Source organism: Streptomyces sp. NPDC059832 (assembly GCF_042731715.1).
In the GTDB taxonomy this organism is placed as follows: Bacteria; Actinomycetota; Actinomycetes; order Streptomycetales; family Streptomycetaceae; genus Streptomyces.
The window spans coordinates 1-55,787 of record NZ_JBHWIY010000017.1 but is presented as its reverse complement, the minus strand read 5'-3'; the positions used below and the strand labels follow the sequence as shown (position 1 = coordinate 55,787).

The window sequence follows — 55,787 nt, the reverse complement described above, 5'->3', positions numbered from 1 at the left end:
CGAGTCCGCGAACTCCTGGATCCAGGCGGCATTCTCCGCGAGCCTGGCCTCGATCGTGTCGAACGTCTCCCGCCGCACCTTGACCGGCCCACGGCGCACTCCGCCGCGCCGAGGGTGGAGCACCCGCTTCCAGCTGGCGGGCAGGGTGAAGGTGTCCTCGTCGGGGAGAACGGGCGCGCCTTCGTCCGGAACCCCATCGGGGGCGGTCGCGGGCGCCGGGGCACCGGGAGCAGCGGGGGCCGAAGCCGACGCCCCGACCTCCCGGTACCCCTTCTTCTCCTTCTCCGCGACCGTTCTGACGACCTGTGCCGCCGCGGCCTCGGCCGACGCGTACTCCTTGGTCTGGGTACGTCCGTCGCTTCCGCACCGCCCGTAGCGCACCGTCACCACGGCGCCCTCGGCCTCGGTCTCCCAGAACTTCGACGCAGTGCCCTCGACATATTCCCAGCGGCGCACAGCTCCGCCCCTTCCCGCCCGCAGCCCGCTCCGCCGCGGGCTTTTCGATCAGTGGTGCCACAGTAGAACGGGCCACTGACAACGCAGCGTGACCGGGGTGTCCGGCGGGTGGAGCAGCAGGTCAGGGGGCGGATACGGCCCGCGCGCCGCCGGACGGCGCCCACGACGGCGTCACACCGGTGACCTGGCACACCATCAGGAAGAGCGGGATCGGCGGGGTGTACGGCGTGCGGTTGTCCGGCTGGTGGATCAGCCGGGGCCGGACCGCGGGGACGAACGCCCCCTTCGCGTACGCTGCCTGCGGGGGCCAGTCCAGATCGAGGTCGGAGCCCGAGGGCACGATCCACCACCAGCGGTCGGCGTCGGCGAAGACGCAGCCGGTGCGCGGCAGATGGGACATCAGCCGGAAGCCGTACCGGGCCGGTACCCCCACCGCGTCGCAGCCCAGGCTCGCCGACAGCGCGGGCGGCAGCGGCAACCGCACCGTGCCCGCCGTGCCGGCGGGCGGCCGGGGCTCACGGGTGCGTCGCGTGCCGAGCAGATGGGACATGGCGTTCTTCAGCATGGGTGCTCCGAGCCGTGCGGCAGTTCCGCCCAGACGATGCGCCCCGAGCCGTTGCCCGCGTCGCGGGAGCCCCAGGAACTGCACATCGCGTCGACGAGCAGCAGGCCGCGTCCGTGCTCGTCGTCGGTGGTCCGCCGCAGCTGCGGCCCGCCGGGCTGGTGTCCTTGGTCCTGCACGGCTATGCGCAGCCGTCTGTCGAGGCGGCGCAGCTCGCACACGACGCGAGAGCTCATGGTGTGCACCACCGCGTTGGTGACCAGTTCCGAAACGATCAGGAGCGCCGAGTCATGGGCGTCCCCGTCGAGCTGCCACTTGTCGAGCCGGGCCCGGGTCAGTCTCCGCGCACCGGCCACGGACTCGGGGTGCGCGGGCAGGGCGAAGCAGTACCGGAGCGCCTCCGTCCCGGGACTGAGATCCATGAGCCGGGGGATGAGCGCACTGCCAGGTGCCACAACCGATTCCTCACAGTGGGGGCTGCGTCACGCTCCGCATTCCCACGTGAATGAGGGCGGGCGAGACTTCGTGAACTGGTTCACTCACCAACTCTCCCCCTGTCGTGAACACTTGGCAAGGGGCACTCTGAAATTTTCAGAGTGGCTGTGTTCTGGTCGGCCCGCGCATGGCACACTGCTCGCAAACAGCGCATGGGGAGGTCTGAAGTGAGCGAACCGCGGTCCGCCCCGACCGTGGGCCAGGTCGTTCTCGGCAAGCGCCTGCAGGATCTGCGGGAGCGCGTCGGCCTGAGCCGTGACCAGGCTGCCAAGGTGCTGCGGGTCGCACCTGCGACGATACGCAGGATGGAGACCGCCGAGGTCGCTCTCAAGATCCCCTATGTACAGATGCTGCTGAAGGCGTACGGGGTCGCCGACGACGAGACCGAAGCCTTCGTGGAGCTCGCCGAGGAGGCCAATAAACCCGGCTGGTGGCAGCGGTTCCACGATGTACTGCCCGACTGGTTCAGCATGTACGTCAGCCTGGAGGGCGCCGCGAGCCTCCTGCGCATGTACGAGCCGCACTTCGTCCCCGGACTGCTGCAGACCGAGGACTACGCGCGCTCGGTGATGCGCACCGGAGCCGTCGGCCAGACCAGACCCGAGGACATCGAGCGCCATGTGGCGCTGCGGATGCAGCGCCAGTCCCTGCTCACCCGGCCGGACGCCCCGAAGCTGTGGGTGGTGATGGACGAGACGGTCCTGCGCCGCCCCGTCGGCAGCGTCGAAGCCATGCGGGAGCAGATCGACCAGCTGCTCGAAGCGACCGAGATGCCGCATGTGACGCTGCAGATCGCGGAATTCTCGACAGGACACCATCCGGGCACCTACGGCCCGTTCGTCCTCTTCCGTTTCGGTGTCCCCGAACTCCCCGACATGGTCTACAGCGAGTACCTGACCGGAGCCGTCTACTTCGACGCGCGCCCCGAGGTGGCCTCCTACCTCGAAGTCATGGACCGCATGGCGGCTCAGGCCGCAACTGCACAACGCACGAAGGAAATCCTCCGGGACTTCCGCAAGGAGCTGTGATGGATCCCATATACAACGGCATGCCGGCCGCCGAACTCGGCTCCGAGGGCTGGCACAAGCCGTGGAGCGGTGGGAACGGAGGCAATTGTGTCGAGGCGATGAAGCTGTCCGACGGCAGAATCGCCGTACGTCAGTCCGCCGATCCCGACGGCCCGGCCCTGATCTACACCCCCCGTGAGATCGCGGCATTCATCCAGGGGGCCAAGTCCGGTCAGGCGGACTTCCTGCTCACCTGATGTCGAGGCCCTCCCGCCGGGAGCGGCCTTCTTGCCCGAATCCGCAGCGCCGGAGCGGCCCCCGCCCCACACTCTTGTTGTTCGCCGACCTATGGACCCATGGAGCGCGCTATGACCGGGCACGAACCCCAAGGCATCGAGATCGACACCACCAAGCCCCATCCTGCCCGGATGTACGACTGGTTCCTCGGTGGCAAGGACAACTACCCGGTCGACGAAGAGATGGCCCGGCAGCTGCTCGCCCTCGACGCGCGGGGGCGGGACATGGCCCGGGTGAACCGTGCCTTCATGCACCGGGCCACCCGATGGCTGGCCGAGAACGGAGTCAGTCAGTTCCTCGACATCGGCACCGGCATACCGACCGAGCCGAATCTCCACCAGATCGCCCAGCGGACCGCCCCGGACGCCCGCATCGTCTACTGCGACAACGACCCCATCGTCCTCGCACACGCCGCGGCCCTGCTGCGCTCCACCCCGCAGGGCGCCACCGAGTACATCCAGGCCGACGCCCGCAAGCCGGAAGCCATCCTCGAAGCGGCCGGCGAGATTCTCGACTTCGGCAAGCCGATCGCCCTGTCGCTGCTCGCCCTGCTGCACTTCCTGGACGACGAGGACGGCGCGGCCGAACTCGTCGACCGGCTCGTCGAGCGGCTCCCGTCCGGCAGCTATCTGGTGCTCTCCCACACCACCGGGGACTTCGACCCCGAGGGCGCGGCGCAGGCCTCCGCCATGTACCGGGCCCGGGGGATGACGCTGCGCCTGCGCTCCCACGCCGAGGTCACCACGTTCTTCGACGGCCTCGAACTCGTCGAGCCCGGGGTCTCGCTCTCCGCGAACTGGCACCCGGAGCTCGGCGAGGTCATCGAGGTGCCCGGCGACGAGCCGATCCCGGGCTACGCGGGCGTGGCCCGCAAGGTCTGACCGCGCCCCGCCGTCACCGGCCGGCCGGGTGATCGGCAGCAGCACCCCGGCGCCCCGGTCCGGCCGCACCGCGGGTCACAATGGACGCATGTCACGACGCACCACACGACCGGGGCGGCCCGCCACCGCCGGAGCACGGACCCCCGCGGTCACCGCGGAATCGCCGTGCCCGTGCGGCCTGCCCGCCACCTACGCGCAGTGCTGCGGCCGCCTGCACGCCGGGACAGCCGCCGCGCCGACCTGCGAGTCGCTGATGCGCTCCCGGTACGCCGCCTTCGTCGTCCGGGACGAGGCGTACCTGCTGCGCAGCTGGCACCCCGACACCCGGCCGCCCGCCGTCGACTTCGACCCCGCGATGCGATGGCTGCGCCTGGAGGTGCTGGAGACGACGGACGGCAGCCCGTTCCACACCACGGGCACGGTCACCTTCCGTGCGCACTACACGGACAGCGGGCGGCCGGGTTCGCTCCACGAGAAGAGCCGCTTCGTCCGTCATGAGGGCGCCTGGGTGTACTCGGCCGCGGTCTTCGTCGACTGATGCGCGGGCGCGGCGGCCGGCCTTCTTCAGCCCGCCGCGCCCACCAGGGCCTTGTCCGGCGCCAGCTCCTGCGCCAGGTCCTCCGCCAGCAGCCGTTTGGCGATCACGTCCACCGCCGCCCGCAGCTGCCGGTCGTCCGGTCGTGCTCCGTGCTCGTCCAAGCGCTCGTTGAGCCATCGCGCCCAGGCCTCGGTGATCGCCGCGGCCTCCCGGCTCCCGGCGGCGGTGTGTGTGAACAGATGACCGTCGCCGGTGAGATAGCCCTCCTCGACCATCCGGTCGAAGACCGGCACCAGCACCTCGTGCGGCAGCCGGTGCCGGGTCGCGATCAGCCGCAGACCCGCATGGCCCACCATGCGGGTGAACAGCTCGACCTGCATCACCGCCCAGGCGCCCGCCATGTCCAGCCGGGTGTCCGAGCCCGCGATGATCCGCCGGGCCGTGTCCGGACCGACTCCGTGCAGGATCTTGGCCACCGCGAATTCGAGGAGCTTGGCCGAGTCGCCGGTGCCGGGCTGCGCGAAGCCCTCGCCCATGTCCGTGGAACCGACCCGAGCCGTGTCCCGCAGCTTCACCTGTTTCAGGAAGAGCGCCACGAAGAACCCCAGGACCGCGACCGGCACCGTCCACAGGAACACGGTGTGCAGCGTGTCCGCGTACGCCTGGGCCAAGGGCGCCGACTGCGCGGGAGGAAGACCGTGCAGCCCCGCCGGGCTCTGCGCCGCCTTCGCCAGCGTCGCGGGGTCGCCGCCGGCCCGCGCCGCCGCGGCGACGCCGTCGGTCAGATTGGGCTTCAGGGCGTTGGCGTAGATCGTGCCGAAGACCGCCGTACCGAAGGAGCTGCCGAGCGTACGGAAGAACGTCACACCCGACGTCGCCGTACCCAGGTCCGCGTAGTCGACCGTGTTCTGCACGGCGATCGTCAGCACCTGCATGGCCAGCCCGATGCCGACCCCGAGCACCAGCATGTACAGCGACTCCAGCCACACCCCGGTGCCGGGACCCATCCGGGAGAGCAGATACAGCCCCACCGCCATGATCAGTGAGCCCACGATGGGGAACACCCGGTACCGGCCCGTCCTGGACACCACATTGCCGCTGAAGATCGAGGCGACGAGCAGCCCGAGGACCATCGGCAGCGTCCGTACGCCCGACAGGGTCGCCGAGTCCCCGTCCACGTACTGCAGATACGTCGGCAGGAAGATCATCGCGCCGAGCATCGCGAAGCCCACGATGAAGCTCAGGATCGAGCAGACGGTGAACACCGGGTTCCGGAAGAGCCGCATGGGCAGCATCGGCTCCGCCGCGCGGAACTCCACCAGGCAGAAGAGCGCCAGTGCGACGAGGCCGCCCGCGAAGAGACCGAGGATGACGGGTGAGCCCCACGCGTACTCGTTGCCGCCCCAGCTCGTCGCCAGGATCAGCGCGCTCGCGCCGATCGTGACCATCGCGATGCCCAGATAGTCGATGACGGGCCGGCCGGCGGCCCTGACGGACGGGATCGTCCGGGCCGCGGCGATGACCACCACGATGGCGATCGGCACATTGACGTAGAACGCCCAGCGCCAGCTCAGATGGTCGGTGAAGAGCCCGCCGAGCAGCGGCCCGATCACCGTCGACACCCCGAAGACCGCACCGATCGCGCCCTGGTACTTGCCGCGTTCGCGCAACGGGATCACATCGGCGATCAGCGCCATCGAGGTGACCATCAGCCCGCCGGCCCCGATGCCCTGCAACCCGCGCCAGACGATCAGCAGCGTCATGTTGGTCGCGAGACCGCAGAGGAACGAACCGGTGATGAAGATGATCGCGGACAGCTGGAAGATGATCTTCCGGCCGAACAGGTCGCCGAACTTGCCCACCAGGACCGTCGCCACCGTCTCCGCGAGCAGATACGCGGTGACCACCCAGGACATATGGGCGGCGCCGCCGAGATCCGAGACGATCGTCGGCAGCGCGGTGCCGACGATCGTCTGGTCCAGGGCGGCCAGCAGGATTCCCAGCACGATCGTCGCGAAGACGATGTTCCGGCGGCGCGGATCGAGTACGGGCGGCGCGGCGGCACTCTGCGCGGCGGGGGCGGTCTCGCTGGCAGTGGTCACGCTTGCACCATCACACCGGCCTGTGCCTCCCGCATGTGGGGGACGGCCGGACGTGTCGTCAGGCCAGCAGATCCCGCACGGAAGCCTTCATCCGGGTCACGAACGCCTCCCGTACGGGCTCCGCCACCCGGTCCAGCGAGAGGTACGGATTGAGGTCCTCCAACTCGACGAGAAGCAGCTCGCCCTGCGCGGTCCGGCAGGCGTCGACCCGCTGGATGCCGTGGTCGAGACTGTTCCACTCCACGAAGCCGCGGGCGAACGCCAGATCCACCGCGTCCGGCGCGTACGGCTCCAGCACCCACCGCCGCTCCGGGTCCGGCGCGTACAGCGCGTACTGGAAATCGTGGTCGACGAAGTAGAAGGACACCTCGTAGCGGAAGTCGATCCGGGGCTGGACGAGCATGGTGCCGTCCTCGCTCCCCGGCAGCTCGGCCTCCCGCACGAAGCGCAGCCCGGCCGAGTCCGCCCCCAGCTTCGGCTTGACCACGTACTCCGCCGCGTCCGGCAGCGATCCCAGATCGGCCGCCCGGTCCACCGTGGGGATCACCGGATGGCCGGCCCGGCTCAGATCGACCAGATACTGCTTGCCCGCCATGTCCCCGCGGCCGTGCAACGGGTTGTAGACCCGGGTGCCCAGCTTCCGCGCCCGTGCGCGGAACGCGTCGTACGCCTCCTGGTAATGCAGCACGGGACCGCTGTTGCGGATGACGACCGCGTCGAAGCCGTCCAGCAGCGCGGCGGCGTCCCGGGGGTGGCAGAGCGCGATGTCGAACTCCTCCCGCAGCCGCGAGGTCAGATGGATGTCCTCGTCGCAGTAGCGCCGTCCGCGCGCCTCGTAGGCGAGGTCGGTGACGAACAGGACGGACGGTCGCGGGCGGGCGGGCATGGCGTTCCTCCAAGGGGTGTGTCGGTGGACAACCGGTCAATAACCTTGACGGCGTTGCCCGTTCACGACCCTGGAGCGTCATGACACCTGCCCCGCACGAGCCGGTCGCATAGCAATCGCCGTCGCTGCCCGACATTCTCTCGCCCGCCTTCGCGGCCGATCCCTACGGGGCGTATCGGATCAGGCGCGAGAGCTCACCGCTGATCCGGCACGAGGCCACGAACAGTTACCTCATCTCCCGGTGCGAGGACGTGGAGCGGGTGTTCCTGGACCGGGCGGGGGAGTTCACCGGGTCGACCGGGGCGACGACCACATGGACCTTGCCCGATCCGGGCAGCCTCCTGGATGACGGGCCTCGGGGTCTCTTCCCGCGCGTCCCGCCCGGCCACCGCGGGGCGGACGACCTGGGCGGTGGGAGCAGGGCCGTCAGCTGTCCCGCCGCCTCCGGGCGGAACTGCTGCTGCCGTGCCGGCCCCTCGCAAGACGGGTGCGGTGCGCGAAAGTCACCAGGAGCCGCCGGGGCGCACCGCCAGCCTGGGGTGGTGGGCGGCGAGGATCTTGTTGGCGCGGGCCAGCTCGGAGAGCACCTGCTCGCGGTCGGCCCGGTCCTCGTCGCAGAGCCGCGGACCGCGGAAGCTGCGCACCTCGCGCGCGGCGCATTCGGCGTCGAATTCCGCCTGCAGGATGTGCGGCGGGATGCAGGACCCGATCAGCGCGGCGACCCGATCCGGGATCGGCACGGGGACGAGGAGGTGTGAGGCGGTCATGGGGGGCCCTCTCGGAATGGTTGGCCAGGAGGTGGTTCCGGGTGCGGCCGCCGGGTGCGGCGGCCGGCATCTCCATATGTACGGGACGCAGTTCCAGGTTTCTCGTTGAGAACGTCTCCGTGTGGCAACCGTTTGAGAGTGACCGTCTATTTCGCCTTACCCGTAAGTAAGTTGACTCGTGATGAGGACCGTGATCCGGCCGGAAGTGCTCAGAGCGGTGATTCCTCGCCGCGGGCCCGCAACTGGAGCGCCCGTAACACGGCCTCGGTGGAGAACCGGCTCTCGGGGTCGGTCAGTTGCTGGCCGAAGATGGACTCCAGATTGCGCATCCGGTAGCGAACCGTCTGCGGATGGACATCGAGCAACTCGCCCATGTGGGCCGCGGTGCCACGGGTGTCCAGCCAGATCCGCAGGGTCTCGACCAGCCGCTCCCGGCGGGTGGCGCTGATTCCCGAGATCGGCGCCAGTTCGCGCTGGGCGAGCTGGTCGACCAGCACCGGGTCGGAGAGCAGCCACAGGGTGATGAGGTGGTCCTCGCACAGGACGACGGGCGCGTCGTCGATGATGTTCGTGTCGACGAGTTCGAGCACGCGGCGGGCCCAGCGGATCGAGTCCGAGGCCAGGGCGGTGGGCACGGTCAGGCCGATCGCGGCGTGGGTGCCGAGGAGCGCCTCGTCCAGCATGTGTCTTCGGGCGTCGTCGAACGCTCCGGGGACCAGTAAGTGGGGTTGGGGGTCGCTGAGATCGGCCAGGACGTCGCGGTCCGCCACGGCCCGGTCCAGGGTGGCGGGGGAGCGGACGGCGACCAAGGTGACCTTCTCGGGGAGGGTCCATCCGGTCTGTTCGCAGAGCTCGGCGATGGCGGTACGGGGTGCGGGGCGCCCGGCGAGGATCAGGTGCAGCAGACGGCGGCGCATGGCCTCGGTCTGTTCGCCGGTCTGCGACTGCACCTCCAGGAAGCCTTCCCGGGACAGGGATTCGAGCTCGTCGATGTAGGTGAAGAGCGCGTCGGCGAAGCTGAGCATGAGGGTCGGTGAGAAGTTGTAGCTCCGGCCGACCTTCTTGGCCCGTCGCAGCGCGACCCGGGCCCCGAGCCGGTAGGCGCCCTGGAGCGTCTCCATGGTGCGCCCCTCGTACGCCTCGAAGCGCCCGAACCGACGGCACATGTCGTCGCGGAGCGAGGTCGAGGCGGACGGTTCGGCGACCAGGTCCACGAACGAGGAGAGGCTCTGCTCGACGCCGACGCGGATGGCCTGCCCGTTGGGGCCGCTGAGCAGCCGGGCGTACTCCGGATAGGCCCGGGTGACCTCGACGCCGATCTCCTTGATCAGGCTGGGCAGTTCGGGTCGCATGATGGCGGCGAATTCCTGGGGGAGCGGCCCCAGTGGATCCCCGGTGTCCGACGGCTGTATGAGTTCTGGCATGACTGTCCCCTTGCTCTCCGGCGCCCGGTGGGGGGTCAGGCGGTGGGGAAAGCGCTCCCACGAACCGACAGGTGCGTACCAAGTTCGCGATGAAGATAGACCAAGTCAGCGGTTGTGCCCACTACTTGGGCAAGATCGAAGTGCAAGGGGCACATATCTTGGCCCCGTTGTGGTGCTTCGGTGCAGGTGGGACGCCCGTGCTCACTTCAGGACAATGTTTTTCGGACATCTACTCTTCCGGCGACAAGAAAGTGACCGCGGGTAACTGATTTCCGTCCGGGTGATTGGTGGGGATACGTGCGGGTGGTGTGCGTCCTGCCGCAGCACTGCGGCCTCGATCGCGACGGTCTGCGGTCATCCGCTCCGCCTGCTGCGCGGTATTCGAAAGGGAGCGCATTCTTCGGAAAAGGTAAAACCCTCGGGATTCGCGGAACACAAGAACCGGGCGGCCGGAATGGGTAATTCTTCAACTGTTCCGGCGGGGGTGCGTTCCGTGGTCCGGGAGCGGGTTCCATGGTGTGTCGTGCGGCTCGGTGGTTCGATGGCCGCGGTGCGTCCGGGGCTCATTCGGCCGCGGGTCCGACGATCTTACCGACGGGTACGTGGCCGGTCGGCGGGTCGCCCCGTCGCCGGTGACTGCGCCCGGGATGAGTGTCCTGCGGGGTCCGGGGCGCATGGCGGGGCCGTAACTACTCACTTTCGTATAGAAAATCGCGGCGATCTGCTGAGTTATCGCTAAGGCGGAATACTTTTGCCGGGAGGGTCGGGGATTTTCTGCGCCGGGTATTGCCGCGTTGGGCTACTGGCTCGTAACGTTCGATCCGCACGGAGTTCGATCACGCAGTCGAGTCCATCGACTTCTGCGTTCCACGATGTGAGCCGCCCTCGTGCCGGGCCCATTCCCAGGGCGTGGCGCGGGGTAATCGGGTACGTCCAACTCCACTTCCCGGAGGTATGTTCCGTGAGAAACACCCTCAGACGAGCAATGTTCGCCACGACCGTCGCCGCAGCCGCGCTCGGCTTCGCCGCCACGTCGGCCTCGGCCACCGCCCTCGCGCAGTGGACCGTGACCAACCCCAACGCCAACGGGTCGTTCTCGGCTCACCTCAAGGCAGGCACGACGGCCGAGCTGCTCGACAACACCACGGGGCAGGGCGTGTCCTGCTCCACGGCGGCGGCGAGCGGCACGGCGACCACCGGCGTGTACCCGAACGGTAGCGGCCTGGCCAAAATCAGCTCGGCGACCTGGGGCACTGCCGCCTCTCCCTGCGCCGGCCCGCTCGGCTCGACGTTCACCGCTTCGCTCACCAGCGGAACGATCAAGCTCAACGGTGCCAGCTACGCGGGTGGAGTCACCTCGGGCAACCTGACGGACGTCAACGTGACGATCACCGGGGACACCCTGTTCGGTGTCTGCACCGCGACGATCACCGGTTCGGCCGCCAACGCGAAGTACACGAACTCCACCGGTGTGCTGAGCATCACGAACGGCACCGGACTCACCATCGCGACGGCGAACAACTGCTCGGGCCTGATGAACGCGGGTGACACCGCCCAGTTCTCGGCCACCTATGTGCTGGACAAGGCGATCACCGTCACCTCCCCGTGAGTCACTGACGGCACATGAGGTCCCCGCGCGCCGCCTCCTCGGCAGAGGCGGCGCGAGGGGACCCGGGTGCAGCCGACCCCACCTGCCATGAGGAGATCCGTGAGTGTCATCCAGCGTTCCTTGCTGACCGCCGGCGCGGTGGCAGTTGCCTTCGGCCTGTCGGTGACGTCGGCGTCAGGCACTTCGCAGGTCCAGTGGACCGTCAGCAATCCCCACGCCGACGGGTCGTTCTCGGGCTCGCTCAAGGCGGGAACTTACGCTGTGGTGCATGACGTCGGCACCGACCAGCAGCTGCAGTGCGGGGGGTCGGGCACCCGGGTGAAGGGTTCGGCGCCCAGTGGGGTGCACCCGGACGGTGCCGGGCTGGCCGACGTCACGACCTTCTCGTGGGGCAACCCCGTCGACGACCTGTGCTACGGCCCTCTCGGAACGACGTTCACCGCCGAACTGGTCTCCACCACCATGAGATTCGACGGTGAGAGCTACGCCGGCGGGATCGTCACGGGGAGACTGGCCGATGTGAATCTGGCGTTCAGCGCCGACACGTGGTTGGGGCACTGCACGATGACGATAGCCGGATCGTTGAGTCATGCAACGTACAGCAATTCCACCGGTGAGTTGACCGTCGCGAACGGCAAGGGACTCACGATGAGCAATGTCAGTGGCAACGGGGCCTGCATGGGACTGCTGAACAACGGTGACAGCGTCGAGTACTCGGCCACCTATGTGCTGGACGATCCCATCGCCGTGACCTCCCCGTGAGTCACTGACCGCGAGGGTCCGCGAGTGCTTCCGCAGACGAACAGTCAGCTCCGAGACGACGGCAGGTTGCCGAGATGAGAATGAAGTCGAGCCGCCCCCGGCGAGTGGTGCAGGCCGGTGCCGTCGGCGCGATGGCTCTGTTGGCCGGGCTCATGCCGGGTACCGGCGTCGCCGGCGGGACCCACGTGGCCGAGTCCCGGTTCGGGTACTCCTGCACATCGGCATCCGGCCGGCACGAGGCGGATGTGACCGTCTCCGTCGAACTGCCGCTGAGCTCTCCGGTCGGCGCCGCTGTCCAGCCGGAGCAGGTACGGCTCGGTCTGGCGCTGGCGCCGGAGCTGCTGGGCGAACTGCCGGAAGGCGCACAGCCCGAGCTGTCCGGGGTGGCTCGTCTGGAGACGGCGGTGACACAGAACGGTGTGTCGGCGGATGTGATGTGGGAAGGGCTCCAGATCCCCGAGTCCACGATCACCCCGGAGCAGGACGTGGCCGTCGAGGCGACCGGGGCCGTGCCCACCGTGACCCCCCGATCCAGTGGTGCCATGGTCTTCACGGCGGGCAAACTGCAACTGGACCTGGTGGTTCGGGCCGCGGACGCGGGGCCGGCCGATCCCGCCGTCATCTCCGTGTCCTGCACGGCCGATGCGGATCAGTCGGCGGAGCTGGGCACCGTCGAGGTACCCGCGTCGCCCGACGGTCCGGTGACCGGTACGCCGGACCCGGACTCGGGCGGGGGGGCGTCACCGAAGGTGGAAGCCCGGAGCACGGACACCGAGGAGCAGGCGAAGGCCACGGAGGTGGAGCCGCCGGAGCTGCCCGGCTGCAAGCTCTTCTACGGCCCGATCTCCGTGCCCGCCACCGGGGCGCACGGATACATGGCCGGCTACGCCAACGTGAACAAGCAGAAGGCCGCCATGGAGTTCAGGGACCCCGCTCATCTCCGGCTCCAGCTCCAGTCGATGTTCGCCGCCTACACCTGTCCCACCGGTGGGCTCACCTGGATCCACTCCGAAGGCACGATGGACTACAACGGCAAGCCCCAGATGCCGCCCGCCCGGTCGACGTTCCTGACGTTCGGCTTCATGCCGACGACCGCCACCGTGGAGATGTCGATCACCGACCCCATCAACATCGAGACGGTCTACCAGTCGGTGCAGGACCCGGTGACCAAGCGCAGAGCCGAAACCACGACATCGACGGCGCATGTGAGTGTGCGGCTGTACGACGTGAAGGTGAACGGCACGCCGCTCGATGTGGGTCCGAACTGCCGAACGGTGCGGCCGATGGAACTCGTACTCACGGGCAAGGGCTCCACCGGTCTGAACGTTCCGGACGAGGGGTACACCGTCAAGTCCGGCGGGCCGCTCACCGGGTACTCCGATGTGCCCCCGTTCAGTGGCTGCGGGGCGACGGAGGACCTGGACAACGTGTTCACCGCGTCGGTGTCCGGAACGGGGAACTACACCAAGATGATGCAGGGCCCACTCTGCGTGAACAACGTGCCTCTGCACTGTCCTGAGCCCCCGAAGCCCAAGCCCGAACGCTGAACTCACGCGCATCTTCGTACCACCTCCCTCAGAAAGGCTGGACGATCATGAGTGCTGCCCCGAAGCGAGTCAGACCTGCCCTTGTCGGCGCACTGGTGGCGGTCGCCGTCGGAATTCCCCTGAGCACCTCGCCGGCGAGCGCCGCCTCCGCCCAGGAGATGAACGGCAACTGGGCGCCCTTCACCCGGTGTCCGGTCGACGACCCGGCCATGCTGGTCGCGGACGGCCGGACAGACATCGCGATCTGCGTGGCCTCGCACTCCGTGAGCGGCTCCATCAAGCTCGGCAACACCCTGGCGACGACCGGTGCCAACGACCTCCAGTTCGGCGTCGTACGCAACACGGCGACGGGCGAGTCAAGGATCGTGCCGCCCGCGGGCGGGGCGATCGTCGGAGCCCCGACGGATATTCCCGGCGGTCTGCTCGGCCTCATGTGCCCGAGCGGGATTCCGGTGGTCTCGGGCATCTGCGAGCAGTTGACGAACAGCAGCCTCAACCGGGTCGTCGCCACCGTGCAGTCGGCGGGCACGCCCAGGAACTTCGACCTGGTCGCCGGGATGCAGAGCGGGAAGACGATCGTCGACATTCCGGTCCGGATCCATCTGGAGAACCCCTTCCTGGGGTCGAAGTGCTACATCGGCACCACCTCCGAACCGGTCCTGCTGCGTCCGCAGAATCTCACCCAGCCGGCCCTGGCCAGCCGCCGTTTCGACGCCAACGGCACGACGAACACCGGGGGCTCGCTGAACAGGGTCGAGCTGACCGGAAACGCCCAGGGCGACGCAGGCTTCGCCGTCCCCGGGGTGAGCGGCTGCGGACCCCTGACCCTCGGTGAGCTGAACTGGGCGGTCAACCTGAAGACGGCGCTCCCGTCGGCGGCCGGGAACAACAACCTGGTACTCAATGACAGCGCCACGTACACGGGGGGTCTGGCGTCCCCCGGCGCGGCGGCTCCCAACGCCGGCCGGCTGCTTTCGGAGAGCTGGCACGCAGGAGTGGCACGGTAGGTACTTCTCCGGTACCTCATCCCGCGGAGTACGGAAATCAGTGACGCCGCCCGCCCCGCCCGGCGCATTCTGCCGGGTGCGGCGGGCGTTTGCGCACCGGGGTGCCGGAGGACTCACTTACCGACAAGTGCAAGGTGTGCATTACTCACTCGCTCACAAAAACAAAAAAGGCCGTGAAGTGCCGTGCAAAAAGATGGCGAACCAGTATTGCAAAGCCAGGTTACCGGGCCGTAGCGTCCCGGTTGAGCAGCGGGAAAACCTATCCGTGGCTGCTCGTTCGGTACCTCTGGGGCCCTGGCGGATCCGGTCCGCCGGTCGCGGGGCGCCGGTCCGCACGCCGGAGACCTTGCGCAGATTCCGACAAAGCCGCCGCAGGGCTTTGTCACTCGGTGACAAGTGATCCTCACCGAGCACCAGATTCGTCGATTTCCGCTGTTCAACGGCTTGTCCTGGCGGTTTCGACGGACATAGCGTGCGCCTCCTGGTGCATGTGTGACGAGCCGCCATTGGATTTCTCAGAGCCGGAGCGCTGACAGATGACTTCGTTCACCACAACTTCGAAGGAGGGCCGATGGGAATCGAAGTAGTCGTCGAAGGCCTCACGAAGTCCTTCGGCAAGCAGAACATCTGGCAGGACGTCACTCTCACACTGCCCGCCGGTGAAGTGAGCGTCATGCTCGGACCTTCCGGCACCGGAAAGACCGTCTTCCTGAAATCCATCATCGGTCTGCTGAAGCCCGAGCACGGACGCGTCCTCATCAACGGCGTCGACATGGTGAACAGCCCGGAACGCGAGATCATGGAGACCCGCAAGCTCTTCGGGCTCATGTTCCAGGACGGCGCCCTCTTCGGGTCGATGTCGCTCTTCGACAACATCGCCTTCCCTCTGCGTGAACACACCCGCAAGAAGGAATCGGAAATCCGCCGCATTGTCATGGAACGGATCGACATCGTCGGTCTCCTCGGGGCCGAGGACAAACTGCCGGGCGAGATCTCCGGCGGGATGCGCAAGCGGGCCGGGCTGGCCCGCGCCCTCGTCCTGGACCCGCAGATCATCCTCTGCGACGAACCGGACTCCGGACTCGACCCGGTCCGCACCGCCTACATCTCCCAGCTGCTCATCGATCTCAACGCGCAGATCGACGCGACGATGCTCATCGTCACCCACAACCTCGACATCGCGGCCACCGTCCCGGACAACATGGGGATGCTCTTCTGCCGCAACCTCGTCACCTTCGGACCGCGCGAGGTGCTGCTCACCAGCGACATGCCGGTCGTCTCCCAGTTCCTCGCGGGGCGCCGCGAGGGGCCCATCGGGATGGCCGAGGAGAAGGACGCCGCCACCCTCGCCGCCGAGGAGATGAACGGCTACGGAGTCGGCATCAGCTCCGCCAACGGGCCGCGCACCGTCGTACCGCAGCTGGAGCCCTCGCCCGGCATGCCCGTACGGCAGGCCGCGCTGCGCCGCCGGGAACGGGTCCTGTCGATGATGGGCCAGCTGCCCGAGGCCGCCCGCACGGCCATCATGAAGAGCTACACCCCGGCCGCGGGCGGTGAACGCCCGTGACGGCCCCCATGCCGGTGCTGCCCCCCGAGCCGCCCCCGCCCGGTGTGGCCGACGCGACGCCGCCGGGGACGCCGGAGCACAAGCCGCCGAGCCGGCTGCTCGCCCCGCTGCGCGAGACCGGGAAGCTGTTCTCCCTCGCCGCGACCGTGAGCCGGGAGGTGTTCCGACGTCCCTTCCAGGTACGGGAGTTCATCGAGCAGTTCTGGTTCGTCGCCAGCGTCACCATCCTGCCCGCCGCACTCGTCTCGATCCCGTTCGGCGCCGTCATCGCCCTCCAGGTCGGCTCGCTGACCCAGCAGCTCGGCGCCCAGTCGTTCACCGGCGGAGCCAGCGTCCTCGCCGTCATCCAGCAGGCCAGCCCGATCATCGTGGCCCTGCTGATCTCCGGCGCCGCCGGCTCGGCCATCTGCGCCGACCTCGGCTCGCGGAAGATCCGCGAGGAACTCGACGCGATGGAGGTGATGGGCGTCTCGCCCGTCCAGCGCCTCGTAGTCCCCCGCGTCCTGGCCACCATGCTGGTCGCCGTACTGCTGAACGGCCTGGTCTCCGTCGTCGGCACGCTGGGCGGCTACTTCTTCAACGTGATCCTCCAGCACGGCACCCCCGGTGCCTACCTGGCCAGCTTCTCCGCCCTCGCCCAGCTCCCCGACCTGTACATCAGCGAGGTCAAGGCGCTGATCTTCGGCTTCATCGCGGGCATCGTCGCCGCCTACCGCGGACTCAACCCGCGCGGCGGCCCCAAGGGTGTCGGCGACGCGGTGAACCAGTCCGTCGTCATCACCTTCATGCTGCTGTTCTTCGTGAACACGGTCCTCACGGCGATCTACCTCCAGATCGTCCCCGCGAAGGGGAGCTGACCGATGTCGATGCTCAGCTGGCTCGACCGATCCGGTGAACAACTCACCTTCTACGTACGCGCGTTGATCTGGGTGCCCCGGACCCTGCGCCGCTACCTGCGCGAGGTCCAGCGGCTGCTGGCCGAAGTGGCCTTCGGCAGCGGCGGTCTCGGCGTCATCGGTGGCACCATCGGCGTGATGGTCGCGATGACCCTCTTCACCGGCACCGTCGTCGGCCTCCAGGGGTACGCGGCCCTCAACCAGATCGGCACCTCCGCCTTCACCGGCTTCATCTCCGCCTACTTCAACACCCGCGAGATCGCCCCGCTCGTCGCCGGACTCGCGCTCTCCGCGACCGTCGGCGCGGGCTTCACCGCCCAGCTCGGCGCGATGCGGATCAACGAGGAGGTCGACGCCCTGGAGGCGATGGGGGTGCGGTCCATGCCCTACCTCGTCTCCACCCGGATCATCGCCGGGGTCGTCGCGATCATCCCGCTGTACGCGATCGGGCTGCTCTCCTCCTACCTCGCGTCCCGCTACATCACGGTCCTGTTCAACGGGCAGTCCGCGGGCACGTACGACCACTACTTCAATCTCTTCCTCTCCCCGGACGACGTACTGCTGTCGGTGCTCAAGGTGCTGATCTTCAGCGTGATGGTGATCCTCGCCCACTGCTACTACGGCTTCCACGCCACCGGCGGGCCCGCCGGTGTGGGGGTCGCGGTCGGGCGGTCGGTGCGCAACGCCATCGTGCTCATCAGCGTCACCGACTTCTTCCTCTCCCTCGCCATCTGGGGCGCCACCACGACGGTGAAGGTGGCCGGCTGATGAACTCCCACCGCACGCAGACCGTCCGCCGCAGACTCGCCGGAGTCGCCTTCCTCCTCGTGCCCGCCGTGCTCGTATGGGTCTCGGTCTCGGTGTACCGGAAGGACTTCACCGACGACGCCACCGTGACCGTACGCACCTCCAGCGTCGGCAACGAGATGCACGACAACGCCGATGTGAAGCTGCGCGGCGTCGTCGTCGGGCAGGTCCGCTCCATCGCGGCCGACGGGAAGGGGGCCCGGCTCACCCTCGCCATCGAACCCGGCAAGCTCGACCGGATCCCGGCCGACGTGACCGCGCAGATGCTGCCCACCACGCTCTTCGGGGAACGGTTCGTCGCACTCGTACCGCCGGAGATGCCGTCCGCGCAGCCGTTGCGGGCCGGTTCCGTCATTCCGCAGGACCGCTCCAGCAACGCCATCGAGCTGGAGGAAGTTCTCGACAACGTCCTGCCGCTGCTGACCGCCGTCAAACCGGAGAAGCTCGCCGCCACCCTGGGCGCGGTCTCCCAGGCCCTCCAGGGGCGCGGCGAGAAGCTCGGCGACACGCTCGTCACGCTCGACGCCCACCTGGCGAAGTTCAACCCCCAACTCCCCACGCTCAACGCCGACATCAAGGAACTCGTCAAGGTGAGCAAGGTGTACGGGGACGCCGCCCCCGATGTCCTGGACGCCCTCACCGACTTCACCACCACCAGCGGCACCATCGCCGAACAGCAGGCGCAGCTCGCCGGGCTCTACGGCTCCACGACCGCGTCCGCGCGCGACCTCACCTCGTTCCTCCAGGAGAACAAGGACAACCTGATCCGGCTCTCCGCCACGAGCAGGCCGACGCTGGAGCTGCTGGCGAAGTACTCGGACGAATTCCCCTGCACCCTGCGGACCATGGCCGGCTTCGTGCCGGCCATGGACAAGGCGCTCGGCAAGGGCACCGACCGGCCCGGACTCCACGTCACCATCAAGCCCGTGAAGTCGAAGGGCAAGTACGTGCCCGGCAAGGACACCCCGGTCTACCACTCGACCGGCGGACCACACTGCTACTCCGTGCCGTACGTGGGCAGGACCGTGCCGACCGCCGACGCCCGTACGGCGGCGGCCGTCACCCCGCCGGGTACCGCACACACCGGTGAACCGGCCGGCACCGCGTCCACGGCCAAGGACTCCGCCCTCGGCATGCCCAACTCCCCGCAGGAGAGCCGGCTCGTCAACGAGCTGGTCGCTCCCTCACTGAAAGTCCAGCCGCAGACCCTGCCCGACTGGAGCAGCGTGCTCATCGGTCCGGCCTTCCGCGGTGCGGAGGTGAAGCTCAAGTGAAGCGCCGCTCTCTCGCCGCTCCGCTCACGAAGTCGATCGTCTTCATCCTGGTGACCGTTCTGGCCACCACCGTGCTGGCGCTGTCCATCGCCAACACGGGCGTCGGCGACACCACCACCTACAAGGCCAGGTTCACCGACGCCACCGGACTGGTCGTCGGCGACAGTGTCCGGATCGCCGGGGTCAAGGTCGGACAGGTCGAGTCCATCGAGGTGGCCGACAAGCGGCTCGCCGAGGTCGGCTTCGCCGTCCGCAAGGGGCGCAGTCTTCCCGCCTCGGTGACCGCCTCGATCAAGTACCTCAACATGGTCGGCCAGCGGTACATCGACCTCGACCAGGGGGCCGGGCCGGTCGGCAGGAGCTTCGCCGCCGGAGCGACCATCCCGCTCTCCCGCACCACCCCGGCGCTCGACCTCACCCAGCTCTTCAACGGTTTCCAGCCGCTCTTCGAAGGGCTCTCCCCGCCCGACGTCAACCAGCTGGCCGGCTCCATCGTCCAGGTGCTCCAGGGCGAGGGCGGCACCGTCGACAGCATCCTCTCGCACGTCGGCTCGCTGACCGGCACGGTCGCCGCGAAGGACAAGGTGATCGGCGAGGTGATCAAGAACCTCAACACGGTCCTGAAGACCGTCAACGACCGCGAGGCCGGCTTCGACGACCTCGTCGACACCCTGCAGAAGCTCGTCACCGGATTCGCCGGCGACCGCAAACCGCTCGGCCAGGCGGTCACGGCCATGGGCGCGCTCACCACCGTCACCGCGGACCTCCTCCAGGACGGCCGGGCGCCCCTCAAGAGCGACATCAAACAACTCGGGCGGCTCTCCGGCCAGTTGGGCAACGGCACCCCGCAGATCGAGAACTTCCTGCAGAAGACCCCGGCCAAGATGGCGGCGATCAGCCGGCTCACCTCGTACGGCTCATGGCTCAACCTCTACCTCTGCGAGGCCAAGGTCAGCGGAGTGACGACCGAGGACGGCAGCGCCCCGCCCACCGGCATCGTGGTCAGGAAGCCGAGGTGCCAGTCATGAGGATCAAACCCGTACGGGAACGCAACCCCGTCGCCGTGGCCGTCGTGGGGCTGGTCGTCCTCGCCCTCGTCGGCCTGGGCGCCTACCGCGTCGACTCGCTGCCCTTCATCGGCGGCGGCACCACCTACAGCGCCGACTTCACCGAGTCCGCCGGACTGAGCGAGGGCGACGAGGTGCGCGTCGCCGGAGTGAAGGTCGGCGAGGTCACCGGCGTCTCGCTCGACGGCCCCAGGGTGAAGGTCGCCTTCAAGGTCAAGGACGTCTGGATCGGCAACTCCTCCACCGTCGGCATCGCCATCAAGACCCTGCTCGGCGAGAAGTACCTCGCCGTCGACCCGCTGGGCAACGCCCCGCAGGACCCGCACGAGCGCATCGGGGCGAGCCGCACCACGTCCCCGTACGACGTCACCCAGGCGTTCAACGGACTCGGCGAGACCATCGGCGAGATCGACACCGCCCAGCTCGCCAAGAGCTTCGAGACGATCTCCGCCACCTTCAAGGACTCCCCGCCGGACGTGAAGAGCGCGGCCGACGGGCTCTCCGCCCTTTCGAGGACCGTCTCCGAACGGGACGCCCAGCTCGCCACGCTCCTCAAGGGCAGCAAGCAGCTCACCAAGACGCTCGCCGACAAGAAGAGCAGCTTCGAAACCCTGCTGGAGGACGGCAATCTGCTCCTCGGCGAGATCCAGGCACGCCGCGACTCCATCCACCAGCTGCTCACCGGCACCAAGAATCTGGGCATCCAGCTCACCGGCCTCGTGCAGGACAACAACAAGCAGCTGAAGCCCACCCTGGACTCGCTCGGCCGGGTCACCGCCGTACTGGTGAAGAACCGCAAGAGCCTCGACAAGGTGCTCTCGCTCGCCGGCTCGTACAGCCGGCTCGTCGGCAACACCCTCGGCAGCGGCCGCTGGTTCGACAACTACGTCTGCGGAGTCGTCCCCAAGGAGTACGTGCCCGCGGGCACACCCGCGGGGCCCGAGTGCAAGCCACCCAAGCAGCAAGGCGGCCGCTGACATGAGAATGAAGCGCATCGTCGGCATCGGCGCCGGACTCGCCGTGGTGGCCGTCGCGGCCACCACCGGTGTGCTGGCCATGGACGACGAGGGAACGACGACCATCACCGCCTACTTCGACCGGGCCACCGGTGTGTACGCCGGATCGGACCTGCGGATCCTCGGCGTCAGGGTCGGCCGGGTCGAAGCGGTCACGCCCCGCGGCAAGGAGGTCGAGGTCACCCTGCGGGTCGACAAGGGCGTCAAGGTCCCCAAGGAGGCGCACGCCGTGGTCGTCGCCCCCAGCCTCGTCGCCGACCGCTACATCCAGCTCGCCCCCGCCTACGACGGCGGACCGCAGATCGCGGACGACGCCGTACTGCCGGCCGCGAGCAACGCCATGCCCGTCGAGGTGGACCAGCTGTACGACTCCATCACGGAGCTCTCCAAGGCCCTCGGCCCGGACGGGGCCAACGCCGACGGAGCCCTCTCCGGACTCCTCGACACCGGGGCCAAGAACCTCGACGGCAACGGCAAGGCCCTCGGCAACTCCATCGAGCAGTTCGGCAAGGCCACCAAGACCCTCGACAGGAGCAGCGGGAACCTCTTCGACACGCTGTCCTACCTCCAGACCTTCACCACCATGCTGAAGGACAACGACGGCAATGTGCGCGCCGCCGAACAGCAGCTCAACTCGGTGACCGGTTTCCTCGCCGACGACAAGGAGAACCTCGGCGCCGCGCTGAAGGAACTGGGCACCGCACTGGGGCAGGTGAAGGGCTTCATCCAGAAGAACCGCGGCGCCCTCAAGGCGAACGTGGACGCCCTGGTGCCGCTCACCCAGACGCTGGTCGACCAGCGGGCCTCGCTCGCCGAGTCACTGGACACGCTGCCGCTCGCCGCGGGCAACGTCGTCAACGCCTACGACCCGGTGAACCGCACGCTCAACGGCCGTACCAACCTCAACGAGCTCTCCATGGGCGGACCTCTCACGGGGGCCACCGGACTCGCCGGCCTCACCCCGGTGGACGGCGCACGCCGCAAGGCGCTGCCCGCCCTGCCGCTCCCTGCCGTCGGCACCGTCTACGGCACCCCGGCGAGGACCGCCACGGAAAAGAAGGGGGCGAACCGATGAGCCGTGTGCTGCGCAGACCCGGAGCCCGCACGACCGGTGTCGCCGCGGTGCTGGCCGTGGGCGTCGGCCTGGCCCTCGTCGTCACCGTTTCCGGCCTGCCGTCGTTCACCGGGATCGACCAGCTCCCGCTGCCCGGCGGCGCCGACCTCGGCGACCACCCCTACGAGGTCACCGCGGAGTTCGCGGACGTACTCAGCCTCGCCCCGCAGGCGTCGGTGAAGGTCAACGACGTCGCCGTCGGCCGGGTCACCAAGGTCTCCCTCGGCTCGGGCAGCTGGAACGCCAAGGTCACCATGCGCGTCAACGGCAAGGTCGAACTGCCCGCCAACGCCTACGCCCACCTGGAACAGTCCAGCCTTCTCGGCGAGAAGTACATCCAGCTCGCCGCGCCCGCGCGCGGCACCGCACAGGGCAGGCTCGCCGACGGAGACCGGATTCCGCTGACCCGCACCAACCGGAACCCCGAGGTCGAAGAGGTCTTCGGCGCCCTGTCGATGCTCCTCAACGGCGGTGGCGTCAACCAGCTCAAGACCATCACCACCGAGCTGAACAAGGCACTCGCCGGACGCGAACCCCAGATGCGCTCCATGCTCGGCCGGGTCAACACCCTCGTCACCAACCTGGACGGCCACAAGAAGGACATCACCGACGCCCTCGACGGGGTGAACCGGCTCTCCGCCACCCTCGCCACCCGCAAACAGGACGTCGGCACGGTCCTCACCGGGCTCAGCCCCGGCCTGAAGGTCCTGGAGAAGCAGCGCGGCTCGCTCCTCACCATGCTGCGTTCGCTCGACACCCTCTCCACCGTCGCCGTCGACACGGTCGACAGGAGCAAGGCCGACATGATCGCCGACCTCAAGGCCCTCGCCCCCAGCCTCAAGGCGCTCGCCGACTCCGGCCGCGACCTGCCCGACTCCCTCCAGGTACTGCTCACCTACCCGTTCACGGACGAGGTGCTGCGCGGGGTGAAGGGCGACTACCTCAACGTCTACCTGGATGTGACGGCCATGCCCGGCACACAGATCATCCCGTCGCTCACCCCGGCGGTCCCCCCGCAGACCGGGACCGGTACGAGCGGGGCCGGCCGGACACTGCCGCTGCCCCTTCCCGCGGTCCCGACGGCGGGCACGGACGGGAGCAGCCGATGATCACCCTCGCCATCCGGCTCAAGAACATCTCCTTCCTGGTCATCGCGGTGCTCGTGCTCGGCTACCTCGGGGTGCGGTACGCCGACCTCGGCCACTACATCGGCCTGCGCAGCTACTACACCGTCAAGGTCCAACTCCCGCGCACCGGCGGGCTGTACACCCACTCCAACGTCACCTACCGGGGGGTCTCGGTGGGCCGGGTCGGGCCGATCGAGCTCACCGACGACGGAGTCGAGGCCGAACTGCGCATCGAGAAGGACGCCCCGAAGATCCCGGACGGACTCAAGGCCGTCGTCGCCAATCTCTCCTCGGTCGGCGAGCAGTACGTGGACCTGCGGCCCACCCGCACCGAGGGCCCGTACCTGGCGAACGGCTCCGTCATCGACCAGGCCGACACCACCGTCCCCGCCCCCGTCACCGATGTCCTCACCAGCGTCAACGACCTCGCGGGCTCCGTCGATCCGGAATCCCTGCGCACGGTCGTCGACGAGTTCGGCACCGCGTTCGAGGGGCGCGGCGACGACCTCCAGGTGCTGCTGGACACCGGAAGCGACTTCGTCCGGGCGGCGGACGACGCGCTGCCGGTCAACACCCGGCTGATGATCGACGGCCGGACCGTGCTGCGCACCCAGGCCGAACAGGGCGAAGCGCTCAAGGGCTTCGCCTCCGGTGCCGAGGAACTGGCCGCACAGCTCAAGGGATCCGACGCCGATCTGCGCAAGCTGATCGCGGTCGCCCCCGACGCGACCGGACAGATCAGCGGACTGCTGCGGGACCTCGACCCGAGCTTCGGCGTCGTCGTCGCCAACCTCCTCACCACCTCCGAGGTCGCCGTCACCCGGCAGCGCGGCATGGAGGAACTCCTGGTGAAACTGCCCGCGGTGGCGGCCGCCGGGGCCAGCGCCATCGACGAGAACGGCGCCCGGTTCGGCATGTCGGTCACCTTCTTCGAACCCCTGCCCTGCACCGCCGGATACGGCGGCACGGTCTACCGCAGCGGCCTGGACACCACCTCCGGACCGCCCGTCAACACCAAGGCCCGCTGCACCTCTTCGCCCGGCACCGGCATCAACGTGCGCGGCAGCGCCAACGCGCCCAGGGGCGGCGCCGTGCCCGAGCCCGCGAAGCCCGGCTCGATGCTGCTGGGTGACGACGCGGACCGGCTCCCGGGCGCGCTCGGTGTCACCGGCCGGACCCCGTCGGACGGCGACGGCATGGCCGGCCTGCTGGGACTCGGACAGGGAGGCAGCCGATGACGGCCCGTACGAAGACCCTGACCGGCTGGGCGGTGCTGCTCGCCGCCGTGCTGGTCTGCGCCCTCGGCAGCTGGTCGTACGTCCGGGCACGGGGCGACGACAGCCTCGCGTACGCGAAGCACCGCGATGCCGCGCTGGCCGACGGCAAGCACCGCCTCGCCCTGCTGAACAGCCTCGACGCCAAGAACGCCGGGAGCGTGGACAGCGGCCTGGGCGCCTGGCTCGACTCCTCGACCGGGCCGCTCCACGACCAGCTGGGGCGCACCCGGAGCAAGGACGCGAAGGAACTGACCGAGTCCGGTGCCACCGCACGCGGGAAGGTCACCGACGCGGCGCTCACCGCGCTCGACGAGCGGACCGGAACGGCCGAGATGATCGCGACCGTCGATGTCGAGGTCACCCCGCGCACCGGAAAGGCCGGCACCGAACGCAAACGCTTCGAGGCCACGCTGGCCCGGACCCCGGACGGCTGGAAGGTCAAGGCGCTCACGGCGATTCCGGTCGGGAGCGGCGCATGAAGGAGCGGGGAGGGACGGCGGTCGTGAGTACGGACACCGACACGGAGACGCGGGAGACCGAGGAAGCCGGTGCGCCCGCCGGGGAGGAGCGGCCGGACCCGTCCGGGCCCGCCCGGCGATGGCCGCGCATCGTGGCGGCCGTCCTGGTCGTCGCACTGCTCGCGACCGGCGCCGCGCTCTTCGCCGAGGGCAGGGCGCTGCGCGACACCCCCGCCACCTCGAACCGCGCGCTGACCGACAGCGAGGCGACCACCCGGGTCGCGGGCGATGTCAGCAACGCGCTCGGCAAGGTCTTCTCGTACAGCCCGCAGGCCACCGCCGTCACCAAGGAGTCGGCGAAGCAACTCCTGGCCGGCAAGGCGCTCCAGCAGTACGCGGCGCTGTTCGGCCAGGTCGAGAAGCAGGCGGCGGACCAGAAGCTGACGCTCACCACCCATGTCGTGCGCGCCGGAGTGACCCGGCTGACGGACGACAGCGCCCACCTGCTGGTCTTCCTCGACCAGGTCTACGAGCGAGAGGGCAAGCAGGCCACCACGGCGGCGGCGCAGCTCTCCGTCACCGCCCAACTGCGGGACGGCCACTGGACCGTGGTCGAGATCACCTCCAGATAGCAGCGCCCACACTCGCGCGACACGGTACGGATCGGCCGGCAGGGGAGAGACAGCAATGGCACGGGTACGGATGACGAGGAACCCGCTGATGGCGGCGGCGGTCGTGCTGGCCGTCGCGGCGGCCGGCACGGCGGCCTGGAGCGGAGTGTCGTGGTACGACGCCGCGCACGACGAGTCGGCGGTGTACGCGCAGGCCCGTGACGAGGCGCTGGCCGCGGGCGAGCAGGCGGTGCAGAACATGAACACACTCGACCACCGGAAGCTGGAGAAGGGCCTCGACAGCTGGGAGGACTCCACCACCGGCGATCTGCACCAGCAACTCGTCGACGGGCGGACCGCGTTCGTGAAGCAGATCCAGCAGGCGAAGACGGTCAGCACGGCCCAGATCCTGTCCGGGGCGGTGACCGAACTCGACGACCGGGCAGGCAAGGCCGGAGTCATGGTGGCGCTGCGGGTCACCGTGACCGCGCCGAAGGGCAAGCCCGCGGTGAAGGAGAGCCGGATGCTCGGCAAGCTCACCCGTACCTCCGAGGGGTGGAAGCTCAGCGCCCTCGGCCAGGCACCCGTCGGCAACACGGCCGGCTGAGAGGCTGTCGGGTGCCCTCCGACCGGGCGGCCACGCCCTGGTGCGGACCGCGTCCGCTTTCCGATCCGAGGTCACCCGACAGCCTCTGACGCCACCGACTCCCACCCCGCCACCGAGAGGATCCCCGGACATGTCGACGACCCGTCACCTCGTCAACCGCCGGCGCCGTCTGGCCACCGTCGCCGCGGAGCGCGCCACCGCCACCGTCCCGGAGCGGCGGCCCGCGACCCCGGACACGTCCCGGGACGAGCCGGCGCGTACCCCCGACGCGAAGGACACCACCACCGGCGACGAGGTCACGGACGACGCCGGTCCGGCAGACGGCCGGGAGAGGACGGAACCGCGACGCGAGCGGCCGTCCCGCCTCCGTGGCCGGCTGCCCGCCGTTCTCTGCGCCCTCACCGTGCTGCTCGGGGCCTTCGCCGCCTGGGCGTTCACCTCGGCCGGCAGCCTGCGCGACGACCCGTCCCGGCAGAACACCGCCCTCACCGACATCGGCAGCACCAGCGAGGTGAAGGGCCAGATCGCCGACGCCGTCGGCGCGGTGTTCTCGTACAACTACGCCTCGCCCGGCAATTCCGAGGACGCGGCCAGGACCCACCTGGTCGGCAAGGCGGTGCAGCAGCACAAGGACATGCTCGCCCAGGTCCGGGCCCAGGGGCAGAAGCAGAAGCTCGTGCTGACCACGACCGTCACCGACAGCGGTGTGGAACTCCTCGACGGCGACCGGGCCCGGCTGCTGATCTTCGCCGACCAGAGCAACACCCGTACCGGCAAGTCGGACGAGACGACCTACGCGGCGGCCATGTTCGCCGTGGACGCCGTTCGCCGCGGCGACACCTGGCGGATCTCCGCCATCGATACGTTCATCCGGTGACCCGGGGGAGAGGGGAGCACGCATGAGGTTCAACGGCACGATGCGCCGCGGACTCGGCGGCACGGCGGCCGCGGTCGCCACGATGGCCGCGCTCACCGCGTCCCAGGCGCCGGGACTCGTCGGTCATGAAACGGCACCGAAGCAGCGCCAGGAGGCCGACGAGGTCAAATGGTCGCACGTGCCCAACGACGACTCGTACCACACCGAACTCCCGCCGCTCCAGTCGCCGAAGCCGCCGAAGGCCGGCAAGAAACAGAGCCCGGCCGCCGCCCGGTCCTGGGCCGAGGCGGGCATCCCGGCCACAGTGCTCGCCGCCTACCGCAAGGCGGAGAGCGCACTCGGGAAGACCGACCCCGGATGCCGTCTGCCGTGGCAGTTGCTCGCGGCGATCGGCAAGGTCGAGTCCGGCCAGGCCGGCGGGGGACGGGTGGACGCCCACGGCACGACGCTCACCCCGATCCTCGGACCGGTCCTCAACGGTGCGGGATTCGCCGACATCCCGGACACCGACGGCGGCGTGTACGACGGCGACCGTACCTACGACCGGGCGGTCGGCCCGATGCAGTTCATCCCGTCGACCTGGGCCCACTGGGGCAAGGACGGGAACGGTGACGGCCGCCGCGATCCGGGCAACATCTACGACGCCGCCCTGGCCGCCGGGTACTACCTCTGCGCCGGACCGCGCGATCTGTCGGTGAAGGCCGATCTGGACCGGGCGATCCTCAGCTACAACCACTCGGACACCTATCTGCGCACCGTGCTGTCCTGGCTGGAGTTCTACCGCAAGGGCATCCATCCGGTGGCCGACGGCAAGGGAACCGTCCCGAAGAGCCCCGGCGCGGGCGGCCCGAACAAGCCGAAGCGTCCGGTCGGCGGCCCCGGCACCCCGGACGGCGGCATCATCGTGGGCCCGCAGCCCGGCGGTTCGCCGCACCCCTCCCCGTCGGCCACCCCGAAGCCCTCCGGGGCACCGACCGGTTCCCCGGACCCCACCGGCTCCCCGGACCCCACCGACCCGGGCACCGGCTCACCCGATCCGACCGGCAGCGGACCGGCCACCCCGGACCCCGGTACGAGCCCCGACCCCGGTACCTCGGAGCCGGGCCCCGGCTGCCCGACCGACTCGCCGTCACCTGACCCGACCGACACCACCGGGACCACCGGGTCCCCGGAGCCCGACCCGACGACGAGCGAGGACCCCTGCGCCACGCCGTCGGGCTCACCGTCCGCCGGCTGACAGCACCTCCGCCAGGTCGTACCGCACCACTTCTTCCAGCTGCGCGTAGGTGCAGCCGGCAGGGGTGCGGTCCGGCCGCCAGCGGCGGAACCGGGCGGTGTGCCGGAAACGGTCGCCCTCCATGTGGTCGTACGCGACCTCGCAGACCCGCTCCGGTCGCAGCGCCACCCACGACCGGTCCTTCTTCCCGGACCAGCGGCTCTGCGTCCCGGGCAGCCGGGCGTGCTCGTGCGCCTCGGCGTCGGCCCAGGCCGCCCACGGGTGGCCGGCGAAATCGACGCGCAGCGGCTCCAGCTCCGCGACCAGCTCCTCGCGGCGCTTCATCGAGAAGGCGGCACAGACTCCGACGTGCTGGAGCACGCCCCCGGAGTCGTACAGGCCGAGCAGCAGCGAGCCGACGACCGGGCCGCTCCTGTGGAAGCGGTATCCCGCCACCACGCAGTCGGCGGTCCGCTCGTGCTTGATCTTGTACATCACCCGGGTGTCGGGGCGGTACGGCAGATCGAGCGGTTTGGCCACCACACCGTCGAGCCCCGCGCCCTCGTAGCGCTCGAACCACTCCTGGGCGAGGGCCGGGTCCGTGGTCGCCGGAGCGAGGTGGACGGGGGCGGACGCGTGGGACAGCGCCGCCTCCAGCACGGCACGGCGGTCGGACTGCCGGGTGGAGAGCAGGGAGTCGTCCCCCACCGCCAGGATGTCGAAGGCGATCAGACTGGCCGGGGTCCGTTCGGCGAGCAGCCGCACCCGGGAATCGGCGGGGTGGATGCGCTCGCTGAGCCGGTCGAAGTCCAGCCGCCCGTCGTACGCGATCACGATCTCGCCGTCGATCACGCAGCGCGGCGGCAGATTGTCCCGCACGGCGGTGACCAGCTCGGGGAAGTAGCGTGTGAGCGGCTTGCCGGTGCGGCTGCCGATCACCACCTCCTCGCCGTCCCGGTGCACGATCGCGCGGAAGCCGTCCCACTTGGCCTCGTACTGCATACCGGGCGGGATCCTGGCCACGGACTTGGCGAGCATCGGCTTCACAGGCGGCATCACCGGCAGATCCATGGCCCGATTCTCACCCAGGAACAGGCGCAAGTCTCCCGATATGCGGCATATGTGAGCCCGGCCTACCGTGACCGTCATGGGCGCAGCGGTGAAAGCAGTGGAGCTCGAAGCCGACGGACGGGCCGTACGGCTCTCCAATCCGGACAAGGTCTATTTCCCGGAGAAGGGTTACACCAAGAGGGACGTGGCCGAGTACTTCCTGGCCGTGGGCCCCGGCATCACCCGCGCCCTGCGCGACCGGCCCACCACCCTCCAGCGCTTCGTGGACGGCGTCGAGGGCGAGTTCTTCTACCAGAAACGGGCCCCGAAGAACCTCCCCGACTGGATCCCCACGGCACGGATCGCCTTCCCGAGCGGCCGGCCCGCCGACGAGATCTGCCCCACCGGGCTCGGCGCCGTCATCTGGGCGGCCAACCTCGGCACGCTCACCTTCCACCCCTGGCCGGTCCGCAGCACCGACACCGACCACCCGGACGAACTGCGCATCGACCTCGACCCGCAGCCCGGCACGGACTACGCCGACGCGGTACGGGCCGCCCACGAGCTGCGGTCCGTGCTCGACGACCACGGGCTGCGCGGCTGGCCCAAGACCTCCGGCGGCCGGGGCATCCATGTCTTCGTCCCGATCGCCCCGGAGTGGACGTTCACCGAGGTCAGGCGCGCCACCATCGCCGCCGGGCGCGAACTGGAGCGCCGCATGCCGGACCGGGTGACCACGGCCTGGTGGAAGGAGGAACGCGGCGAGCGGATCTTCGTCGACTTCAACCAGACCGCCCGGGACCGCACCATCGCCTCCGCCTACTCCGTACGCCCCCGCCCGTACGCCCCGGTCTCCGCCCCGCTGCGCTGGGAGGAGCTCGACGACGCCGAACCGCGCGACTTCGACATCAGGACCATGCCGAAGCGCTACGCCGATGTGGGCGACGTGCACGCGGACATGGACGACCACGCCTTCCGGCTCGACGGGCTGCTGGAGCTGGCGGACCGGGACGAGCGGGAACGCGGACTCGGCGACATGCCGTACCCGCCGGAGTACCCGAAGATGCCCGGCGAGCCGAAACGGGTCCAGCCGAGCCGGGCCCGGCACGACGAGGACACCGAGGGGTGACCGCGCCCGACCTGGAGCCCGCCGCACCGCACGGGGAACATGCCCGCCCCCCGGCCCGCGGCGACCGATGGGCGGAGTTCAAGGCGTCCCCGTACCTGCCCGCCGTCGTGCTCCTGTTCATCATCGCGGCCGCGGCCGGTCTCTTCGCGGGCTCCTACACGTACGCGATGGCCAACCCGACCCCGCGCAATATCCCGGCCGCCGTGGTCGGCGAGCTCGACACCCCGCGCGACAAGCTCTTCCTCGACCGGCTGGAGGGCGCACTCGACACCTCGCTGGTGCTGCACGAGTACGCCACCGAAGCCGAAGCCCGCATCGCCCTGGAGGAGCAGAAGGTCTTCGCCGTCCTGCGGTCCGAGAACGGCGGGGTCGGCCTGGACGTCGCGAGCGCTTCCGGAGCCTCGGTCGCCCAGTTGCTCGCCGAGTCCACGCTGAAGGTGGGGGAAGCGGCCCATGTGCCGGTGAAGGTCAGGGACGTGAAGCCCCTGCAGCCGGGCGACCCGCGCGGCCTCGCTCTCTTCTACATCTCGCTCGCCGCGGTGATCGTCGGGTTCATCGGCGCGATCCAGCTGAGTGTGCACGCCAAGGCGCTGGAGCCCCTGGAGCGGGTCGGGTTCACTGTCGCCTACGCCCTGCTCGGCGGGTTCTCCATCGCCGCCGTGGTGGACTGGCTGCTCGGCTCCGTCGACCTGCCGTTCGTCCAGTCGTGGATGATCCTCGCCTTCACCATGTTCACCACGGGCATGGTCTTCACCATGTTCAACGCCCTGATGGGGCGCTGGGCGATGATCCCCACCTGGGGACTGATGGTGATGCTCGGAAACCCGTCCTCCGGTGGCGCGGTGTCCTGGCCGCTGCTGCCGTCGGTGCTCGGTTTCATCGGCCGCTGGCTCCCCCCGGGCGCCTCGGTCAACGCCCAGCACGCCGCCGTCTACTACCAGGGACACCAACGGGTCTTCCCGTACCTGGTCCTCGCCGGCTGGGCGCTGGTCTCGTGCACGGTGTTCTGGGTGTGGCGCCACCGGCACCCGGGAGGCCGTGACCACATGCCTCAGCACGCGGTCACGGCCACCTGACCCGGTTCCGGGCTACAGCTCCTTGATCCGGATGTCGCGGTACGAGACCACGTCCGTGGTGCTGTGGACCTGGAGTCCGATGTAACCGGAGGCGTACCGCCGGCCGTCGGTCCCCGGGTCGTCGCCGCGCGGCGGTTCGAAGACCTGACCGCCGTTGTTGTCGAACTCGTTCAGCAGGACACCGTTGCGGTAGATCGAGTAGTGCTGGTCCACCACCCGGATCTCGTAGTCGTTCCAGGTGCCCTTGGGCGTGACCCCGGCGCCGGCCAGACCGATCCGGTCGAAGCCGTAGACCGAGCCGGTCTTGTACATGTCGCCGTCCGGACGGTCGAGGATCTGCACCTCATGGCCGTACTTGATGGCGACCCACTCCGGACGCGACTCCTCCGGGTTGTCGTGGACGTTCGGGAAGCGCACGAACACCCCGCTGTTGGCGTTGCCCGCGCCCGGGGCGTCGTCGCGCCACTGGAGCTTGAGCGAGAAGTCGCCGTACTGCCGCCCGGGGAACCAGAGCATGCCCATGCCGTCCACCGAGGTGGAGCTGGTGATGGTGCCGTCCGCGTTGAGCCCGAACTTTCCGCCGCCGACCTGCTGCCACTTGGCGAAGGACGCCGCCGTGCCGTCGAAGAGCTTCTTGTAGCCCTCGTCCTGGCCCGGCCCGCCGATCCCCGACTGCCTGGCCGCCCGGTAGATCTTCTTCTGCTCGCGGGCGTCGATCACACCGGCGGCGAGCAGCTTGTCGAGGACGCCGTCCACGTGCTTGAGGAACAGCGCGTGCGACGACCAGTCCTTCTCGTCCTCGATCAGCTCATTGATCGTGCAGCGCTTGCCCGTGATGCGGTTGGGCACCCCGGTGTCGACCGTGCCGACGATGACGGTGAGCCGCTCGTCGAACTCCGGGCAGTTCGGCGCCGGTACGCCCCCGCTCTCCGCGACGGTGAACGACACCTGCTTCGCGACGGAGGTGTTGCCGGCCTTGTCCGTCGCCCGGTGGGCGACGGTGTGATAGCCGACGCGGTCGACGATGACGGTGCCGGTGTACGCGAGGTACGGGCCGCCGTCGAGCGAGTACTCGACCTTGTCCACGCCGGATTCGGCGTCGGTCGCGGTGACCGTCACCTTGGCGCTGGTGATGTAGGCGTTGTCGGAGTTCTTGTCGCCCTCGACCTTCGCGGAGGTCTCCGGCGGGGTCTTGTCCTGTGTCGGCGGCGCGACGACGGTGAAGGCGACCGACTTCTCGGCTGCCGTGTTGCCCGCCCTGTCGGTGGCGCGGTAGCGGACCGTGTGCGTGCCGACCTCGTGCACCATCACGGGCGCGGTGTACGGCTGCCAGGCGCCGTCCGCCCCGATCGCGTACTCGATGGTGTTGACGCCGGACCCGGTGTCGGAGGCGGTCACGGTGACCGTCGCCATCCCCAGGTACTGCCCCTGGTCGTCCTTCTCGCCGGACACGGTCGCGGAGGTCTCCGGCGGCGTCCTGTCGTCCGTCGGCGGCGCGGCGACCGCGAAGTCGACCGATTTCTCGGCTGCCGTGTTGCCCGCCTTGTCGGTGGCGCGGTAGCGGATCGTGTGCGTACCGACCTCGTCGACCACGACCGGTGCGGTGTACGGCTGCCAGGCCCCGTCCGCGCCCACCGCGTACTCCACGGTGTCGACGCCGGAGCCGTCGTCGGTCGCCGAGACGGTGACGGTGGCCTGACCGATGTACGCGCCGTCGGCGTTCTTGTCACCGTCCACCTTCGCCGAGGTGCCGGGCGCCGTGGTGTCCTCGCCGCCACCGCCCTCGGTCACGGTGAGGATGCCCTGCATCGCCTCGTGCCCCGGCATGGTGCAGTGGTAGAAGTACCGGCCGGGGGAGAGCGTGACCTCGGCGGTGTGCTTGCCGCCCTGGTCGTCGGCCGGGTTGGCCAGGATGTTCAGCGTGACGTCGTTGTTGAACTCCGGGTCCGAGACGCTGAACGTGAGGGTGTGCGGCATCCCCGTGGTGTTGCCGGTCGCCGCGCTGTTCTCGAAGACGATGGTCGCCTTGCCGGCCACCGCGGTCTTCGGGGCGGACAGATAGTGGTCGATGGGGTCGCCCGCGGTCCAGGTGAGGACCTGATCGGCCACCGCACCGGCGGGAGCCGCCGTACGGCCGTACGCCGCTGTCGAGGTCAGCCCCAGGACCATCAGGAAGGAACCCAGCAGTGCGAGCCACAGCCGGGCGGGACGGTACCGCTTTCGCGAGAGGACCGGACGATGTCTCACCGCACTGCCGCCTTCCTGGCCAGATCCTCGGCGGCCGGGGTCGGACCGCCGCCCTTGTACGTCACACGCCACAGCGCCGACTTGGAGTCGGAGGTGAAGAAGCCGCGCCCGTAGTCCAGGACGTACAGCGAACCGTCCGGGGCGAACTTCCAGTCCATCAGGTTGCGGATGCCGTCCGCCCCGACCGGGATGATCTTCCGCAGGGACTCGGCGTGCGTGGGCAGACCGCCCTTGCCGACCGTCTTCGGGTCGGTGAGCACGGCGTGGCGGGGCTGGGTGTCGTCGTAGAAGTCACCGACGAACCACTTGCCGTCCCAGTAGGAGGGCCACTTGTCGGCGCTGGTGCTCGCCGCGTCGTACCGGTAGACCGGGCCGTTCATCGTGGCCTGGCCGCCGCCCTTGAGCCACGGCAGCAGCTGCTTCTGGTCCTCGACCTTGTAGCTCGGGATGCCGTTCGCGTCGCGCGGGTAGTCCACGCCACCGCCCTGTGGCGAGTACCAGATGGTGTTGGAGGTGACCGGCGGCAGATTCACCAGACCGTCGTTGTTCGGCGACTCGTTCTTCGGGTGGTCGCAGTCGTACCAGCCGAGCGGTTTCGTCGGATCCGGCAGATTGCGGTCCCGGTAGGGCTGCTTGTTGCCCATGCAGTACGGCCAGCCGTGGTTGCCCGCTTTCGTGATCGCGGCGAACGTGTCGTACTTGGCCGGCCCCCAGGTGGTGGAGGGCGCGCCCGCGTCGGGGCCGACCCAGCCCGCGTACAGCGTGTCGGTCGACTTGTCGATGGAGATCCGGGCCGGGTTGCGCACGCCCATCACATAGATCTCGCCGCGGGTCCTGCCACCGCCCTCGTCGGGCTCCCTGCCGGTGAAGAGGTTGCCCTCGGGCAGTGTGTAGGTGCCGTCGTCCTCCGGGTGGATCCTGAGGATCTTCCCGTTGAGGTTGTTCGTGTTGCCCGCGGTGCGGCGGGCGTCGGCGAACGAGACGCCCTTGTAGCTCGGCTGCGGGTTGTTCCCGGAGTAACCGTCGCTGAAGCCGGAGGAGTTGTTGTCACCGGTCGCGATGTACAGATTTCCCTTGGAGTCCCAGGCCATCCCGCCACCCGCGTGGCAGCAGCTGTGGACCTGGACGGGCCAGTGCAGCAGTACCTTCTCCGAGGACAGGTCCAGCTTGTTCGTGGACAGGTCCATGGTGAAGCGGGAGACCTGGCGCACCGCCATCTGCTTGTCGCGGTCCAGCTTCGCGTGCGGGGTGTAGTGCAGATACACCCAGCCGTTCTTCTCGAAGTCCGGGTCCAGTTCGATGCCGAGCAGTCCCTCCTCGACCTTGACCAGCTCGTCGCCGCCGCCCTTGTTGCCGAAGATGGTCAGCTCACCGGCGAGGGTGACCTTCTTGGTCTTCGGGTCGTAGACGTGGATCTGTCCCAGGCCCTTGCCGATGTCCGGGTCGTTCCAGTCGGTGACGACCGGCCTGCTGCTGTCGGCGCCGCCGCGCCCGATGTACAGCACGCGTCCGTCGGGGGCGACGACCAGGCCGTGCGGCTCGCCGATCTGGTCGTTCTGTCCCGGCTGGTTGGGCTGGGTGACGCGCTCGGCCTTGTAGTTGGCGTCGATCGTGGCCTTGCAGTCGGCCTGCGAGATCCGGGTCGTCCAGTCCAGCGCGCCGCGCAGATGGTCGCGGAAGTCGGTCTCCGCGAAGCTGTCGACCGTACCGCCCATCGCCGTGTAGAAGGACCGGCCGCCGTCGTAGTCGCGGCACCAGGAGACCGGGTGGTCCCAGCCGTTGGCGCTCGCGCCCGGCTTGTAGGTGATCTCGCGGACACGGGCCACGGTGTGCACGTCGCCGGACGGGTTCTTCGTCCAGTTCAGCCACTTGTCGGGGCGCTTCCACTCCAGCGGAAGGTTCTTGGTCGCCGGATGCTGCCGGTCACCGATCTCGACCGTCGCACGCTGTACGGAGGTCGGGCTGTTCGCCGCCGGGCGGGCGCCGACCAGGCCGGTGAACCAGTCCGAGTACGGCTCGGTGCGCGCGGCGTCATGGATGCCGAGGAAGCCGCCGCCGGCCTCCATGTACGCCTCCAGACCGGCCTCCTGCTCCGGGTCGAGGACATCGCCGCCGCCGGTCAGGAAGACCACGGCGTTGTACTTGCCGAGCTGCTTGCCCTTGGTGAAGACCGCGGGATCGTCGGTGGCGACGGTCCTGAACCGGCCGGCCTCCGGGCCGGTGAGGCCGATCTTCTCGATCGCCGCGATCCCGGCGTCGACCGTCGGGGACTCCTCGGTGGCGGAGGCGTGGAACACCAGCACCTTGACGTCGGCGCCGCCCGGCGGCGATGGCAGGGACAACGTTGTCGCCAGGGAGCCCGGCGGCTCCGGATAGGGCCTGGCGTCGGCTGTGCCGGCGCCGAGCAGGGAAGCGGTCAGTGCGCCGGCCGCGAGGCCCGCCGCGAGTCCACGTCGCGATCTGGACCTGTGATGTGGTGTGCGCTGCATGTGGTCACCCACCCCTCTTTGGTCACTGCAACAGCGCATGAAGCTAGACCTCTTTTCGCGGCTCGCCAATAGCTATGGCGGCAATTCCACGAACTTTGTCCTGGGTGTGGATAAACTGAGATCCTCCGACTACGGTGTGGGCCGTCCGGGGCGAGTCGGCGCTCCAAATTCCTTGGCACAGTGGGGAGTTCGGCATGGACAGAAGGAGCTTCAACCGGCGGATGCTGGTTGGCGGCGGGGTGGCGGCCGCGACCGGCCTGACATCGTTGTCCCTCGGTTCGATCGAGGCCAGCTCGGCGGAACCCGCGCTGGACACCGCCCCGGCGGGCGGTGCGGTCCGCCATCTCAAGCTGTACGCCGAGAAGCTGGCGGACGGTCAGATGGGGTACGGGCTGGAGAAGGGGAAGGCGTCGGTGCCGGGGCCGCTCATCGAGATCAACGAGGGCGACACCCTGCACATCGAGTTCGAGAACACGGCGGACGTGCCGGTCAGTCTCCACGCGCACGGTGTCGACTACGACATCGCGAGCGACGGCACCCGGATGAACAAGAGCATCGTCGAGCCGGGCGGGACCCGTACCTACACCTGGCGCACCCACGTCGCCGGCCGCCGCAAGGACGGCACCTGGCAGCCGGGCAGCGCGGGCTACTGGCACTACCACGACCATGTCGTCGGCACGGATCACGGCACGGGCGGCATTCGCAAGGGCCTCTACGGTCCGCTGATCGTCCGGCGCAAGGGCGACATCCTGCCGGACAAGACGATCACGATCGTCTTCAACGACATGACGATCAACAACAAGGCGGCCCACGAGAGCCCGAACTTCGCGGCCACGGTGGGGGACCGGCTCGAAGTGGTCATGATCACGCACGGCGAGTACTACCACACGTTCCATATCCACGGTCATCGCTGGGCGGACAACCGGACCGGCCTGCTCACCGGCCCCGACGACCCGAGCCGGGTCATCGACACGAAGATCGTCGGCCCGGCGGACTCCTTCGGCTTCCAGGTCATCGCGGGCGAACACGTGGGCGCGGGCGCCTGGATGTACCACTGCCATGTGCAGAGCCACTCTGACATGGGCATGGCCGGACTGCTGCTGGTCGCCAAGCCGGACGGCACCGTGCCGGGCTACGACCCGCACGACATGGCGGCCCACGGCAAGGAGGCACCGGGCAAGGAGGCACCGGGCAAGGAGGCACCGGGCAAGGAGGCACCGGGCAAGATGGCACCGGGCAAGATGGCACCCGGGATGGGGACGGGCGCGCACGCCCCGGCGGCGCACGGATCCTGAGCCGCCGGTCCGGGGTCCCGACGCCGTCGGGCCGCAGGCCCTGACGGCGTCAGCTCTCCGGCGCCACCTTCCGGGCCGCCCCGTCCGCCTCGCCCGCCTGTTCCGCCCCGTCCGTCCCGGCGGTCGTGACCGTTCCGGTCGCGAGGCGCAGCTGTTCCTCCTCGACGATGCGCCGGGCCAGAGCCCCGTCCGACACGTCCACGGCGTCCGGCGTCGTCTCGGCGACGTCGCTGCGCCGGGCGTAGAGGTCGAACAGCCGCTCCTTGCGGGCCAGGATGTCCAGCATCCGTTCGTCGACGCTGTCGGCCGCGAGGAGCCGGTGCACCTGGACGGTCCGTATCTGACCCATCCGGTGGGCGCGGGCCACCGCCTGGTGCTCCATCGTCGGCTTGATCTGCGGTTCGCAGATGATGACGACCGACGCCGACTGCATGTTCAGCCCGACGCCGCCCGCCTGGATCTGGCTGAGCAGAACGGCATGGCCGTCCACGGCAGCGAAGTCGTCGATCAGCCGCTGGCGGCGGGCGGCCGGCAGGCTTCCCGAGAGCGGGCCGAACACGGGTGATTCCAGGGCCTGTCCGACCGTGTGGAGCACGTCGCGGAAGTAGGAGAACACCACGACCTTCAGGCCGTTGTCCGCGGCCTCGGCCACCAGCTCACGCAGCCGGTTCAGCTTCGCGGACGTGGCGGGCCGGGCATACGCCGCCCGGCGCATCCGCATGAACTGCCCGGCGCCCACCGCCTCGCGGTAGGCGTCGAGATCACCGGGGCTGAACTCCTCCCACTCGTCGACCTGTACCAGCGCCGGGAGTTCGGTCAGCACATCCACCTGGTTGCGCCGCAGATAGGCCGGGGCGACCGCCCTGCGGAAGGCGAGCGAACCGGCGGCTCCATGGGTGGTGTGTATCGAGGGGGCCAGCTCCGGCTGGAGGTGACGGACCAGGCTGCGGAACTCCTCGACGCGGTTCTCCATGGGCGTACCGGTCAGGAACAGCACCCGTTCGGTCTGCTGCGTCCAGCCGGACACCGCCCGGGACCGGCGGGTGGCGGGGTTCTTGACGTAGTGGGCCTCGTCGACCACCAGCATGCCGGGCCGCATGCCGCAGTCCGCAGCGGCCGGCAGCGTGTGCAGGGCGTCGAACGTGGTGAGGGCGACCCCGCCGCCGCGACACCATTCGTCGAAGGCGGACTGGCGCTCGGGGCCGTGCACCGGCAGGGTGCGCAGCGTGGAGCGGGCGCGGACCTCGCGCGCCCAGTTGATCAGCACGCTCGCCGGGCAGACCACCAGGAAGTGCGTCTCGCCCCGCGCCGAGAGATGCGCGAGTGCGGCGATGGCCTGGACGGTCTTGCCGAGCCCCATCTCGTCACCGAGGATCACCCGCTTCTGCGCGAGCGCGAACCGCGCGCCGAACGACTGGTAGCCGCGCAGCGAGACACGGAGATGGGCGTCGTCCAGCCGCAGACCGCGCACCCGGTCCGCCATCCCGGACGGCAGGAACCCCTCGGCCGCGTCCCGGTCGGGGCCGGTTCCGGACATCTCGGCGAGCAGGCTGTAGTACTCGGCGGACCGCAGCTCGAAGTCCACCCAGGCCGCGAGGTCCGACTCCGGGGCCCGCAGCAGATCGACCGAGACCTGCCCGAACAGCAGGGGCAGCTCGCGTCCCTCCGCCTCGGCGACGGCGGTCCGCACCTCGGTGACGGCCTCCAGCGCCAGGGAGCGGGCCTGCCGCCCGGTGAACAGCATGCGCAGCCGGCCACGCGCCGGTCCCGCGGCGGCCAGCAGGGGTTCGAGGCGCCCGACGAGCCGGCCCGCCGTGTCCACGGCCCGCCGGACGTCGGGGCCGGCGTCGACCAGCCGGTGCAGTGCGACGACCAACGCGGTCGTGGCGTCGTCCGGGGCATCCACGTCTATCCGGACCGCGACCGTGTCCCGCACCGCGTGGGCGATCTGACCGGCCGCGGCCAGCGCCTGGTCGGCGGTCTGCGCGCCGACCCCGGGGATCTGCCGCAGCTCGTAGCGGTTGGCCTCGTGGACCTGGCCGACGGTGGTGAAACCGGCCTGCTCGACCGCGCCGAGCCGCAGCCTGCCCTCGGTGACGTCCTTGAGCCGGGAGGCCGGGATGGCGGCGAGCTCCCGGCTCACGAGCGAGTCGAGCAGCGGCTTCAGCGCGGTGTGCACGGCATCGACGGCGCGGGTGTGATCGGCCAGCACGGCGCGCGCGGTTTCCAGCAGCAGCCCGGCCCGCGTCAGCAGCTCCCGGGCGGCCCTTCCCGTGGGCGCCCCGTCCTCCGTCGGTCCGGCCTGTGTCATGTACGTCCCTCTGTCCGCGCAGCCCGGCTGCCGTCCTGCCCGGCACCTGCCCGGACGATCCCTATCGTGCCACGCGGCACCGACAGTCCCGGCTGCTCAGGGCGCGGGCGGCCGGCGCTCAGCCGGGGAGAGCAACAGGACCTCCAGGGCCCGTGCGCAGGAGCGGGCCTGCGCCAGGAACCAGTCGGTGCGCGCGTCCGTGATCACGGTCGGTGTGGCCCGGACCGCCAGGGCGAAGCGGGCATGACCGGCGCCGTCCAGGACCGGGACCGCCAGGGTCCGCACCCCGTGGGCCGACTCGCCGTCGTTGAGCGCGTAGGCATCGGACCGCACCTTCGCCAACTCGGCCTCCAGGGCCGCCGGTTCGACGATCGTACGGTCGGTGAACGCGGGCAGCGGAGGCAGCGAGGAGGGCCCGCCCTCACCCGGCCGGGCCCAGGCCAGCAGGACCTTGCCGAGCGCGGTGGAGTGCAGCGGCCTGCGCAGCCCCACCTTCGGCGCGACCGAACCGCCCGCGACGATCACCGCATGGGGGCCGCTGCGCAGCGCCAGGTCGGCGGTGGCGCCGGTGCGCTCGGCGAGATCGGTCAGCTCGGGGGCGGCCAGATGCAGACCGCGCTGGTGGTACGAGAGCCTGCCCAGCTCGGTCACGGCGGGGCCCAGCCGGTAGCGGGACGTACGGGCGTCCTGTTCCAGGAAGCCCGCGCCGAGCAGGGTGCGGGCCAGTCGGTGCGCAGTGGAGACGGAGAGCCCGAGGCGGCGGGCGAGGTCGGAGGCGCTGACATCGGGGCCGTTGTCGTGGAAACAGTGCAGGACGTCCAGGGCGCGCCGTACCGCCTGCGCGCCGCCGGGAGCACGCACTGCCGCGGCCTCGGTCATATCGGTTCACTCTCCGCTCGTGAGGGGATGACGGGGCATGCGATTGCCACATTACGGGAGTTGGGGATCCGGAAAACCGGGTGATGAAACACTGCGTTCACACCCAATCCCACATCATGGGAAGCGAGTTGTGGGGCGGCCTCGGCGCGTGGCAGTCTGCAGCACGTCATCATCGACGAGCAGAAGGGAGCAGTGCCATGGCCGGTCGCCGAACCGTGACCCCCGCCCACGCCGCTCCGGTCCTGCTCGCCCTGACGCTGCGCCGTCACATCGACCTGGCGCGGGTCTCCAGCGCCGCCTGTCGCTGACACCCTCCCTTCCTTCGCGTTCTCCTCATCTCCCTCCGCCGCGTTCCGGCGCGGCCGGGGCCTTCGGCCGTACCCGGTGTCCGCATCCCGGCGTACGCGCCACGACACCCTCCGCTTCGCCGACCCCTCGGGAAGACCCCCATGACGCATGCCGTCCTGCCCCGGACGCTCTGGTTCACCCGCTGTCCCGTCCCCACCGCGACCGGCATCGCCGCCGACCGCCGGTGGCTCACCGAAGAGTTCGCCCCCGACGGCATCACGGTGCGGTCCCTCCAGGACGCCGCGCCCGGCGCCGACCGGGCCGCCCACTTCACCCACGCCCTGCCGGGCCTGTTCCGCGAAGGCGGCAACGTGCCCGCCCTGTGGGCCCGTTCACGCGGGGAGCGGACCCGGCTGATCGGTCTCACCTGGATCGAGGAACGGCAGGCCGTACTCGTCGGTCCCGGCTCCGGGATCCGGGGCGTCGAGGCCCTGCGCGGGCTGCGGCTCGCCGTTCCCGTGCACGACATCGCCATCGACTTCTGGCGGGCCATGGCCCTGCGCGGCTTCGAGGGCGCGCTCGCCGCCGCCGGACTCGCACCGGACGACGCCACGTTCGTCGACGTACCGGCCGCCGGACACCCGGGCCAGTGGGCCGCCGAACTGGCGGCGCTGCGGCGCGGTGACGTCGACGCCGTGTACGTGAAGGGCGCGCTGGCCGTCGAGGCCGCCCGGCGGGAGGGCGCCGAGGTCGCCGTGGAACTCGACGAACTGGCCGACCGCCGGTTCCGGATCAACAACGGCACCCCGCGCCCCATCACCGTCCACCAGCAGCTCCTCGACGACCACCCCGGCCTCGTCGACCGCTTCCTCGCCGTCCTGCTCAGGGCCGCCGACTGGGCCACCGGACAGCCCGCCGAGGTCGCCCGGATCCTCGGCGCCGAGACCGGCGCGGGCGCCGACGGAGTCGCCGGGGCCTACCGGCCGGGCACCCATCTCACCCTCCACCCCGACCTCTCCCCGGACCGCCTGGCCCTGCTCGCCGAGCAGGAGGCCGGGCTGCGCGCCCACGGCTTCCTGCCCGGACCCGTCGACATCACGGCCTGGGCCGACCCCGAGCCGCTGCGCCGCGCCACCGCACTGGCCGCCTCCCGCGTCACCCACCGCGTTCCCGCCCCCTGAGCTGTGAGGACCCCCGACACCATGAACCTGCCCCGACCACTGCGCACGGCCGTCGCCCCCGCGCTTCTCACGGCCACCGCACTCCTCGCCCTCACCGCCTGCGGCTCCTCCGAGGCCGCCGGCGGTGAGGGCGGCGCCAAGGGCACGGTGGACATCCGCATCCCCGACCCCGGCAACTCCGGTGTGCTCGCCCTCGGCAAGAAGGACGGCAGCCTCGACAGGGCGCTCGCCGAGGCCGGCGCCAAGGTGCGCTGGACCGGCAGCGCGGGGCCCTTCGCCCCGGCCGCCCAGGCGATGAACGCCGACCAGCTCGACATCGCGACCGGCTCCATCACCTCCGGCATCACCTCGCTCGCCCAGCGCCCCGGCTTCAAGTTCTTCACCGCGGTCGACCCGGATGCGGCCGGCGAGGGCATCCTCGTCAGGAACGGCTCCCCCATCGCATCGGTCAAGGACCTGGTCGGCAGGAAGGTTGCCGTCAACCAGGGCGGCACCGGCGAGTACCTGCTGCTGAAGGCTCTCGCCAAGGCCGGCATCCCGGCCGGCAAGGTCGATCGGGTCTATCTGCGACCCGACCAGACGGCCGCCGTCTTCAACGCGGGCAAGGTCGACGCCTGGGCCGTCTGGGCGACCTACGCCGTGGCCGAGATCGGCAGCGGCAAGGCGCACTTCGTCGCCGACGGCGCCGCGATCGGCTCCGACAACTACAGCCTCAACGCCGTGCGCACCGGCTTCGCCGAGCAGCACCCCGGGATCGTCAAGGCGCTCTACCAGTACCTCCACGACGCCAGTGCCAAGGAGAAGCAGGACCCGGCCGCGTACCTCAACGTCTTCACGGACGTCGGACCGACCGCCGTCACCGGCAGGGCGAAGGAGGTCCAGACCGGATTCACCCGCAAGGGCGGCACGGTCGACCCCATCGGACCCGAGGACATCAAGCGCTTCGAGGACGTCGCCGGCTTCTACGCCGAGCAGAAGGTCACCACGGACAAGGTCGACGTCGCCGCCCACCTCCTCGACATCGAGAAGCTGAAATGAGCGACACCGGCCTGCACCCGGGCCTCGTCCGGCCCCGCCCCCAGCGGCGCAGGGCCCGCAGCCGGACCTGCTCCGCGACCGTCCGGACCCTCGGCCCCCTCGCCCTCCTGGTCCTGTGGTGGGCGGCGTCCGCCACCGGGCTCCTCACCCCCGACGTCCTGGCATCGCCCGCCGAAGTGCTGCGTGCGGTAGGGGAGTTGTGGAGCAACGGGCAGCTGCCCGACGCGCTCACCACCTCCCTGACCCGTTCCGGGATCGGCCTCCTCATCGGGCTCGCCGCCGGGCTGGTCCTCGGCATCACCACCGGATTCACCCGACTCGGCGACGAACTCCTCGACTCCTCCATCCAGACCCTGCGCACCATCCCGTTCCTCTCCCTGGTACCCCTGTTCATGGTCTGGTTCGGGATCAACGAGACCGCGAAGATCCTCCTCATCGCCGTCGCCACCACCTTCCCGATGTACGTGTCGACATCGAGCGGGGTGCGCAACACCGACCCCAAACTCATCGAGGCCATGCGCAGCTTCGGCATGGGACGGTTCGCCCTCGTGCGCGAGGTCGTCCTGCCCGGCGCCCTGCCGTCGCTGCTCGCCGGGCTGCGGCTCTCCATGACACTCAGCGTCATCGCCCTGATCGCCGCCGAGGAGATCAACGCCACGGCCGGCATCGGCTATCTGATGTCCCAGGCGCAGAGCTACGCCCGCACCGACATCCTCGCCGTCTGCATCCTCGTCTACGGACTGCTCGGACTCACCGCCGACATCGTCGTACGGCTGCTGCAACGCCTGCTGATGCCCTGGCGCATCCCACAGGGAGCCACCCGATGACCGACCGGACCCCCCAGGCAGCGGTACGGGTGCGCGGACTGCGCCGCGTGTTCGGCGACCGCGCCGTCCTCGACGGACTCCGACTCGACATCGCGCGGGGCGAGTTCGTCGCCCTGCTCGGCGCGAGCGGAAGCGGCAAGACGACCCTGCTGCGCATTCTGGGCGCACTCGACGGAGCCGACGGGGGAGAGGTCCTCGTCCCCGAGGCCCGCACCGTCGTCTTCCAGGAACCCCGCCTCGTACCGTCGAAGAAGGTCCTCGCCAATGTGACGGTGGCCCTGCCGCGCGGCCGCTCCGGGCACGGGCTGCGGGCCCTGGCCGAAGTCGGCCTCGAACGGCACGCCGACGCCTGGCCCGCCACCCTCTCCGGCGGCGAGGCGCAGCGCGTCGCCCTCGCCCGCGCCCTGGTCCGCGAACCCGAACTGCTCCTGCTCGACGAGCCGTTCGCCGCACTCGACGCCCTGACCCGGCTCAGGATGCAGGACCTGGTGGGAGAGCTGTGCCGCAAGCACCGGCCCGCCGTCCTCCTGGTCACCCACGACGTGGACGAAGCCGTACGGCTCGCCGACCGGGTCGCCGTCCTGCGCGACGGCCGGCTGATCACCGACGAACCGGTCACCGTCGACCGGCCGCGCGACCCCGGCGACCCCGCCTTCGGAGCCCTGCGCCGCAGGCTCCTCGACGACCTCGGGGTCGAGACGACCCCGCCCCCCGCAAAGTCCCCCGAACGTACCGAAGTCGGAGTGATCTGAATGACCATCACCATCGGTGTGCACAGCAGCAACCCGTCCCTCTACCACCTGTACCACCTCTCCCGGCTCGGCCTCGCCCAGGAGGAGCTGGCCCCGCTCGGCGAGAGCGTCGTCTTCCACCCGTACACCAACGGCGTCCGCACCGGCGAACTCCTCAGCCGGGGCGTCATCGACTTCGGCGGCACCGGCTCCACCCCGCCGGTCACCGCCCAGGCCGCCGGCCACGACATCGTCTACACCGCCGTCTCGGCCCCGCGCCCCGACCACGGCGCGCTGCTCGTCCCCGAGGACAGCCCCGTGCACACGGTCGCCGACCTCAAGGGCACCACCGTCCACCTCGCGATCGGCTCCTGGCAGACCCACCTGATCGCCAAGGCGCTCGACGACGCCGGGCTCTCCTACGCCGACGACATCACCGCCGTCCGCAGCGACGACACCAGCGAGGAACTGCTGCGCACCGGTGCCATCGCCGCCTGGGTGGCCCAGGGCGCCCAGCTCGCCGCGGCCCGCCGCACCGGCGGTCTGCGCACCCTGGTCCGCACCGGCGACATCATCACCGACCGCTCCGTCTTCTTCGCCCGCCGCGACCTCGCCGAGAGCCGCCCCGAGGTGATCGAGGCACTCACCCGCGCCCTCCGGCGCGCCGACGACTGGGCGGCGGCCAACCCCCGCCGGGCGGCCGAGATCGCCGCCGCCGACCTCGGCGGATCCGCCGACGACTGGGAGACCGCGCTGCGCGCCCTGCCCTGGAAGATCGAGCCCGTCACCGAAGCCTTCATCGCCGAACAACAGGAGGCGGCCGACATCTTCCACCGCACCGGCTTCATCGACCGCCCGGTCACCGTCGCCCACGCCCTGGCCGGTGCCGGCACGGACAAGGCGGCGTGACGACATGGCGACCGAAGTCCTCTGGTACATCATCCCGCGCGAAGGCGCCTATCCCTGGGAGCCCGAGGGACGGCGCCCGGTCGACCTCGGCTACCTCGCCCAGCTCGCGGGCACGGTCGAACGCCTCGGCTACAGCGGTGCGTTGCTCGCCACCGACCTGTACGACGTCTGGCCGCTCGGCAGCGCGCTGGCGGCCTCCACCAGCACCCGGTTCAAACCCCTGCTGGCCGTCCACCCCGGTCTGATCCCGCCCACCCTGCTGGCCAAGATGGCCCTCAGCTTCGACCACCTCTTCGGCGGCCGGCTCCGCTTCAACGTCGTCAACGGCTCGACGAAGTCGCTCCAGGAGTACGGACTCCACGTGGAGCACGACGAGCGGTACGAGCTGAGCGCCGAGTACTGGTCGATCGTGAAGCGGCTGACCGCCGGTGAGGTCTTCGACCACAAGGGCCGCTTCTACGACCTGAAGAACGCGGGCGCGTCCTTCAGGGAACTGAAACCGGTCCAGGAATCGCACATCCCGCTCTGGTTCGGCGGCTCGTCGGACCCCGGGATCGAGATGGCGGCCGAGCACGTCGACGTCTTCCTGACCTGGGGTGAGCCCCCGCACCTGCTCAAGGAGAAGCTGGACCGGGTCAGGGCGCGGGCCGCCGCGTACGGCCGTACGCTCAGGATCGGGCTCCGTCTCCACCTCATCGTCCGCGACACGGAGGACGAGGCCTGGGCGGCGGCCGACCGGCTCCTCGACGTGACGAGCGACGCGACGTACGCCCGGCAGCTCGGCGACCGGGCGGGGGAGGACGGCGTGGGCTGGCAGCGCCAGTTCCGCCAGCACGGCGGCAAGGTCCCCGCGCACGCCCGGGAGCTGGAGGCGCACCCCAACATGTGGCCGGGCATGAGCCTGTTCCGCCCGGGGCCCGGCACGGCGGTCGTCGGCTCGACGGCCCAGGTCGTCGAGCGCCTCGGGGAGTTCCAGGACCTGGGCGTCGACACCTTCATCCTCTCCGGCAACCCGCTGCTGGAGGAGGCCTACCGGGTGGCGGAGACGGTGCTTCCGGCGCTGGGGATCACCCGCTGACCCGACCGGGAGCGGGAGCGGGGGGCGCCTGTGCGCATGGGCCGTTCCGGTGGTCGTGGGAGATTATCCACGGGGTCGATACCGGTACGCGATGCAACGGCGAGAATTCGCCATCCGCAGGCCGCCTCCGTACGGAGTAGGGCAACGCGGCCCGTGCCCCGGGTGCGGGCTGCGGTCGCCGGTGCCCGGTGCGAGACTCGGAACGTCGGGAAGGACTCCCGCAGCCCGGAGCACGGGCATCGTCGAAGGAGCCGGCCATGCTCACCACGCGTCATGTCGACGGAGCACCCAACTGGACCGATCTGGGCACACCCGATCTCGACTGGGCCGTCGAGTTCTACACCGGCCTCTTCGGCTGGGAGTACGTGGCCGGGGGCCCGGAGACCGGCGGCTACGGCATGTTCACGCTGGACGGGAAGACGGTCGCCGGCGCGATGACGGTCACCGAGGAGCAGGCGGAGCCGTCCTGGTCGGTCTATTTCCGGTCGGCGGACGCCGACGCCACGGCGCGGGCGGTCGAGCAGGCCGGCGGTACCGTGCCGTTCGCCCCGATGGATGTCCTGGATCTCGGCAGGATGGCCGGGTTCAAGGACCGGGCGGGGGCCTTCTTCGGCGTCTGGCAGCCGAAGGAGAACCCGGGCCTGGGCGCCGTGGGCGTCCCGCGCAGTCTGTGCTGGGCCGAGCTGTACACCCCGGACGTCCCCGCGGCCGCCGCGTTCTACGACGCGGTCTTCGGCTGGGAGACCGCCCATGCACCGTTCCCCGGCGGCGGCGGGTCGTACACGGTGATCCGGACCAGGGGCGGCGGTGCGGAGGCGGACTTCGGCGGCTTCGTACCGCTCAACGCGGTGGCGACCCGAGCGGTGGCCGGACCGCACTGGCTGCCGTACTTCGAGGTCGACGACTGCGACGCGGCAGTGGCGGACGTGGAACGGCTGGGGGGCAAACTGACCCTGGAACCGATGGAGATGGAAGGTGTGGGAAAGTTCGCCGATGTCGCCGATCCGGCCGGGGCGGAGTTCGCCCTGATCAAGAGTGCGCAGGCGCCGCAGAGCTGACCGGAAGTCATCGGCGCGCCGCATTGATGAGGCGTTGATCAGTCGTTTATCGCGACCGGGCACTGTGGACCGCATGCTGATCAACACCGCGGCCGACCCCGCATTCGCCTGGCAGGAGACAGCGCTGTGCGCCCAGGCGGGGCCCGAGTTCTTCTTTCCCGCCCCCGGCAGCTCCACCCGTGAGGCCAAGCAGCTCTGCAACGCCTGCGAGGGGCGCGAGGCCTGCCTGGAGTACGCCCTCGCCAACGACGAGCGCTTCGGCGTATGGGGCGGACTCTCCGAGAAGGAGCGGGAACGGCTGCGCAGAACCGGCCGCGCATAGGGTCGTCCGTTCGGATCCGGACCGATCCGAACAAAAGACCCAGGTTTTAACATTCCCCGCGTATGCAACAATTCGGCACTCCGTGCAATCGTTGCGGTGTCCGCTTCGACCACCGAGCGGTCCGAGTCGAGCGAGTACGACTACATCGTCGTCGGGGCAGGATCGGCCGGCTGCGTCCTCGCCGCGAGACCCTCCGAGGACCCGACGGCCCGCGTCGCTCATCGAGTCGGGCGGGCGCGACCGCGAGCCGGCCGCGACGTGACGCGGGGGCCGTATCCGGACACGCTCGCCGGCCTGGGACGATGTCCGTATGAATGATCACGACCGGGACAGCATGCTCGCGGCGGCCGTGCGGCTGCGCACCGAAGGCCACCAGGAAGAGGCCCGGCAGCGACTGCTGTCCCTCTCCGCCGACTTCCCCGTGGACGCGGAGGTTGCCTATCAGACGGCCTGGGCGCACGATGTGCTCGGTCTGGAGGCCGAGGCGGTGCCGTTCTACGAACGCTGCCTGGCCGGGACCGGGCTGTCCGAGGAGGACCGCAGGGGCGCGCTGCTCGGCCTGGGGAGCACGTACCGGGTGCTCGGGCAGTACGAGAAGGCCGTCGAGGTCCTGCGCGGCGGTGCCGAGCAGTTCCCCGACGACGGGGCGCTGCGGACGTTCCTCGCCATGGCCCTCTTCAACACCGGTGAGCACCACGAAGCCATGCGGTTGCTGCTGGAACTGCTCGCGGCCGGCAGCACGGACCCGTATGTGCGCCGGTACCGGGCAGCGATCGAGCACTATGCGCGGGACCTGCACGAAACCGTGTGAGACCGGTGCGGGACATCGGCCGACGGCCGCCGGACAGGGGCACGCGGCGGTGCCCGTCCGGCGGACGGCAGCCGACGTCCTCCGGGACCGTCAGGCGCCGGCGCGCGCGGCCATGCGCGCCTTGCGGGCCGCCAGCTTCTCGTCGAACTTCGACGCCTCGCTGTCCAGGCCGCCCATGTACAGGCCCAGCTCCTCCTGCGCCTTCAGGCCGTCGGGGCCCAGGCCGTCGATGGAGAGGATCTTCAGGTAGCGCAGCACGGGCTGGATCACGTCGTCGTGGTGGATGCGCATGTTGTAGATCTCGCCGATCGCCATCTGTGCGGCGGCCCGCTCGAAGCCCGGCATGCCGTGTCCGGGCATCCGGAAGTTGACGACGACGTCGCGCACGGCCTGCATCGTCAGGTCCGGGGCGAGCTCGAAGGCCGCACCGAGGAGATTGCGGTAGAAGACCATGTGCAGGTTCTCGTCGGTCGCGATCCGCGCCAGCATGCGGTCGCAGACCGGGTCGCCCGACTGGTGGCCGGTGTTGCGGTGCGAGACGCGGGTGGCCAGCTCCTGGAACGCGACGTACGCCACCGAGTGCAGCATCGAGTGGCGGTTGTCCGACTCGAAGCCCTCCGCCATGTGCGCCATGCGGAACTGCTCCAGCTTGTCCGGGTCGACCGCCCGTGAGGTGAGCAGATAGTCACGCATCACGATGCCGTGCCGGCCCTCCTCGGCCGTCCAGCGGTGCACCCAGGTGCCCCAGGCGCCGTCGCGGCCGAAGAGGGAGGCGATCTCGTGGTGGTAGCTGGGGAGGTTGTCCTCGGTCAGCAGATTCACCACCAGCGCGATCTTGCCGATGTCGGTGACCTTGGACTGGTCGGCCTGCCAGGCCTCACCGTCCTCGAAGACGCCGGGGAAGTTCCGTCCGTCGGAGAACGGCACGTACTCGTGGGGCATCCAGTCCTTGGCGACCTTGAGATGGCGGTTGAGCTCCTTCTCCACCACCTCTTCCAGGGCGTACAGCAGCTGGGCGTCGGTCCACGCCTTCGGGCTGCCGAGGTGGGGAGCGGTGATCGTCACGGGGAACTCCTGGGGACGGGAGAATTACCTACGGATACGTAGGTTACGAGACCGTAGGTTAAAGCGGCGGTAAGCCCACCGCCAAGCCCGGCCTCCCGATGCCCGGTTACGTAACGTTATGTACGCAGGTCCCGGGGTGGACGCGGGTCGGTGAGCGGCGCCGGCGGATCGCCGGAACCGGAACCGGAACCGGAACCGGCCGGCCCCCGGCCGTCAGGCGCTCTGAGCTGTCGGCGTACTCGGAGCACATGCTTGCGGGGGCACGGGCACGGTCGGGCCGCGCGGTCAGAGCAGGTGGTCCGCCGCGCCGGACTTCACCGCGGAGATCAGCGCCCGAAGCGCCTCCACGGAGTCGCTGATGTAGGCGGTGGTGTCCGTGGTGGAGCCGATGTACGCCCTGCCCTGGTCGTCGAGTCCGAAGCGGAAGCAGTTGGCGCCCTCGCTGCAGAAGGCTTCGTCCCAGCAGATGTCGGTCATGGTCACTCCTCAGAGGTCCTGGGCTATGGATCGGATGAAGTCGCGCGATTCCCCGACGGGCAGTGCGAGTGTGCGCAGGCGCTCCAACAGGCCGCGGTAGCGGCGCAGTTGCATGTCGGAGTCCAGCAGCATCGAACCATGCGAGGAATCGAGTTGTACGGTGTCGAGCTGCGGCACCGCGGCGCCCGCATAGGTGAACGACTGTCCGGCGCCCGGGAAACCGCCGGCCGCGAACGGAATCACCCGGACGGTGATCCGGTCCCGCTCGGACTGCTCGACGATGTGGTCCAGTTGGGCCCTCGCCACCTTCGGGCCGCCGAACTGCATGCGCAGCGCCGCCTCGTGGACCACCGACTCGTACATCGGCGGAAGGTCTCGTTCCAGCACCTCCTGACGGCGCAGCCGCAGTGACAGCCGGGCCATCAGATCGGGTCCGGGCAGTTGGGGATCGGCGGTGTCGAAGACCGCCCGCGCATGCTGCTCGGTCTGCAGCAGGCCGGGGATGTGTGTGGTGGTGGAGGTGATCAACTCCACTGCGTGGTATTCGAGTTCGGCGATGTCGAGCAGTCCCGGCAGCAGCATTCCGCGATGCTCCTCCCACCAGCCCCTGGCGCGTTCCTGGGCCATCGCGGCGAGCAGGTCGACCAGTCCGGTGTCCGGGCACCCGTAGTTGAAGGCGAGGGTGCGGACCCGCTCGGCGCTGATGCCGAACCGTCCCGATTCGATGTTCGGGATGCGGGTGCGGTCGACGCCGAGCAGCGCGGCGGCCTGCTGTACGGGCATACCCGACTGCTCGCGCAGTTTGCGTAGTTCGTGCCCGAGTCGCTGCTGGCGGGCGGTCGGGGTGCTTCTGGGCGGCAAGGCGTAATTCCTTCCAGGGAGGGGGAACGAAATGACCGGAACCGCACAAGTAGTAGCACCGTGCTCCATGGTGCGCTACGGTCGGTAGCGCAAGTCTCACACGGGGCGACCGCGCCTATGTGTGATCGTCACCACAATTACCGAAATGTGAGCATCTTGATGAAAGGCGCACTGCGTTGTCTTCCGGCCGTGGCATCTGCCGGACCCCGCCCGCCGTCCGCCGGGCCCCACCCGCCGGTGGCCGGCAATCTGAGTTATTCGTTCGCACTGCCCGGCGGCGCCTTCTGTGCCGGTCTCGCACGCGGTGCCGTGGGTGACCTCCTCACCCGGCACGGTCTCGCGGAGCTCCGTGAGACAGCCGTACTCGCCGCCTCCGAACTGGTCGCGACCGCCTACCGGTTCACCCCGGACCGGGAGATGCTGCTGCGGGTGCACTGGCAGTTCGACGCGCTCCGCATCACCCTCTACGACCAGCATCCCTCCCACGGCTCGGCCGCGAAGTCGGAGGAATGCCGGGAGCGCCGCAGCGACAGCATGTGGCTGCTGGCCGCCGCGGTCGACGCGCACGGCGGGGACTGGGGGCTGGCGCCCGCGCTGACTCAGTCCGGCGGCTGCAAGGCCTGGGCCTTACTGCACAGGTGAACACTCCGCACCGCCCGCTCGCCCCGGAACCTCCTGCCGCCCCTCCGACGGCGCCGGCCCGTCGGACGCGAGGTCAGCAGGGGCCGCCGAGCAGCTCGGTCAGACCGCGGTCGAGATCCAGGAACCGGTGCTCGTCGCCGACCGGCACCATTTCCTGCGCCCGCTCCAGGAAGCGGCGCAACTCCGCCGTGCGGACGTGCACCATCGCGATTCCCTCGGCGGCATGGAACTCCAGGACCGTACGGTCGTAGCCGAACGGCCTGACGCGTACGTCCCCCGCACCGGCCGCCCCGTCCATCCCCGCCGCCAGCAGCTCGCGGGAGAACTCCCAGGCGACCTCGGTGCCCTCCAGGGTCGCAGGGGCCGGAAACGCCATGCGAACGGCGAACGGATCCTTCGGGTCGTACTGCAAAGTGGCGGGAAGGGTCTCCATCCGCGGCGCGGATGCGACCATGCGGGCCTGCACGGACTGCTGGATGACGGTGAACAAGACCTGCTCCCTTTCTCGGCCAGATGAACGGTTCCCGGCACTGATACAGACGACGGAAGTCCCTCATCCGTGCACCGGAGGGTGGCGTGAGCTGTATCACCGCACCCCTCGCGCGGCCGCTTTCCGGCGGCGCACCCTGGACTGGGCACAACGCGTGGGCTAGCTTCCAGCGCCATGAGGGTCAAGGGGAAGACGAGACGACTGATGTCATGGGGGCTCTGTGTGGCGGCGCTGACCGCGGCACTGGCCACACCGGCAGCCGCGGCCGCGCCGTGGGACCGGCACCGGCCCGGCGAACAGCCGGCCTGGACGCTCACCGACACCGGAACCGACGCCCGCTTCCGCGGACTTGCCGCCGTCAGCCGTCGCACCGCCTGGGTCGCGGGCTCCGGGGGCACGGTGCTGCGCACGTCCGACGGCGGCCGGCACTGGCGCGACGTGTCACCGCCCGGTGCGGCCGGGGAGGTGCTGGAGTTCCGCGACATCGAGGCCTTCGACGCCCGGCGCGCGGTGGCACTGGCCATCGGTGAGGGCGAGGCCTCCCGGGTGTTCCGCACGGAAGACGGGGGAGCGACCTGGACGGATTCGTTCCGTAACACCGACGCGCGCGCCTTCTACGACTGCCTCACCTTCTTCGACAGCCGGCACGGACTGGCGATGAGCGATCCCGTGGACGGGAAGTACCGCATCCTGTCCACCGCGGACGGCGGCCGTAGCTGGCGGGTGCTGCCCACCGAGGGCATGCCGCGGGCGCAGACCGGTGAGGCCGGATTCGCGGCCAGCGGCCAGTGCCTGGTCTCGTCGGGCCCCCGGGACGTCTGGCTGGCGACCGGCGGCGCCGCCGCCGCACGGGTGCTGCACTCCGCCGACCGGGGGCTGACCTGGACCGCGGCCGGATCGACGATCCCGGCCGGCGACCCGGCCCGCGGCGTCTTCGGCCTGGCCTTCCGGGACCGCCACCACGGCATCGCGGTCGGCGGCGACTACCGGGCCGGAGAGCCGTCGCCGGACGCCGCGGCCGTGACCGGCGACGGCGGCCGCACCTGGCGGCAGGCCGCCGCCCCGCCGACCGCCTACCGCTCGGGTGTGGCCTGGCTGCCGCACAGCAGGTCCGGCGCGCTGGCGGTCGGCCCGACCGGCACCGACCTCACGACGGACGGCGGCCGAACCTGGCGCACGGTGGACACCGGGTCGTACGACACCGTCGACTGCACACCGGACGGCGGCTGCTGGGCCGCGGGCGAGAAGGGACGAGTGGCGCACGCGGGGCGCTGAGCCTGTTGCGCACGTCCCCGGCCCGCCCGGGGGCGTGCGACGCGGGCGGGGTGCTCTCCGCTACCCGGGCAACTGCTGGCGGTACGGCGCGAGTTCGTCCGCGGTCTTCGTCGCGATGAACTCGGTGATCCGGTACGCGCACACGCCCTGTGCCGTGAACGGGTCCTCCGCGACGATCGTCTCGATCCGCGCGCGGTCGTCCCCGACGGCCAGGATCACCCCGCCGTCGCGCGGATTCTTGCGGCCCGACGCGATGAACACCCCGGCCGCGTACTGCGTGTCCAGCCAGGCGACATGGTCCTTCAGCAGTGCGTCCACGCGCTCGACGGGTGCGGTGTAGGTCAACTCCAGTACGAACATGATCGCCAGGCTACGGGACGGGGCACGGCGCACTCCGGGCCCCGTCCCGCCGGCGGTCCCGCCGCCGAACCGGCCGCCGGACGCGCAGCCCGTAGACTCGGCGGCACCATGACAAACCTTCCGATGCCCGCCGACGAGGAAGAAGCGCGAGCCGTCCAGGACACCCTGCGCGCCCGCGTGGTGCTCGACGAACCCGGCCCGCCGCCCGGCACCGGCCGGGTCACGGGGGTCGACGTCGCCTACGACGACGAGCGCGACGTCGTCGTCGCGGCAGCGGTCGTCCTCGACGCGGCGACGCTCGACGTGGTCGCCGAGACCACCGCCGTCGGCCGGGTCACCTTCCCGTACATCCCCGGCCTCCTCGCCTTCCGGGAGATCCCGACCGTGCTGGCCGCGCTCGAATCCCTGCCGGTCGACCCCGGACTCGTGATCTGTGACGGATACGGCCGGGCGCACCCGCGCCGCTTCGGACTCGCCAGCCACCTCGGGGTGCTCACCGGTCTCCCGGTGATCGGCGTCGCCAAGAACCCGTTCACCTTCTCGTACGAACAACCGGGCCCCCACCGCGGCGACCGGTCGCCGCTGCTCGACGGCGAAGAGGAAGTGGGCCGCGCGCTGCGCACCCAGGACGGCGTCAAACCCGTCTTCGTCTCCGTCGGGCACCGGACGGACCTGGACAACGCCTGCGCCCACACCCTGCTGCTGGCCCGTGACTTCCGTCAGCCGGAAACCACCCGCAGGGCCGACTCGCTCTGCCGGCAGGCCCTGCGGGAGGCGACCGCCTGAGTACGCGTACGGATACCGTTTGCCGATCATGACGGGCAAGCTGGTACACATGAACGAACATCGAACGTCCACGAGACCCGGCACCGTCTATCTCGCTCAGCGCCGGGTCGCGGTGGGGATGACCCTCGGCATGGTCGCGGGAGCGGTCTGGGCCGTCTCGATGATCTGCACGCTGGTGTCCTGGGCGCTCTGAGCCCGCAGGACGCAGCCGCCCCCGCCGTCACGGCTACTTGTGCTGGTCCGGCCCCTGGGCGTTGAGCAGTGCGCGCCAGGTGCCCTCATCCCCGATGCCCGTCACCGGCAGATTCCGGGACTCCTGGAACTCCTTCAGCGATCGCATGGTCGCGAGGGTGTACCTACCGGTGCTGTCGGTCGGCACCCCGGCGTGGTGCAGCAGGTACTGCACCGCCGTGACGGCGTCGGGCTTCGTCGTGCGTGAGTCGACCGTGATGATCAGCAACGGCCAGGTGTCCTTTCCGACCTTGCCGTCCGGGGTCAGGCCGTGGGCGGACTGGAACTTCTTCACGGCCTCCGCCGTGGCCGGACCGTAGTCGGCGTCGACCTTCACGTCGAAGCCGTTCGCCCGCAGCAGCAATTGCACCGTACGCGCCTTCCAGAGCACATTGCCCTTGCGGGCCAAGGGCCATTCCGTGCCCTCCGACGGCCGGTCCGACACGTTCGCCGTGGCCTTGGCATCGCTCTGCCCCGCGGTCGGGACCACCCACCACGCGATGCAGCCGAGCGCGAGGAGGAGAAGCGACGCGACGGCCAGGGCCGGGAACTTGACGGGGGAGCGGTCCCACCAGCGGGGGGCCGCACCGCGACCGTCGGCCGGCCCGGCGGGAGCGGGCGCCGGGC

57 protein-coding genes and 1 pseudogene (1 of these 58 running past the window's edge) are annotated in these 55,787 nt (G+C 70.1%); 40 read left to right on the top strand and 18 right to left on the bottom strand.

Going from position 1 to position 55,787, the window contains the following annotated elements; genetic code table 11:
* From ACFV8T_RS27310 to ACFV8T_RS27300, 3 genes are all read right to left on the bottom strand, one after another.
* Positions 1-456, bottom strand: the beginning of a protein-coding gene (locus ACFV8T_RS27310) for a WGR and DUF4132 domain-containing protein (protein ID WP_385332319.1). Its footprint begins 3,147 nt before the window's first position; only the first 456 of its 3,603 coding nucleotides appear in the window; its start codon is at positions 454-456; its stop codon lies off the left edge, out of view.
* Positions 457-577: 121 nt separating this feature from the next.
* The gene (locus ACFV8T_RS27305) at positions 578-1,021 is read right to left on the bottom strand and encodes a hypothetical protein (protein ID WP_266429539.1); all 444 of its coding nucleotides are present in this window, start codon (positions 1,019-1,021) and stop codon (positions 578-580) included.
* Positions 1,015-1,473, bottom strand: coding sequence for an ATP-binding protein (locus ACFV8T_RS27300; RefSeq protein WP_385332316.1), 459 nt, complete (start codon positions 1,471-1,473; stop codon positions 1,015-1,017). The genes ACFV8T_RS27305 and ACFV8T_RS27300 overlap by 7 nt, the downstream gene beginning before the upstream one ends.
* Positions 1,474-1,680: 207 nt before the next feature.
* On the opposite strand from ACFV8T_RS27300, the gene ACFV8T_RS27295 reads away from it, so the two are divergent.
* From ACFV8T_RS27295 to ACFV8T_RS27280, 4 genes are all read left to right on the top strand, one after another.
* Complete coding sequence (locus tag ACFV8T_RS27295) at positions 1,681-2,541, top strand: helix-turn-helix domain-containing protein (RefSeq protein WP_385332314.1); 861 nt, start codon at positions 1,681-1,683, stop codon at positions 2,539-2,541.
* Entirely contained in the window at positions 2,541-2,777 is a 237-nt protein-coding gene (locus tag ACFV8T_RS27290) for a DUF397 domain-containing protein (RefSeq protein WP_072485026.1), read from the top strand. Before ACFV8T_RS27295 ends, ACFV8T_RS27290 begins: the two co-directional genes overlap by 1 nt.
* Before the next feature lie 111 nt (positions 2,778-2,888).
* The gene (locus ACFV8T_RS27285; RefSeq protein WP_385332312.1) at positions 2,889-3,698 is read left to right on the top strand and encodes an SAM-dependent methyltransferase; all 810 of its coding nucleotides are present in this window, start codon (positions 2,889-2,891) and stop codon (positions 3,696-3,698) included.
* A gap of 88 nt (positions 3,699-3,786) precedes the next feature.
* Positions 3,787-4,236 (top strand): YchJ family protein, encoded by a 450-nt coding sequence (locus ACFV8T_RS27280; protein WP_385332310.1) that lies wholly within the window; start codon positions 3,787-3,789, stop codon positions 4,234-4,236.
* A gap of 26 nt (positions 4,237-4,262) precedes the next feature.
* Here ACFV8T_RS27280 and ACFV8T_RS27275 read toward each other — a convergent pair whose 3' ends face one another.
* Together ACFV8T_RS27275 and ACFV8T_RS27270 are read right to left on the bottom strand one after the other, a co-directional pair.
* Positions 4,263-6,338, bottom strand: coding sequence for an MDR family MFS transporter (locus ACFV8T_RS27275; RefSeq protein ID WP_385332307.1), 2,076 nt, complete (start codon positions 6,336-6,338; stop codon positions 4,263-4,265).
* Positions 6,339-6,396: 58 nt separating this feature from the next.
* A complete protein-coding gene (locus tag ACFV8T_RS27270) occupies positions 6,397-7,224 on the bottom strand; it encodes a hypothetical protein (RefSeq protein WP_385332305.1) in 828 nt (275 codons plus the stop codon).
* A 125-nt stretch (positions 7,225-7,349) separates the two neighbouring features.
* On the opposite strand from ACFV8T_RS27270, the pseudogene ACFV8T_RS27265 reads away from it, so the two are divergent.
* Positions 7,350-7,514: pseudogene (locus ACFV8T_RS27265) on the top strand (cytochrome P450); the annotation flags it as partial.
* Between the two features lie 213 nt (positions 7,515-7,727).
* Here ACFV8T_RS27265 and ACFV8T_RS27260 read toward each other — a convergent pair.
* Both ACFV8T_RS27260 and ACFV8T_RS27255 read right to left on the bottom strand, forming a co-directional pair.
* On the bottom strand, positions 7,728-7,991 hold the full coding sequence (locus ACFV8T_RS27260) for a hypothetical protein (RefSeq protein WP_385332302.1): 264 nt from the start codon (positions 7,989-7,991) through the stop codon (positions 7,728-7,730).
* Between the two features lie 209 nt (positions 7,992-8,200).
* Complete coding sequence (locus ACFV8T_RS27255) at positions 8,201-9,415, bottom strand: helix-turn-helix domain-containing protein (protein WP_385332300.1); 1,215 nt, start codon at positions 9,413-9,415, stop codon at positions 8,201-8,203.
* Between the two features lie 985 nt (positions 9,416-10,400).
* Between ACFV8T_RS27255 and ACFV8T_RS27250 the strand changes: the two genes are divergently transcribed.
* From ACFV8T_RS27250 to ACFV8T_RS27165, 18 genes are all read left to right on the top strand, one after another.
* A complete protein-coding gene (locus ACFV8T_RS27250; RefSeq protein WP_266429559.1) occupies positions 10,401-11,024 on the top strand; it encodes a hypothetical protein in 624 nt (207 codons plus the stop codon).
* A gap of 120 nt (positions 11,025-11,144) precedes the next feature.
* Positions 11,145-11,786 (top strand): hypothetical protein, encoded by a 642-nt coding sequence (locus tag ACFV8T_RS27245; RefSeq protein ID WP_385332297.1) that lies wholly within the window; start codon positions 11,145-11,147, stop codon positions 11,784-11,786.
* A 74-nt stretch (positions 11,787-11,860) separates the two neighbouring features.
* Positions 11,861-13,333 (top strand): DUF6801 domain-containing protein, encoded by a 1,473-nt coding sequence (locus tag ACFV8T_RS27240; RefSeq protein WP_385332294.1) that lies wholly within the window; start codon positions 11,861-11,863, stop codon positions 13,331-13,333.
* 47 nt (positions 13,334-13,380) lie between these two features.
* Complete coding sequence (locus tag ACFV8T_RS27235) at positions 13,381-14,340, top strand: hypothetical protein (RefSeq protein ID WP_385332292.1); 960 nt, start codon at positions 13,381-13,383, stop codon at positions 14,338-14,340.
* Positions 14,341-14,911: 571 nt separating this feature from the next.
* Complete coding sequence (locus tag ACFV8T_RS27230) at positions 14,912-15,907, top strand: ABC transporter ATP-binding protein (protein ID WP_385332290.1); 996 nt, start codon at positions 14,912-14,914, stop codon at positions 15,905-15,907.
* Complete coding sequence (locus ACFV8T_RS27225; protein ID WP_385332288.1) at positions 15,904-16,764, top strand: MlaE family ABC transporter permease; 861 nt, start codon at positions 15,904-15,906, stop codon at positions 16,762-16,764. The genes ACFV8T_RS27230 and ACFV8T_RS27225 overlap by 4 nt, the downstream gene beginning before the upstream one ends.
* 3 nt (positions 16,765-16,767) lie before the next feature.
* On the top strand, positions 16,768-17,571 hold the full coding sequence (locus ACFV8T_RS27220) for an ABC transporter permease (protein ID WP_072485014.1): 804 nt from the start codon (positions 16,768-16,770) through the stop codon (positions 17,569-17,571).
* Entirely contained in the window at positions 17,571-18,884 is a 1,314-nt protein-coding gene (locus tag ACFV8T_RS27215) for an MCE family protein (protein WP_385332285.1), read from the top strand. The genes ACFV8T_RS27220 and ACFV8T_RS27215 overlap by 1 nt, the downstream gene beginning before the upstream one ends.
* On the top strand, positions 18,881-19,912 hold the full coding sequence (locus ACFV8T_RS27210) for an MCE family protein (protein WP_385332283.1): 1,032 nt from the start codon (positions 18,881-18,883) through the stop codon (positions 19,910-19,912). Before ACFV8T_RS27215 ends, ACFV8T_RS27210 begins: the two co-directional genes overlap by 4 nt.
* Entirely contained in the window at positions 19,909-20,928 is a 1,020-nt protein-coding gene (locus ACFV8T_RS27205; RefSeq protein WP_385332280.1) for an MCE family protein, read from the top strand. The genes ACFV8T_RS27210 and ACFV8T_RS27205 overlap by 4 nt, the downstream gene beginning before the upstream one ends.
* A gap of 1 nt (position 20,929) precedes the next feature.
* Positions 20,930-22,042: an MCE family protein gene (locus tag ACFV8T_RS27200; RefSeq protein ID WP_385332278.1), complete on the top strand. Its 1,113-nt coding sequence runs from the start codon at positions 20,930-20,932 to the stop codon at positions 22,040-22,042.
* Positions 22,039-23,190: an MCE family protein gene (locus ACFV8T_RS27195; protein WP_385332276.1), complete on the top strand. Its 1,152-nt coding sequence runs from the start codon at positions 22,039-22,041 to the stop codon at positions 23,188-23,190. The genes ACFV8T_RS27200 and ACFV8T_RS27195 overlap by 4 nt, the downstream gene beginning before the upstream one ends.
* Positions 23,187-24,446, top strand: a complete 1,260-nt coding sequence (locus ACFV8T_RS27190; RefSeq protein ID WP_385332273.1) for an MCE family protein — start codon at positions 23,187-23,189, stop codon at positions 24,444-24,446. The genes ACFV8T_RS27195 and ACFV8T_RS27190 overlap by 4 nt, the downstream gene beginning before the upstream one ends.
* Positions 24,443-24,964: a hypothetical protein gene (locus ACFV8T_RS27185; protein ID WP_385332270.1), complete on the top strand. Its 522-nt coding sequence runs from the start codon at positions 24,443-24,445 to the stop codon at positions 24,962-24,964. The genes ACFV8T_RS27190 and ACFV8T_RS27185 overlap by 4 nt, the downstream gene beginning before the upstream one ends.
* A complete protein-coding gene (locus ACFV8T_RS27180) occupies positions 24,961-25,575 on the top strand; it encodes a hypothetical protein (protein ID WP_385332267.1) in 615 nt (204 codons plus the stop codon). Before ACFV8T_RS27185 ends, ACFV8T_RS27180 begins: the two co-directional genes overlap by 4 nt.
* An 88-nt stretch (positions 25,576-25,663) precedes the next feature.
* Positions 25,664-26,161, top strand: a complete 498-nt coding sequence (locus ACFV8T_RS27175; RefSeq protein WP_385332529.1) for a hypothetical protein — start codon at positions 25,664-25,666, stop codon at positions 26,159-26,161.
* Between the two features lie 130 nt (positions 26,162-26,291).
* A complete protein-coding gene (locus ACFV8T_RS27170; protein WP_385332265.1) occupies positions 26,292-27,038 on the top strand; it encodes a hypothetical protein in 747 nt (248 codons plus the stop codon).
* Between the two features lie 22 nt (positions 27,039-27,060).
* A complete protein-coding gene (locus tag ACFV8T_RS27165) occupies positions 27,061-28,275 on the top strand; it encodes a lytic murein transglycosylase (RefSeq protein WP_385332262.1) in 1,215 nt (404 codons plus the stop codon).
* Here the strand turns inward: ACFV8T_RS27165 and ACFV8T_RS27160 are convergent.
* On the bottom strand, positions 28,258-29,325 hold the full coding sequence (locus ACFV8T_RS27160; RefSeq protein ID WP_385332260.1) for an ATP-dependent DNA ligase: 1,068 nt from the start codon (positions 29,323-29,325) through the stop codon (positions 28,258-28,260). The two genes, ACFV8T_RS27165 and ACFV8T_RS27160, sit on opposite strands and share 18 nt — an antisense overlap.
* Before the next feature lie 97 nt (positions 29,326-29,422).
* On the opposite strand from ACFV8T_RS27160, the gene ligD reads away from it, so the two are divergent.
* The gene (gene ligD, locus ACFV8T_RS27155; protein WP_385332527.1) at positions 29,423-30,433 is read left to right on the top strand and encodes a non-homologous end-joining DNA ligase; all 1,011 of its coding nucleotides are present in this window, start codon (positions 29,423-29,425) and stop codon (positions 30,431-30,433) included.
* Positions 30,430-31,509, top strand: coding sequence for an ABC transporter permease (locus tag ACFV8T_RS27150; protein WP_385332257.1), 1,080 nt, complete (start codon positions 30,430-30,432; stop codon positions 31,507-31,509). Before ligD ends, ACFV8T_RS27150 begins: the two co-directional genes overlap by 4 nt.
* 12 nt (positions 31,510-31,521) lie before the next feature.
* On the opposite strand, the gene ACFV8T_RS27145 is transcribed toward ACFV8T_RS27150, so the two are convergent.
* Positions 31,522-33,678, bottom strand: coding sequence for an OmpL47-type beta-barrel domain-containing protein (locus tag ACFV8T_RS27145; RefSeq protein WP_385332525.1), 2,157 nt, complete (start codon positions 33,676-33,678; stop codon positions 31,522-31,524).
* Between the two features lie 74 nt (positions 33,679-33,752).
* Positions 33,753-36,245, bottom strand: coding sequence for a ThuA domain-containing protein (locus ACFV8T_RS27140; protein ID WP_385332254.1), 2,493 nt, complete (start codon positions 36,243-36,245; stop codon positions 33,753-33,755).
* Positions 36,246-36,439: 194 nt separating this feature from the next.
* On the opposite strand from ACFV8T_RS27140, the gene ACFV8T_RS27135 reads away from it, so the two are divergent.
* Entirely contained in the window at positions 36,440-37,540 is a 1,101-nt protein-coding gene (locus ACFV8T_RS27135; protein ID WP_385332252.1) for a multicopper oxidase domain-containing protein, read from the top strand.
* A gap of 49 nt (positions 37,541-37,589) precedes the next feature.
* Here the strand turns inward: ACFV8T_RS27135 and ACFV8T_RS27130 are convergent, their stop codons facing one another.
* Positions 37,590-39,851, bottom strand: a complete 2,262-nt coding sequence (locus ACFV8T_RS27130; protein WP_385332250.1) for a DEAD/DEAH box helicase — start codon at positions 39,849-39,851, stop codon at positions 37,590-37,592.
* A 96-nt stretch (positions 39,852-39,947) separates the two neighbouring features.
* Positions 39,948-40,730, bottom strand: a complete 783-nt coding sequence (locus tag ACFV8T_RS27125; protein ID WP_385332247.1) for an IclR family transcriptional regulator — start codon at positions 40,728-40,730, stop codon at positions 39,948-39,950.
* A 197-nt stretch (positions 40,731-40,927) separates the two neighbouring features.
* On the opposite strand from ACFV8T_RS27125, the gene ACFV8T_RS27120 reads away from it, so the two are divergent.
* The 10 genes from ACFV8T_RS27120 to ACFV8T_RS27075 all read left to right on the top strand — a co-directional run bounded on the left by ACFV8T_RS27120 (position 40,928) and on the right by ACFV8T_RS27075 (position 48,973).
* Entirely contained in the window at positions 40,928-41,038 is a 111-nt protein-coding gene (locus tag ACFV8T_RS27120) for a putative leader peptide (protein ID WP_383967782.1), read from the top strand.
* Between the two features lie 141 nt (positions 41,039-41,179).
* Complete coding sequence (locus ACFV8T_RS27115; RefSeq protein WP_385332245.1) at positions 41,180-42,199, top strand: ABC transporter substrate-binding protein; 1,020 nt, start codon at positions 41,180-41,182, stop codon at positions 42,197-42,199.
* 21 nt (positions 42,200-42,220) lie between these two features.
* Positions 42,221-43,237 (top strand): NrtA/SsuA/CpmA family ABC transporter substrate-binding protein, encoded by a 1,017-nt coding sequence (locus ACFV8T_RS27110; protein WP_385332242.1) that lies wholly within the window; start codon positions 42,221-42,223, stop codon positions 43,235-43,237.
* Positions 43,234-44,064: an ABC transporter permease gene (locus ACFV8T_RS27105; RefSeq protein ID WP_385332239.1), complete on the top strand. Its 831-nt coding sequence runs from the start codon at positions 43,234-43,236 to the stop codon at positions 44,062-44,064. The genes ACFV8T_RS27110 and ACFV8T_RS27105 overlap by 4 nt, the downstream gene beginning before the upstream one ends.
* A complete protein-coding gene (locus ACFV8T_RS27100; RefSeq protein ID WP_385332237.1) occupies positions 44,061-44,816 on the top strand; it encodes an ABC transporter ATP-binding protein in 756 nt (251 codons plus the stop codon). The genes ACFV8T_RS27105 and ACFV8T_RS27100 overlap by 4 nt, the downstream gene beginning before the upstream one ends.
* Positions 44,817-45,704, top strand: a complete 888-nt coding sequence (locus ACFV8T_RS27095; RefSeq protein WP_385332234.1) for an ABC transporter substrate-binding protein — start codon at positions 44,817-44,819, stop codon at positions 45,702-45,704.
* A 4-nt stretch (positions 45,705-45,708) separates the two neighbouring features.
* Positions 45,709-46,782, top strand: coding sequence for an LLM class flavin-dependent oxidoreductase (locus ACFV8T_RS27090; protein ID WP_385332232.1), 1,074 nt, complete (start codon positions 45,709-45,711; stop codon positions 46,780-46,782).
* A 257-nt stretch (positions 46,783-47,039) separates the two neighbouring features.
* Positions 47,040-47,840 carry a VOC family protein gene (locus tag ACFV8T_RS27085; protein ID WP_385332229.1) on the top strand — a complete coding sequence of 267 codons (801 nt, stop codon included), beginning with the start codon at positions 47,040-47,042 and terminating at the stop codon, positions 47,838-47,840.
* 73 nt (positions 47,841-47,913) lie between these two features.
* Positions 47,914-48,162, top strand: coding sequence for a WhiB family transcriptional regulator (locus ACFV8T_RS27080; protein ID WP_266429650.1), 249 nt, complete (start codon positions 47,914-47,916; stop codon positions 48,160-48,162).
* A gap of 310 nt (positions 48,163-48,472) precedes the next feature.
* Positions 48,473-48,973, top strand: a complete 501-nt coding sequence (locus ACFV8T_RS27075) for a tetratricopeptide repeat protein (RefSeq protein ID WP_385332227.1) — start codon at positions 48,473-48,475, stop codon at positions 48,971-48,973.
* 90 nt (positions 48,974-49,063) lie between these two features.
* On the opposite strand, the gene ACFV8T_RS27070 is transcribed toward ACFV8T_RS27075, so the two are convergent.
* The 3 genes from ACFV8T_RS27070 to ACFV8T_RS27060 form a co-directional block, all read right to left on the bottom strand.
* Positions 49,064-50,038 carry an acyl-ACP desaturase gene (locus ACFV8T_RS27070; protein WP_385332224.1) on the bottom strand — a complete coding sequence of 325 codons (975 nt, stop codon included), beginning with the start codon at positions 50,036-50,038 and terminating at the stop codon, positions 49,064-49,066.
* A gap of 285 nt (positions 50,039-50,323) precedes the next feature.
* Entirely contained in the window at positions 50,324-50,515 is a 192-nt protein-coding gene (locus ACFV8T_RS27065; RefSeq protein ID WP_385332221.1) for a hypothetical protein, read from the bottom strand.
* Positions 50,516-50,524: 9 nt separating this feature from the next.
* Positions 50,525-51,376 (bottom strand): helix-turn-helix transcriptional regulator, encoded by an 852-nt coding sequence (locus tag ACFV8T_RS27060; protein WP_385332219.1) that lies wholly within the window; start codon positions 51,374-51,376, stop codon positions 50,525-50,527.
* 189 nt (positions 51,377-51,565) lie between these two features.
* Here ACFV8T_RS27060 and ACFV8T_RS27055 point away from each other — a divergent pair, with 189 nt between their 5' ends.
* Positions 51,566-52,018, top strand: coding sequence for an ATP-binding protein (locus ACFV8T_RS27055; RefSeq protein ID WP_385332217.1), 453 nt, complete (start codon positions 51,566-51,568; stop codon positions 52,016-52,018).
* Positions 52,019-52,091: 73 nt separating this feature from the next.
* On the opposite strand, the gene ACFV8T_RS27050 is transcribed toward ACFV8T_RS27055, so the two are convergent.
* Positions 52,092-52,508 carry an SsgA family sporulation/cell division regulator gene (locus tag ACFV8T_RS27050; RefSeq protein WP_266429666.1) on the bottom strand — a complete coding sequence of 139 codons (417 nt, stop codon included), beginning with the start codon at positions 52,506-52,508 and terminating at the stop codon, positions 52,092-52,094.
* Between the two features lie 174 nt (positions 52,509-52,682).
* Between ACFV8T_RS27050 and ACFV8T_RS27045 the strand changes: the two genes are divergently transcribed.
* A complete protein-coding gene (locus ACFV8T_RS27045; protein WP_385332215.1) occupies positions 52,683-53,783 on the top strand; it encodes a WD40/YVTN/BNR-like repeat-containing protein in 1,101 nt (366 codons plus the stop codon).
* Positions 53,784-53,843: 60 nt separating this feature from the next.
* On the opposite strand, the gene ACFV8T_RS27040 is transcribed toward ACFV8T_RS27045, so the two are convergent.
* On the bottom strand, positions 53,844-54,143 hold the full coding sequence (locus ACFV8T_RS27040; protein WP_385332212.1) for a YciI family protein: 300 nt from the start codon (positions 54,141-54,143) through the stop codon (positions 53,844-53,846).
* A gap of 108 nt (positions 54,144-54,251) precedes the next feature.
* Between ACFV8T_RS27040 and ACFV8T_RS27035 the strand changes: the two genes are divergently transcribed.
* Together ACFV8T_RS27035 and mmpA are read left to right on the top strand one after the other, a co-directional pair.
* Positions 54,252-54,929 (top strand): endonuclease V, encoded by a 678-nt coding sequence (locus ACFV8T_RS27035; protein WP_385332210.1) that lies wholly within the window; start codon positions 54,252-54,254, stop codon positions 54,927-54,929.
* A gap of 49 nt (positions 54,930-54,978) precedes the next feature.
* Positions 54,979-55,122, top strand: a complete 144-nt coding sequence (gene mmpA, locus ACFV8T_RS27030) for a morphogenic membrane protein MmpA (RefSeq protein WP_266429678.1) — start codon at positions 54,979-54,981, stop codon at positions 55,120-55,122.
* Positions 55,123-55,155: 33 nt separating this feature from the next.
* Here mmpA and ACFV8T_RS27025 read toward each other — a convergent pair.
* Positions 55,156-55,787 (bottom strand): peptidoglycan-binding protein (locus tag ACFV8T_RS27025; protein WP_385332207.1); only part of this gene is annotated, 632 nt, incomplete at its 5' end.

Coding starts and splice junctions, on each gene's coding strand:
- ACFV8T_RS27180 (WP_385332267.1), top strand. CDS start 24,961: ATGAAGGAGCGGGGAGGGACGGCGGTCGTGAGTACGGACACCGACACG.
- ACFV8T_RS27230 (WP_385332290.1), top strand. CDS start 14,912: ATGGGAATCGAAGTAGTCGTCGAAGGCCTCACGAAGTCCTTCGGCAAG.
- ACFV8T_RS27040 (WP_385332212.1), bottom strand. CDS start 54,143: ATGTTCGTACTGGAGTTGACCTACACCGCACCCGTCGAGCGCGTGGAC.
- ACFV8T_RS27240 (WP_385332294.1), top strand. CDS start 11,861: ATGAGAATGAAGTCGAGCCGCCCCCGGCGAGTGGTGCAGGCCGGTGCC.
- ACFV8T_RS27130 (WP_385332250.1), bottom strand. CDS start 39,851: ATGACACAGGCCGGACCGACGGAGGACGGGGCGCCCACGGGAAGGGCC.
- ACFV8T_RS27105 (WP_385332239.1), top strand. CDS start 43,234: ATGAGCGACACCGGCCTGCACCCGGGCCTCGTCCGGCCCCGCCCCCAG.
- mmpA (WP_266429678.1), top strand. CDS start 54,979: ATGAACGAACATCGAACGTCCACGAGACCCGGCACCGTCTATCTCGCT.
- ACFV8T_RS27185 (WP_385332270.1), top strand. CDS start 24,443: ATGACGGCCCGTACGAAGACCCTGACCGGCTGGGCGGTGCTGCTCGCC.
- ACFV8T_RS27080 (WP_266429650.1), top strand. CDS start 47,914: ATGCTGATCAACACCGCGGCCGACCCCGCATTCGCCTGGCAGGAGACA.
- ACFV8T_RS27200 (WP_385332278.1), top strand. CDS start 20,930: ATGAGAATGAAGCGCATCGTCGGCATCGGCGCCGGACTCGCCGTGGTG.
- ACFV8T_RS27165 (WP_385332262.1), top strand. CDS start 27,061: ATGAGGTTCAACGGCACGATGCGCCGCGGACTCGGCGGCACGGCGGCC.
- ACFV8T_RS27250 (WP_266429559.1), top strand. CDS start 10,401: ATGTTCGCCACGACCGTCGCCGCAGCCGCGCTCGGCTTCGCCGCCACG.
- ACFV8T_RS27290 (WP_072485026.1), top strand. CDS start 2,541: ATGGATCCCATATACAACGGCATGCCGGCCGCCGAACTCGGCTCCGAG.
- ACFV8T_RS27140 (WP_385332254.1), bottom strand. CDS start 36,245: ATGCAGCGCACACCACATCACAGGTCCAGATCGCGACGTGGACTCGCG.
- ACFV8T_RS27160 (WP_385332260.1), bottom strand. CDS start 29,325: ATGGATCTGCCGGTGATGCCGCCTGTGAAGCCGATGCTCGCCAAGTCC.
- ACFV8T_RS27285 (WP_385332312.1), top strand. CDS start 2,889: ATGACCGGGCACGAACCCCAAGGCATCGAGATCGACACCACCAAGCCC.
- ACFV8T_RS27095 (WP_385332234.1), top strand. CDS start 44,817: ATGACCATCACCATCGGTGTGCACAGCAGCAACCCGTCCCTCTACCAC.
- ACFV8T_RS27085 (WP_385332229.1), top strand. CDS start 47,040: ATGCTCACCACGCGTCATGTCGACGGAGCACCCAACTGGACCGATCTG.
- ACFV8T_RS27190 (WP_385332273.1), top strand. CDS start 23,187: ATGATCACCCTCGCCATCCGGCTCAAGAACATCTCCTTCCTGGTCATC.
- ACFV8T_RS27115 (WP_385332245.1), top strand. CDS start 41,180: ATGACGCATGCCGTCCTGCCCCGGACGCTCTGGTTCACCCGCTGTCCC.
- ACFV8T_RS27260 (WP_385332302.1), bottom strand. CDS start 7,991: ATGACCGCCTCACACCTCCTCGTCCCCGTGCCGATCCCGGATCGGGTC.
- ACFV8T_RS27195 (WP_385332276.1), top strand. CDS start 22,039: ATGAGCCGTGTGCTGCGCAGACCCGGAGCCCGCACGACCGGTGTCGCC.
- ACFV8T_RS27045 (WP_385332215.1), top strand. CDS start 52,683: ATGAGGGTCAAGGGGAAGACGAGACGACTGATGTCATGGGGGCTCTGT.
- ACFV8T_RS27075 (WP_385332227.1), top strand. CDS start 48,473: ATGAATGATCACGACCGGGACAGCATGCTCGCGGCGGCCGTGCGGCTG.
- ACFV8T_RS27205 (WP_385332280.1), top strand. CDS start 19,909: ATGAGGATCAAACCCGTACGGGAACGCAACCCCGTCGCCGTGGCCGTC.
- ACFV8T_RS27170 (WP_385332265.1), top strand. CDS start 26,292: ATGTCGACGACCCGTCACCTCGTCAACCGCCGGCGCCGTCTGGCCACC.
- ACFV8T_RS27145 (WP_385332525.1), bottom strand. CDS start 33,678: ATGGTCCTGGGGCTGACCTCGACAGCGGCGTACGGCCGTACGGCGGCT.
- ACFV8T_RS27135 (WP_385332252.1), top strand. CDS start 36,440: ATGGACAGAAGGAGCTTCAACCGGCGGATGCTGGTTGGCGGCGGGGTG.
- ACFV8T_RS27235 (WP_385332292.1), top strand. CDS start 13,381: ATGAGTGCTGCCCCGAAGCGAGTCAGACCTGCCCTTGTCGGCGCACTG.
- ACFV8T_RS27175 (WP_385332529.1), top strand. CDS start 25,664: ATGGCGGCGGCGGTCGTGCTGGCCGTCGCGGCGGCCGGCACGGCGGCC.
- ACFV8T_RS27120 (WP_383967782.1), top strand. CDS start 40,928: ATGGCCGGTCGCCGAACCGTGACCCCCGCCCACGCCGCTCCGGTCCTG.
- ACFV8T_RS27215 (WP_385332285.1), top strand. CDS start 17,571: ATGAACTCCCACCGCACGCAGACCGTCCGCCGCAGACTCGCCGGAGTC.
- ACFV8T_RS27270 (WP_385332305.1), bottom strand. CDS start 7,224: ATGCCCGCCCGCCCGCGACCGTCCGTCCTGTTCGTCACCGACCTCGCC.
- ACFV8T_RS27065 (WP_385332221.1), bottom strand. CDS start 50,515: ATGACCGACATCTGCTGGGACGAAGCCTTCTGCAGCGAGGGCGCCAAC.
- ACFV8T_RS27305 (WP_266429539.1), bottom strand. CDS start 1,021: ATGCTGAAGAACGCCATGTCCCATCTGCTCGGCACGCGACGCACCCGT.
- ACFV8T_RS27110 (WP_385332242.1), top strand. CDS start 42,221: ATGAACCTGCCCCGACCACTGCGCACGGCCGTCGCCCCCGCGCTTCTC.
- ACFV8T_RS27035 (WP_385332210.1), top strand. CDS start 54,252: ATGACAAACCTTCCGATGCCCGCCGACGAGGAAGAAGCGCGAGCCGTC.
- ACFV8T_RS27100 (WP_385332237.1), top strand. CDS start 44,061: ATGACCGACCGGACCCCCCAGGCAGCGGTACGGGTGCGCGGACTGCGC.
- ACFV8T_RS27220 (WP_072485014.1), top strand. CDS start 16,768: ATGTCGATGCTCAGCTGGCTCGACCGATCCGGTGAACAACTCACCTTC.
- ACFV8T_RS27280 (WP_385332310.1), top strand. CDS start 3,787: ATGTCACGACGCACCACACGACCGGGGCGGCCCGCCACCGCCGGAGCA.
- ACFV8T_RS27125 (WP_385332247.1), bottom strand. CDS start 40,730: ATGACCGAGGCCGCGGCAGTGCGTGCTCCCGGCGGCGCGCAGGCGGTA.
- ACFV8T_RS27090 (WP_385332232.1), top strand. CDS start 45,709: ATGGCGACCGAAGTCCTCTGGTACATCATCCCGCGCGAAGGCGCCTAT.
- ACFV8T_RS27255 (WP_385332300.1), bottom strand. CDS start 9,415: ATGCCAGAACTCATACAGCCGTCGGACACCGGGGATCCACTGGGGCCG.